This is a genomic window from Thermosporothrix sp. COM3, assembly GCF_059696735.1.
Genome location: NZ_AP019376.1, coordinates 3,460,297 through 3,517,596, shown reverse-complemented (window position 1 = coordinate 3,517,596; position 57,300 = coordinate 3,460,297). Strand labels below are relative to the sequence as shown.

The following is a 57,300-nucleotide window of genomic DNA, read 5'->3' as shown; positions in this document are numbered from 1 at the left end:
TCGTGGTGAGCAGGCCAAACAGTGGGCGGAAGCTGAGTCGGAGCAGCACAATCGTGATAACAAGCGTTGCCAGCGTTGATACGACAATAAAGGTCATATCAATCAGGTAATGGTTCCGCTCAAGGTTGTGGCTGGTGATCCAGAGCGCGACCACTGTTTCTAGCAGGAGGACAAAGGTATTGACGAGGATAACCTTCTCAAAGAGAGAAAGCTTCCAGCGTTGTACGAAGCGTGAGAACAGGCGGGTGATGTTATTCACAAGAAGTTGCTACACCCTTTTTGAATCTGGTAAGTGGATTGCCCATCATGCACCTCTACATGGACCGTTTTTTCAAGTGTGAGAAAGCCATCTGCCTGCGCCTTGATCTTGATGGCCCAGGGACCGGCCATATACAAATGAATGCGCACAACATAGCGCCCGTTGCCGAGCTCCTTCACGCTGGTGCGCCCGGCATCCATGACCATATTCGTCATATAGGCCTGAGGCGTGACCACCGCCTGCTTGATCGGTCGGCCCTCGGCGTCGAGAATATGCACATCGATCGCGGTCATGGTATCGGCTGCTAGCGTTGTCTGGTCGATCGAGAAACGCAGCTCGGCCGGCATAGGCGTGGGCAACAGGATCGCAAGGATCAGTATGATGGTACAGGTACAGGAAAGTAAAAGCCAGAAGAAAGGTCGAACGCGCATAATAGCCCTCAATAGCCGCTAAGCTGAGAATCGATAGTGTACATATCAGAACAGAGAACAATGCGCTATTCCCTGATAGGATTCTATCAAGGAATAGCTTAGAGTGCAACGTATCTGCTTGTCTATTGGGAGATCTCCCTATTTTGGCTGCAAAAAGTCCTTATTCTGTTAAGGCCGTCCATGTTTTGCCCCCATCGCTACTGTGCATGACCTTTGGTGGCAGGAACAGGCTGACGTAGAGCTGTTGCGGGTTGGCAGGATCTACCACCAGCGAGGTGATATCGGTGCGGTCGAACTGCGCGGTCTTGGTCCAGTGTGACCCCTGATCGTGTGAAACCCAGACCTCACGCCCTGCGATGCCATACAGGAAGGTGCCTGCGGGATCGGTGGCAAGGCGTGTGATCGTCTTCTCGTCGGGCAATTTGGCAAGCGTGGGCTGCGGTGTTGCCTCAGTGTGTACCCAGTGATATACGCCCTCATCGGTCGCGGCGTAGATGGTCGTTTGCTTGCCGAACGAGCCTATCAGGCTCATCACGTTGCCCTTGATACCATCGAGCTGCCGCCATGTGGCGCCGTTATCCTTGCTCTCGAAGAGCCCCTGTTCACCCCCGATCAGGAGATGACGGGGATCATCGGGGAAGGGAAGCAATTTGGGTGCCTGCATCTCTGGAAGTGATTGTGCGGGCAACTTGTTCCATGATTTGCCATAATCCCCGGTTTCATACCAGCCCGCATAGAGATAAAATGCATAGAAATGGCCGGGCGTATCGGTTCCGGCTGTGATAGTATAAGGGTAGGCAGAACCGGGCAGGTTGGCAGGATTGCGCAATTCCCAGGTTTGCCCGCCGTTGTCGGTAAAATACATGCCCATTGGAAAATTCTGGCTGGTACTTGGCGTCGCGACCACGCCGATCGCCTTGCTGTCTTTCGGGCTTACTGCCAGGACGGTGATCATCAGATGATCGAGTGCGCCTTTCGATTCGGGCCATGTCTTGCCGCCATCCGTGCTGGTAAAGAGCCCGTAGTGGGTGCCTAAATACATGGTATTCGAGCTGGCACCCAGTGCGACAAAGTGCAGGTGCGTTTTCGGATTTGAGAGCGGTCGGCCCTGCACGGTTGGTGCGGTGCTGGCGTTATACGAGGCAAGCATCTGCCAGGCGGTCAGACCGGCAATAACGAGTAGCGCCGCCAGAAAGAGCAAGATCAGTTGTTTTCGAGCTCGCTCCGGTTTCTTCGGTGGTTTTGGTGTATCGTTTTCGACCTGTACAGGTGTCGATGCCATAGGATTCTTTCTAGCTGATGCGGAATCACAGGACGATTGAGAAATCAGGTTGTATAGGCGGCTTTACACGCTTTTATGGGACACCCCTCCGAGCATCCCTGAAGGCGCTACAAAGCCCACACTCATATCATAGCATCTCTTTTCCACTGTGGGGATGGTCCTGTCAGGAAAGGCTGCCGTGAGGTGCAAGAAACGACGAAGCGTATAAGGATGAGGTCAGAGTTGGACACCTTGCCCAACCCCCCCGGGTGTGGTATAGTGTGTGTACCGGCTTATTTCAGCAAGACATGTCAGAAGGAAAGGAATAGCAACAATGCATGATGATCGTCGACGCGATGTCTTAAAACGTCTCTCTTACATCGAAGGACATGTAGCCGGAATCCGTAAAATGGTCGAGGATGATAAATATTGTGTAGACATTTTACGCCAGACGTACGCGGTGCGCAAAGCCATTGAGAAGATAGAGCATATGATTCTTGAGGGCCACCTGCATAGCTGTGTGCCCGAGGGCATCAAGGGAGGGCGCGAAGAGGAAGTGATTCAGGAGCTGGTGCAGCTCTATGATATCGCCGGAAATCGTTAAGCATCAAACAGACAAAGCTGCGGAGGTATTGCTTCCCCGCAGCTTTTTTTCTTGCCTGCCCGCCTTATACTGTACCAAAAATGAGTACTGTGAATCCCGCTACTCAACCCCGAAAAAAGGAGTATGGTGATGCTTTCTCCCTTCAACGCCTATCTGTATCAGCAGGTGCGGGCTGTGGTGACCGGGCTCACTGATGAGCAGCTAGCATACAGTGCGCCCGCCATTGATCTGCGTCCGCTGCGAGAGGTCGCGATCCATGCCTATCGACCGGTGCTGGTGGTGGCCTGTGTGGCGACCGGAAAGGAATGGCCGCCGCGCTTGCCGCAGCCTCGGACAGCAGATGAGCTGTTCGCGCAGCTTGCGACGATGCACCAGCAGATAGAAGCCTGCCTGACCGGGCTGACACCAGAGGACTGGCAACGCACGATTACCCTGCCGTGGAACCCCTCGATCAGCGTCTATGAGGCCCTCATTGAGAGTATCGGTCATGGGCTGGTGCATGTCGGCTGTATGCAGGGAATTCGTGCCTTTGGGGGCTTCCCGACACCGCCCGAGGAGCCGAAGCCACAGCGCGGACAGGCCCCGGGCAAGCGGCTGCTGATCCTGGTTCGGCACTCGCTCTCGCGGGTCGATCCCGCCACAGCGGCGAAGCAGTGGGAACTGACGGAAGAGGGGGCAGAGCGCTGTCGCGTCCTGGCGCGGCGGCTGGCACCCTATCGACCGACCGCGATTGTGTCCAGCGTGGAACCCAAAGCGCAGGAGACGGCCCGGATCCTGGCAAGTGAGCTACAGCTTCCCTGGCGCACGGCTGAGAATCTGCATGAGCACGAGCGCGAGGGGATGCCCTTCCTCGATGCGGAGCGCTGGCAGGAGACGATTGCCCGTTTCTTTGCGGAGCCGGAGCGGCTGGTTTTTGGGCGTGAGACGGCGCTACAGGCTCGTCAACGCTTTGAACAGGCGTTACAGACGGCGCTCGCGCAACAGCCAGCAGAGCAACTGATTGTGGTCTCGCACGGGACGGTGTTGACGCTCTTTGCCGCTCAGTTGCTCGGGGTCAAGCCGCTTGCGTTCTGGAAAGCGCTTGCGATGCCTGCATATCTGGTATTTGAATTGCCGGCGTGGCGCTGTGTTGAAGTGGCACAGCAGGTATAGTGGCTGGCGGGCGCTATTTCTTTCCTCTATAAGTACAGCAAAAGCGAAAAAAGCCGAGAAATCCTGTAATGAAGGACGTGGGGCCTGTGGGTGCAACAAAGGAAGCAACTGGAAAAAAAGTTGAGTCTGGCCAGCATCCACTTCAGGGAAAGGCTTCACGTCTGCCTTTTTGTATGGAGTATTGAAGGAGAGACTGTGAGGGGAGAATAGATTATAACTATAACTCTCGCAGTATATACCATTCAGTTATTTGAGGGAAACTAGTTAATGAGATGATCTTGCATTTTTTAAAGCTGTGTTCTATAATAGAGAGTGGACGGTAAGAAGATGATATAAAATGTATCCCTATGTGTGCTGGTCTCCGTATTTGAAGTGAGGCTTTTTTCTTGCGCTTCTCCATCCCGATTTGACGCGAATCCGTGGAGAAAGAGCGCATAAGCTGTAGAACCTGTGTTCAGCTCGCGTCGTTTTAGAGGGTGGGGTTGGTTTTTGGTGGTACCTCTTGTTCTTCTGGTAGCGCGTTTTTACAGTGAATGCGATTCTTACAAGCAAGATGAGGGTGAAATATGAAGGTAGCGCATATTGCTCCACCGTGGTTAGCTATACCTCCGAAGAACTACGGCGGAACAGAAGTTGTGCTGTATAACCTGATCGAAGAGCAAGTGAAACAGGGGCATGATGTAACACTGTTTGCTCCTGGGGATGCCCAGACGTCAGCACGACATGTCTCATTTTTCCCGCATGCGTTGCTTGATGAGGGTGCTCCCTGGTCGGCCCATCTCAAGCCTTATTATCATTACTTCAAAGCGATAGAGTATATCAGCAGACACGATTTTGATATCATTCATACGCATCTCTCATCAGCTTCTGATATGTATCAATATCCGTTGCTGACGCACATCCCTGTTCCGCATGTCTCCACGCTGCATAGTCCGTTCCCGTTCGACAAGGCCGAGAACTGGGTGGGCGATGCTGATACCTATTACTATGAATGGTTACGTGACATTCCCTTTGTCGCGATCAGTAAAAGTGCGCAGAAGCAGGTCCCATTTGTATTGAATTTTGTGGGTGTTGTGCATCACGGTTTACCAATGGAGGTATTTCACCCGAAGACGTTTGAACCCGCAGACTACGCGGTCTGGCTTGGTCGTATCGTCGCTGACAAGGGAACGCATCTCGCGATTGAAGCAGCAAGACTGGCCGGTATTCGCCTGATTCTGGCCGGCACACTTGACTCCTACCTGCCTTCCTCGATTGAGTATTACGAGAAGCAGATCCGACCACAGATTGACGGTCAACAGGTGGTCTATATCGGTCCGGTGAATATGCAGCAGAAGATCGAGCTCTTGAGCAAGGCGCGGGTGCTGCTCAACCCGATCGAGTGGGAGGAGCCGTTTGGCATGGTGATGCTGGAAGCGATGGCGCTTGGTTGCCCGGTCATTTCGTTCGCCCGTGGTGCTGCTCCTGAGATTGTGGCGCCTGGAATCAGCGGTTTTCTGGTGCGCACCCTTGATGAGATGGTGCAGGCTATTCCAAAGGTGGAGAGCCTTGATCGCACGCTGGTTCGCGCCTATGTCAGACGCCATTTTTCGGCGCAGGTGATGGCAGAGAAGTACACGCGCGTCTATGAAAAGGTGATTGCGGCGCGTAAGCCTGCGCTGGCTATTACACCGCTGAGCAGCGATGTCCCCCTGAGCCCGCTTAAAACAGACGAGGCTGCTCCGGCGTAGTATCGGGAGCGTCAGGCCGCCAGGGAAGTGCCGGGAGCGATACGTGTTGCTGGAGTTGGCGGTATAGCTCCGCACAGATGAAAGGGGAATGTTCCTCATAGGGGCAGTGGCAAAAGACGTACACCGTGACCCCCTGCTTGAGCCATTGTCCCAGTTGGTGAGCCCACTGAGCGAGAAGCGGTGCGTTCACCTCCATGCGGGGATGACCGATATAGCGCACGAAGGCGAAATCGGTGGTGGTGGCAAGATGCAGCGGAAGGTTCGGCTTGCGCTCTCGTTTCTGCATGTCCTGCACTTCTTCTCGGGAACCGATGCGGATGGGCCGCGTGTCCATGATGACGCGTGCTGCCCGGAAGCGCTGAAGCAGTGCATCGAGTTCCTGCGGCTCCTGAAAGAAGGTGGGGTGCCGCACTTCAACGGCCAGCCGAACATCTTCGGGCCAGCGCTCAAGGAAGCGGTGTAGTTGTGGCAGTTGGTCCGGGCCAAAGGCTGGTGGGAGCTGTAAGAAGATGGGGCCCAGACGCGAGCCGAGGCCACGCATGCGCTCGATAAAGTGATATGTCTCCGCTGTATGAGCGTCGAGGGGCTCGGTGTGGCTGATATCGCGTGAGATCTTGGGACAGAAGCGGAACGTCTCCGGGGTCTCCTGGCGCCAGCGGGCCACTGTTTCGGCTGATGGAAGCGCGTAGAACGTCGTGTTTCCTTCGACGGTCGTCAACCGACGACTATACAGGCGAAGAAACTCGCTGGCTGGCGTGCGTGGCGGGAAAAAGCGCCCGACCCATTCTTTGTACCCCCACATTGGACAACCGATATAGAACGCTTCCATAAACTCCTGTGTATCCTTCCTGCATTGATTTGATTCAACGTTTCATACTCTATATGGGACAGACTCTCCTTGTCAAGCAAGATGGGTGCCTGTCTCTGTAGTTTGTACAAACTGGTTTTGTGTTCCTGATTCTCAAGCATGCAAGAGCAGGGAGCCACTGTGAAAGCAAGGAAATCCTGCCTGTTGCCCGAATTACCCCACGACTTTGTGCGATTCTGTGTAGTTTGGATAAACCAGTTTGCCTGAAATAAGGAGAGGTTATGGGACTGCAAGAGGGTCAAGTGCTTCGGAGGAGCTTCGAGGGCGCATTGAATACCCGCTATTTGCTCTATCTACCCGGCTCCTATGAGCAGGAGGTTGAACAGCGCTGGCCGCTGATCCTGTTTCTGCATGGGGCCGCGGAGCGCGGGACCGACCTTGAAAAGCTGAAAACGCAGGGACTGCCGAAGCTGCTGCAAAAGGGCGAGGACTTTCCGTTTCTCGTGCTGATACCCCAATGTCTGCCCGGGGTGCGATGGCGTGTCGATCTGCTTGGGGAGCTGCTGGATGAGTTTGTCCAATCCTATCGGGTCGATGAAGACCGCATCTATGTGACCGGGATGAGCATGGGCGGCTTCGCGACCTGGGAACTGGCCATGACCTTCCCGCAGCGTTTTGCCGCCATCGCACCGATTTGTGGAGGCGGCAACCTGGGGACGGTCGCCGCGATCAGGCATCTGCCGGTGTGGGCGTTTCATGGGGCGCTGGATCGAGTGGTGCCGCTCGAATATGCCGAGACAATTGTCCGCAGGCTGGAGCAGTGTGGTGGCAACGTCCGCCTGACCATCTACCCGCGGGGCGGACACGATTCCTGGACGCAGACCTATGCGAACCCCGAGCTCTACAAGTGGTTTCTGGCTCAGCGGCGCTCTTGAGCCTGCCGGGACTTCAGGCAGGTTGCCAGGAGCCCGGTCGTGGCGCCCCAGACCACATGGGCGGCGATCATCAGCGCGTTGCGGCGTCCAGGCTCGCGTTGGGCGGCGGGCGTAATGCCAAGCAGCGGCATCCAGACCAGATAGCTGGCTCCCCAGATCAACAGCCCGAAGAGTGTTCCCTTGAGGGCGGCGGGAAGCGCTACCCGGTTGGAGAACAGCCTGTAGAGCGCTCCCATTGTTGCGCCATAGCCAAAATGCGAGATGAGGGTGGCAAGCAACAGGAGCTGCTTATTCCAGTGGAGTTTCAGGTGCAGGCGCCTGGAAATGTCGCGTGTGATGAGTTCTGGGGGCAGGGCGTACTGTTCTCCTTCGGGAAGCAAGCGCTGTGTGAGGAGCATAAAAATGGTCATAGGAGCGGTTCCGGCACACCCCGAAATCGCTCCTTGCCGCCAGGAAACAGAACGGTTATCGTGCATCATTATGCCTCCCCCTGCGGTTTCCTGGCTTGATGGGGCGTAGGGGGATGCTGTTTACTGTATGCCTGTTGTTCTTCCTGTTGCACATCGCTGGCAATATCCTCGCGGCCTTCGGCGGGAGGGCGGGAACAATAAGGTTCCATGATCGTGGTTTCCTGCTCTTCTGAGGCAGTTTCCTCTCCGATGTCGGGGCGTCCTTCGGCTGGATACGGAGAAACCTGATATGGAGGGACAATGTTGTTCTCCTCTCCTGAGGTTTGCAGGCCGACGAAGAACTGCTGTTGGTTGGGTTTCTCTAACATACTGTATTCCCCTTCCTCTCTATGATGCAGGTCCTCTATCTGCTACACGTCATGTTATGGTGGCTGGTTACAGCGCTCCTGGTTTGGTGAAACAGGCTGTGTATAGGGAGATATAGGAAGCAAGTCATGAAAAGTGGGAAATCGAAATAGGTCATGCTAGAATAAGAAAAAACCGCTATGTGATGGGGGCGTTTCTATAGAAGGGCGAGAGCTTCGGTTTGGGGGTTTGGGCTTCGTGGCCAGGTGAGTGATGTATGCGCTGAATGGTGAAGCAAGGAATGTCAGCGTGACTCGATCTGTATGGAGAGTTTTACGAAGCGCTGGACGATATCGAGCACGCTAGAAATGCATAGCAATATCTGGCTGTTTTGGGCGGGTGAGTTGGTTGTGATTTTGCTCTTGCGTTATACTTAACTGCTGAGTAGCATCGAATTTCTGAATGGTAGGTGAGATTTTTATGCTGACTTCGATCGTCACGGTCTTGCTGGTCGTGGTAATGGTGCTGATAGTTGCCAGCCTCGTCATGAGTGCCTGGCGCGAGTATCGACGGTATAAACGGGCGCTCGCGGCTCAGACGCAGCTTCCCGAGCATCCCCTTGATGCTCATGTCACCGCGATTCTGCACCTGCGCGATGGCGAGATAGTCGGCATGGAAAGCCCGCCACCTCCTCCCGCTTTTATGGTGTCCGGGTCATGGTATCGCCGACACCGCATGCTGATCTCGGCTGGCTTTCTGGTGATGATTGTGCTGACCCTCTTCATCCAGACCGGGCTTGCCGAGGGCACGATAGAGCGCATTCAGGGTATCGGCCTGAATATCCTCACGGGCAAACCGATTACCTATGGCTATGACCTCGCTTCCCATGAGCAGCCGCAGGCGCCGAAGTCTCCCACGTTTTCGGCCAGTTCACGGGTGGTGCGAGTCGATTCGGCTGATCCCTCGCAGTATTACAATTCGTACCAGTTGAACACCTGGAGTTACTCATCCTGTTCTGGTATCTCGATGCAGATGGTGATGAACGCCTATGGCAAGAACCTCAAGGCGGCGGACGTGTTACAGGTCGAACTGGATCTGGGGGTATGGGACGTTGATTTAGGGTTGTTGACTGAAGATGGGATTGCACAAACCGCCGCGCATTTTGGCTTTAACACCAGTGCGGGCCATTCCCGTTCACTCCAGGAGGTCATTGATATCGCAAATAGCGGTCAGCCGGTAATTGTCAGCCTGCGCGACGCACAGTATTTCCCCGGCGGACACCTGTTTGTGATCAAGGGAGGAGATGCAAATACTGTTTTCACTGCCGACTCCGCTCCTACCAACTTTACAAGCATGTCCCGCGATTATTTCGCGAGTATCTGGCAGGGCTTCAGCGCTGTGTTGACGCCCAGATGATGATTGACGTATCGCGATAGACGTATTGTTTCAGAGAGAAAGAGGACGACCCGCCGGGCGAGCGTCCTCTTTTTGACTGTATACGGGAACTATGGGCGTGGGTTAATCTTATTGAGTATGGCCTGATGGAGGTCTTTATTGCCTGCAACGACGATGGAATAGCCGTCTGTCAGGTTGGCAACAGGCTTGAGCTCCTGCCCCTTGTGATCGGTAACGATGCCGCCTGCTTCCAGTACAATAGCGGCTGATGCCAGAAATGATTCACCGGTCAGAACATCGCCCACATCAACATAGGCATCATAGGTGCCGCTGGCAACGTAGACACAATCAATGGCGGTGCTGCCACTTCTGCGGACGCCGAGAGGACGGGGAGAGCTAAGTAGCAGACGTTCGAGGGTGTGCAAGTCGCGGCTATCGAGATTGAGCCCGATGATGCTGTGTTTCAGAGAGGTAATAGAGCTGACCTGATTGCGCTGCCCGTTGCGGAAGGAGCCGTGTCCCTTTCCAGCAAGATAGACGGTGCCGCTAAACAGGTCGCCAACCAGTGCCCATTGCACGTGCGATGGAAGAATCGGGGCATCGATTGGTAGAACGGCAAGCGCAACGGCAGCGGCCGTAATGCCACGCTCAGCATTGGTGGAGCCATCAATAGGGTCGACGACGATACGATATTGCGGGTTACTGGTTGTGCTCAGGGTTTCGCGCTCCTCGGTGATGATCTCGAAGCCGTGTCCGCTCTCTTGAAGCCCCTGGATAATGATATCTTCCGCGTCTCGATCAAACTGCATGGTGACATGTTTGGCGGTGCGGTGATAGATCCGTTTGCGGTCAAAGCGCTCCGATTGAGAGTAGCTGCGAACCTGGCGGAAAAGTTGTTCGAGCAATTCAAGCATGATATGAAAATGTGTCTCCTTTACGTTTTCTGCTCGTTTCCAGTGTAGAAACATTATACCATGAAATGCTATCTCAACAGGGATGCCTGAACGCTTTCTGGCCTATCAGGGCTGGCACTTTTGGAGCAGGAAGGGGTGCTGCCTGGGCTGCTGGAGCAGGCGGTGCAGGGTCGTCTGAATGGCAAGCTCACTTTGATCGCAGGCTATCCAGCGACGCCCAAGCCGCTCGGCCACGGCAGGCGTGACCCCGCTGCCACAGAAGCAATCGAGCACAAGGTCATGTTCCTCGGAGGAGGCCAGCAGGATGCGTTCTAGCAGCGCCTCGGGCTTCTGAGTGGCGTAGCCGTTGCGCTCCGGGTCTTTCTGGTGCAGGTGACTGATATCGGTCCAGACGTCGCTTGGTGTCATGCGATCGTCTTCGCTATAGGTGTAGGTGCGCCCTCCTGCCCGAATGACCCAGTTGACACGACCATCCGGGCCAACTTCCCGCCGCATATGGTTGCGTTTTTGAGCCCCACGGCGCTCGCCTATACGTTCGCCATGAAAGGTGTAGTGCTCTGATTTCGTGTAGAAGAGGATCGTGTCATGCTTGCGCGAAAAGAGCCTGCGATAGCGTCCGCCGCTCTGGTAGTGCCAGATGATTTCATTCTTAAAGCCGCCGCCTCGTCTCTTATACCCGAAGATCTCATCGAGCAGAAGCTTCGCGTAATGAGTGGTGCGCCAATCCAGATGGATATAGAGGCTCCCTGTCGGAGCGAGCAGAGCATAGAGATAGTGCAGCGTCTCGTAGAGCCACTGGAGATACGTATCAAGGCTGTTGCCCCAGACGTCACGATAAGCTATTTGAGAGTTCCTGCTGAATGTACGTCCGGTCATAAAGGGCGGGTCGATATAAATAAGCTGGACGGTTCCCTCAAACTCTGGCAGCAATGCGGGCAGGCAGATGCCGCGATCGCCCTGAATCAGGCGATTCTGCCAGTCAACCGGTGACGTGGTTTGCGGGGGATACTGAGCGATCGTATGAAGCTGCGCGGAAGCCGGGGGAAGAGCGCGTTGTTTCCCTTTCCATATCAATTCGACCATGCATCAATGCTCCATGAACCAAAAATGTACTAGATACTGTAGCATATCTCCCTGCTCACGTCTATGCCCGAGAGCTGGTAACCTTTTTGCCAGACCGGGGGGAGTGCCGCGTCTGCTCCCCCTGCTCGTCAGGCGCCTGGCTGCCAGACTTTCAACTGATGGTAGGCAACGATCATATCCTTGTTCTGGGCGCTTGCCGCGAGGCCGAGCGTGCCCCGGGTGTAGGTACTGTCCGTGAACTTGTCAAGATACTGACCGTTGACGTACAGGTACATCGTGTTGCCCTGCACAAAGAGCCCGAGCGTGTGGGATTGTCCCGCGCCTACCGGGAAGAGCGTGGTGACTTTGTTGGTGCTGCCGGTCATGCGTTGAGCCGAAGCGTCCTTCCCGTTGAACTTGTACAGCGTGTAGGTCTGATCGGTGCAGATCAGGAAATAGTAGCCACGATGCTCATTTGCGTTGTAGCGGAAGTAGAAGCCGCCGCAGCCGGGTTTCTTCATGGTCATCGTGACCTCGGCTGCAAAGTCCTGTAGTGTGAAATCGCTGGTGCAGGGAAAGGACATATGCAGTTCGGTCAGGGTGACATAGAGCTCGTTGCGGATAAAGGTGCATTTGCCGCCATCCTGGTTGAGCGGGGTATCATGCCAGTGGCGTGCTGTGGTGAGCGGGTCAAGGTAGAGCAGCGTGCCGTCTTTGGGGAAATATTCGGGATAGGGGTTCTGGGCGGCCTCGGCAGCGCTGACGTCGGGCGTGACCGCCGGGATAGTGGGTGATGTGCCTTCTGTCGTGGCCGTTGTGATGCTATCTGGCTGATCGGTTGCTGGAGAATGGGCGTTCTTCGATGGTGGCTGATTCGGGTGATTGTTGAGCAGGAGAAAAGTGCTGCCAATGCCGCCGACAAGCAGCACGACAAGGCTGATGAGCAGGAGTGTCAGCAGCGCCTTGTTCTTGCTCGTGTTCCCTGCTGGCGCCGGGGTGTCGGTCGTTGGCGGCGCTGGAATAGTGGTGTTGCCGTGTTGTGACGGCGTGTTGGGGGCCGGTGGGTTGCTCTGTGGGGTCTGCGTGAAAACGGGTGTGTAGCCGGGCCGCGGTCCCTGCCCTCCCGAGGTGGAGCGCGCACCCGGAATGTAGCCAGGAGATAGGGTGACGGTCGGAGTATCTGAGTTGAGAAGCGCTATCTGAAGTTCTGAGGCAAAGGTGTTGATGTTGGGGTAACGCTGCTCAGGCTCTTTCGCCAGGGCGCGGAGCAAGACCGCGTCGATGGTGGACGGCAGATGCGCATTGAGCTGTGTGGGCGGGGTCGGTGGCTCATTGAGATGCTGGTACAGCAACTGCTCCGGGCTGCCCTGAAACGGCGTGCTGCCGGTCAGCATCTGGTAGGCCATCACTGCCAGCGCGTATTGATCGGAGGCCGGGACCGATTGGCTTTTCCACTGCTCCGGAGCCATATACTGCGGGGTGCCGCGCATGGTTGCCATGCTGGAACTGCTGGTATTGGTGCTCAGCCGGGCAATGCCGAAGTCCGCAAGCAGCAGGTCCGGACGCTCAGGGCGCTCGGGGCGCTGGCGGAGCAGGAAATTCGAGGGCTTGATGTCCTGGTGAATGATCTGCGAGTTATGCGCGTAATAGAGAGCGCTGGCGGCCTGCGTGATAAAGCGTGAAACCTCCGCAATGGGTAGTGCGCCGCCTGCGTATCGCTGCTTGAGCCACTGATCAAGCGATCCCTCTTTGCGATAGGGCATCACCTGATAGGCGATATCTTCGCCATCTACCCTTTCTTCTCCATAGTCAAAAAGGGGAAGAATGTGGGGATGGTCCATTGAGGCGATAATTCCTGCTTCGCGGCGAAACAGGTGTATCGCTTTTTGCTTCTCTTCCTCGTTGTGAGGCAGATTCATATAGATCACTTTGATAGCGACAGAACGGGGAGTCCGTAAATCCTGCGCCAGATAGACAATTCCCATCCCGCCGCGACCGATGGGATGAGAGAGCTGATAGTGATCGAGCCGTTGGCCATCTAATGTCATGAATAGTGCTCCCTGCCAAAAAAGCGCTCTTTAATGGTAACGACCAGGTATGAAAAGAACACAGCAAGTATAGCATGTAGCGTGTTTTAGCGGAATTCAATAGCACGTATTGCATAGAGTGCAGTGGGGGAAGACCGCAGGCGGTTTGATGAAGGCTTCATCGGTTCCGCGTCCGGATGTGTATGCATGGAACAAAAACACCCTTTTTCTCAAGTATACCACAAGTTTCCCGTTGTGCCTCGATAGATCGAGCGTGTTCGAGGAGAGCCGCGAGGTGGTGGGACGGACGGGCGATATTTCCTACTGGCAATGAAAATCGTGAAACAGTATGATATGGTTTGTGGTAGCCAGGCTTTATCGTTTCGAGATGGAGCAGTGCTGAAGCTGTGTAATAGAGAGTGGAGAGGTGACTTTTCCATGCGTAAGCGCTTGAGAGCGGCGTTATTTCCTGTATTTCTGATGGTGCTGCTGTTTGCCGCCTGTGGTGGACCGCGAGAAGGCACGATCCCGCGTGGCACGCCCGATACGGGAAGCGGAACGCCCGCAATTCAACCAACACCGACCCCGAAGCTGGAACAAGCCCCGGAGAACTCAAAGGGCGACTTCTATGCTTTCGTCCGTCAGAATCAGCTCTGGGCGGCACAGAATGGACAATCGCCAACGCAGGTAACGAGCTTCAACTTCTCGCAGAATACAATGGTCTTCTGGCAGATGCCGCTCTGGTCCGCCGATCATCGCTATCTGGCCTTTGCGTATCATGCGTTGCCCTATGGAATCGGCGGCGGTGGCTGTCCTGGCCCGGACTATGCCGGAAACGGCTCGCTGTATGTGTATGATTTTCAGAAGGGCCAGGCAACGGCGATTCGTCTCCCCAAAATTGAGCGTAATGCTTCTTTAAAGGGTGAGGCGAAGGAGGACTATTGGAATTTTGTCTCCTGGGAAGATGCGTCACACCTGTTGGCGTGGTACAATGGCGTCACGGGAAAGAAGAGCGATGACGCTGGCCTGTACCGTTACGATGTGGAGTCGCAGAAGCTGGAGAAAGTCCTGTCTCAAAGCACGATCGGTGCAACCCCTGTCGCGAACCCGCAGCAAGGCAAGCCAACACTTCTGAACGCGCAATATAGTCAGGGTCAGTTCTACGTACAGGTGGTCGATAAGCCCGGCGCGAATGAGAGCTCTGTGGGCATTTATCGCTACTCATTGAGCAATCCTGAGAAGCACGAACAGGTACTCAATATGGGGCATATTCCCTGGTGCGCGAATCGGATGGTCAGCGCTTTTGTCCATCCGGGGTGGAGCGTTTCGCCCGACGGCAAGCAGCTTGCTGTGCAGGTGTTGAAGGAGGGCAGACCGGGCAAGGAGGCGAGTGAAATACAGATCGTGAATCTGGAGAATGGGGAGAAGCAGGGAGCCTTTGCCGGCGTGCCCGCGACCTTCCTGGCTCGCGATGTTGACTTGAGCTGGTCGCCCGATAACAAGAAACTGGTCGCAACCGCATACATGCAGATGGGGCAGGAGCAGGGCCCGTTCCTGATCTCCCTGGATAATCCCGGCAAGGTGCAGACCATGACTCCGAGCGTAGCCGGTCAGGTCTCCTGGCGGGCTGACAGCGAGGCTTTTGCGATGCAGAGCTTTCAGCAGTTGGGGATGACCACTTTCCCGGATACATACATCTATTATATAGATGCATCAACTGCACGTACATTGGAGAAAAATGCACGTGTTTTTAGCTGGGGTTAATACTGCATGCAGCAAGTTCTCTGGACTATAGGGGCTATTCTTGCCTATATTGTTGGTTTGGTGGTTATCTGGATCATCACGCCGAAAATGCAGCGTTATTCGATAGATGATCCTGCCTTTATGGGATGGGCGGTTCTGGACGTACTGGGCGCGTTTCTGGCATTTGCCTGTATTGTTGTTCTGCTGCTGGTCTTTGACGGGGCGATGGCGGTACGGGTGATAGACTTCTTCTTGATCCTGGGTATCATCGCTGTGGCGGTGCGCATGGCGCTCTCCAGCCTGCGAGCGAAGTATGTCAGTGGAACACATCGTGTCTCGCGGATTGCGGCGGGAATTTATGGCATTTTCCTTGCCGTGATTGGCATTTTCGCGCTGGTGCAGCTTTTCGTCCTCGGTTAAGCCGGGTACGACGACCTGTAAAGCACGGAAAAGCCGGGATAATAATACTTCCCGGCTTTTGTTCTGTCTTAGACGAAGTGCTCGAACCATTCGACGGTGCGGCGCAGCCGATCGAGGCGGAGCTGTGGCGACCCATTGGCAGGCCAATCCATCAGGTGGCCGCCCTCGGGATAGCGCACAAGCTGCACCACGCGTTTGCGCTGGCGGAGCGCCGTAAACAACTGGACCGCTTCGCTGATCGGGCAGCGGAGATCGTTTTCGCCATGCAGCAGGAGCAGCGGCGTCTGGATCTTATGCGCGTGGGTGAGCGGCGAGCGGCTGCGTTGCAGGTCGGGTGTATCCATCACCTGCTGGAACCAGGTCGGCTGATCCGAGAGCAGCCCGGCAGTCATAATGTTGCTGATGCTGTTGCGGCTGACCGCGGCCTTGAAGCGATTGGTCTGCGCGATGGCCCAGTTGGTCATATACCCGCCGTAGCTCATGCCGGTGATGCCCAGGCGGCTGCTGTCAAGCGGCTCGGTGCTCAGCACGTGGTCGAGCCCGGCCATAAGATCCCGGTAGTCATCGCCACCCCAATCGTTCAGGAGTTTGCGGCTGAACTCCTCGCCATAGCCCGAACTGCCACGCGAGTTGGGGGCCAGCACTGCATAGCCACGCCCGGCCAGCACCTGGAACTCGTGCACATAGGCATCTCCCCAGGCCGCGGTAGGACCGCCGTGCGGAGCCAGAAGCAGTGGCGCTCGGGTGCCCGGTCGCAGGGGAGGCAGATAGAGCCAGCCCTCGATCTCCAGCCCGTCGTGTGCCTTCCAGGTGACGCGTTTCGGACGAATAAGCTGGCGGCTTTGCAGGAAGGCGTCATTGACGCGGGTCAATTTGCGCAGATTCTCGCCGTTGCCGTCCGTGCACCAGATATCGCCCGGCGTGAACCAGTCGGCGCGAATGAGAGCGATACGCTGGCCATCCTGGCTGAGCTGTGGCGCGAGATAGCGTCCGTTGCCCTTTGTCAGCCGCTCGATGCTCTGCTTGACGAGATTGATACGGCTGAGATGCACCTGACCCCGCTCCTGAACGGTGACGATAAAGGACTGACTGTCGGGATACCACTGCGGGCGCGTCAGGTAGTCGGTGCGCAGCTCGTCGATGATCCAGACCTGGGTTGTGATGGCTTCGGCGCCGGGGACCGCCGGGCGAGCTGTGCCGCTGCCATCGGCCTCCACAAGCCAGGGGGCGATATTGCTCGCTTCGGTCTGATCCGGGCTGTAGAGGAAGGCGATATACTTTCCGTCGGGTGACCATGCTGGCATAGCGGCAACGCCGTCTTCCGGGGAGAGCCGTCGAAGCTGGCCGGTTTTCAGCGTCAGCACCCAGAGGGCACTACTCGCGCTGATATCGGCATCGGTGCGGCGGTTGGCACAGAAGGCGATCTCGCTGCCATCGGGCGACCAGCTTGCGTCCAGCAGATCGACCGGTTCCGAGGTGATGCGTGTCGGCTCGCCAGCGAGCGGGAGGAGCCAGAGCTGTTGATGGCGACCGTGCAGAAAGCCTGTACCTTCTCGGTAAGCGCCCAGACGGGTAATGATCGTGGGGGCGTAGCCAGGCTGTTCAAGGTTCTGCTCGTCGGCGGGCTTCCAGCCGCTTTGGGCAAGAATCGCCCTGCCGTTGGGGCTCCAACTGAAGTCGCTGACGCCCTGTGGCAGATCGCTGAGTTGTTGGGCCTCACCGCCATACATGGTCAGAACGTAGATCTGTGGCGTGCCGCTGCGATCGCTCAGGAAGGCAAGGCGTCTGCCGTCGGGTGACCAGCGCGGTTGGGTATCGTGGGCGGTACCAGTGGTGAGTTTCCAGGGCTGGTCATTTTTGCTGGCGTTGCTTTTGACCAGCCAGATAGCGCTACGTGTGGTATTGTGGACGGCATCGCTTTCAAGCACGGTAAAGGCGATCTGCGAACCATCCGGCGAAAGCTGTGGATCGCTGACGACGCGCAATTCGGTCAGATCCTCCACGCGCATATAGGGCAGGCGTGGCGCGGTCACCGGGGCCTCACGAGCCGGGGTGACGATGGTGCCCGCTGGCTGTTGTGAGGAAGCTGTGAGCTCGGGAGCCTCGTTCTTCTCCCGGGTGTTTGGTGTCTGCTCGGGAGCCTCGTTTTTCTCTTCGGTATTCGGTGTCTGCTCGTGTTCCTCTGCGACTGGTGTGGGCTCTGCTTCCGCTTCTGATGCTGGTTCTTCTGGTGTGATGGGCGTGGGAGCAAGCTGTTCGTGAAAATCCATCGGGGCGGTCACGTTATCATCGGGTTCCAGTGGCTGCTGACCTGTGTTTTCTGGCTCGGCGCTCTCCGGTTGGTGTTGCTCGGTGTTCTGTTGCTCTGTCTCCGGGATACTGACGCGTGGTTTTGTGGTATCTTCATTAGTAGCCATATGTTCACTCCTCAACGTAATTTTCTTAGTGCTACGCCCATGCGAGATGTGATGCAGGGTCTTGTCTGGAGCTTTGATCACTTGCTCTATCTAGCCTATATATTGTACGAAGTAGTGCGAGCGAAGTTGTGAGCCCGATGCAACCGTATGCTATGATAGATATCGGCCTGCCGCTCGGGGGCTCGTGATATGCTTGCTACGGGAGACTGGAATGATTGTTCGCGATATTATGACCACCAAATTGATTACGATTGCTCCTGACGCCACGTTGGCGCACGCCGTGAATCTTCTGCGGCAGCATGGATTTCACCATCTCCCTGTAGTGCGTTCTATGCATGTTGAGGTGGAGAAGAAGAAGGTGCGCAAGACCGTTCTGGAAGGGATGTTGACGGCGCAGGACATCGATTTACAGGCCGCGCTGGCCCGACAGCGAGATACGAACGCGACGTCACAACGCCCCTGGCTGGAGCGGCGTGTTGTCGAGGTGATGCATCGTGCGCCGCTACGCGTTTCGCCAATGACCAGTGTTCCGGCTGCTGCTCAAATTCTGGTAGAACGGAACCTCAATTATTTACCCGTTGTTGAGTATGAGATCATCCAGAATGAGAATAAGGCGGTGCTGGTTGGGCTGGTAACACGCAGTGATCTGCTGCTGGCACTCTCGCGGGCAATGGGCGCGTTTGAGCCGGGCATGCAGCTTGATATCGTCTTGCCGCTCGGCGATATGGCTCCGCTGGCGCGGGCGCTGTTACTGGCGGCGGAGATGAACATGCAGATTCGCAGCGTGATGGCGGCCCCTTCGATTGGAGGCGTGCCGAATGTTGCGATCATTCGCCTGGGCACCATTAATCCCGCTCCATTTCTGTTGCGTTTGCAGCAAGAGAGGATCCACTATGCCTTTGGCACTCCTGTAGAGGAGGGAGAGCTGCACCCCTGAAAGCGCTCGGGGAGCCCATGAAAAGAGCCCTGGTACACAGCCGGTATCAGGGCTCCAAAAAGGGGTAACAGAGTGACCAGATGATGTCTGTTATCTGAATTCGGGCTTTTCCAGGAATTCGGCTGCTCTATTTCCATTGACGTAGAATGTAATTTTCCGGGTGTAGTATGCCTGCTCTTTCGCGGCGGCAAAGAACACTCTGCGAGCCTGCTCGGCGTCTTTGCCCACGTATAGAACCGTGTTCCCGGCCCTCACTTCATAGGTATCCTTGTTCTGCATCTCGAACTCGCTTTTCCTGACTCTTTCTGCAACACAAACCTTTCAAAAGACCACATGCTTTTCAAGCGCGTAGTGATACGCGGGGGCGAGCCCCTGGTTTTCAAACCATCGCTCCAGTGCCCGATAGGCATCCAGCGCTTTCTTTCTCCGTGTTTGCAGCCATTGTTGCCGCAAAGCGTCCAGTTGCCTGAGCTTGCCTTCAAGATCCTGCTCTGAAAGCGGGGGCCTGAGCGCTATTTCGACCTCATCAAGCTGGTAGTGGGTATGCGCCAGCTCATTAAAGGCGGCCAGAATCATTTCAGCAGCTTCGCGCGGAATGGCCGCCCCCGCCATACACGCGAGATACGAGGGACGCAGCCCCCGCGCCTCACATGCTTCCTGCAACTCCTGATGGTAGATATTGTGTTTTACTCGTAACTCGTAGAGTGTTGTTTTTCGTCCCTGCATGCCACATCTCCCTGATATTCATCTTGAGGCAGACGGAAATACGCCGGTATGATATCAACCTTGAGGCAGATGGACGCAACCAACCTATTTGTTGCCTCAACACCAATATGCTTATCAAGCGCCGCCACCAACGCCTGCAAACGCCCCTGGACGCGGCCTGATTGATGATGGAGATCGCGGAGCGACACGCAGGCGAGATAGATCTGTTCTCGAAGTGCATCCACTTCAGACCTGTGCATAAGAGCCTCCTTGCTTGACTCTGCCTACTCGAGGGCAATCCAAAGGCACCAGCATCGTGCCGTCGTGTCGAGATAGACAGGGACGCCATGTGACTGTAACCATTCCTTGTGTCTGGCTACGCGATCCACTGCTGATTTGTAAAACAGTGGGTTCCATGCCCCGTTATCGACCTCGCGTTGTGCTCGATTCAGCGCCTGTACGTGATAGACAACCTGAGAATATAGAGGACCAGCAGGCTCCTGTTTCACACGTTCAACAAAGCGCCGCACCGCCTCCACATGGTTCACCCCTTTCTCGTCTTTAGGGGGATGTGAGCGTGCATAGCTGAGGAACTGATTCAGGACTTCCATCACAGCTACTATCTCATCTTTGTGGAAGGTGTAATTCAATGTTACTTCACCGACTTCTTTCATAAATCCAACCCCGAAAAAGTGGATGTTGATAGTTTTTATTGTAATTCTGGTAGGGAAAGCTATTCCATTTTTATAAATATCATGCTAATGTATAAGGAGAGCGACAAAGTAATATGCTTTAAGCAGCAGTTTGTCGCGTTTTATGGGAGTCTATTCTACAGAGATGTGTAAGGTATATGGAGGGATGGTATGGAATCAAAGCAAAAATCTCTAAAGTACATTGATTTATTTGTGCTAACCCATAAAGCAAACGTCCTGAGGGATTGGCGGCTCAACAAGCTTAATTGGTATAATACTGGTGAAGTTGTACGCTTGTATAATGAGTTGCTGATATCCTTAGGAGATAAACCTGTGAGTAAACGCTGGTGGGAGCGCATGGAAAGCTCAAATACCGTTCCAGTAGATCAGAAAAGGAGATGGATACTTCATACTATATTAAATATTCCACCTGCTTATCTTGGCTTACAAACTATGGAGATGGAAGATCTTAACAAGCTGTTCCACCCAACTCCATCAAACAAACTTCCTCCGCTGAACCTGAATGCTTATAGAGATCGCTTGATTTCTTTCTGGCAGAACCCCTACGACAGTTTTGATGAGGCGCTCTCAAGGATCTATGTACTGCAAGACTGTATTCTGTATCAAAATAGTAGAGATGAGATAGTGAGATTGCTTTGCGAATATCTTATTGCAGCCGCAAATATGCAGAGAGCGCAGGGCTATCTCTTGTCGGCAGAGAAATACATAAAAAAAGCGATACGTGTTGCTGAAAGGAAGTCATATCAGGCACAGAGAGCGAAAGCGCTGTATATGTATGCATACATCCAGGACGAGAAGTGGAGCTTGAGTATACACCAGGAGCCAAAAGATCTGCAACTTGCAATTGATCTTGCGAGAGAAGCCGTCAATATCGCTGAAAATTATGCCGTACCTCCATTCGTGGAGAGCGCTTCCCGAGACGAGCTAGCAGCTCTGTTAAGTGTGTATCCCCGCTCGCGACAGGATATGGCAGTAGCGAAACAGCAAAACGACATCGCCTTCAGGCTCACTGAGAAATATCAGCAAGAGACAGAGCCTCTCTTTCACAAGATTGATCTCAGTTGGCACATAATCACAAAGGCTGAGATGCATCTTGCCCTGAAAGAACCACAAACAGCCTTAGCAACTTTAGAGAGCTTGCCTTCTCTTCATCCCCGAATGCGTAGAACGTTAACGGCCCGGTCTGAAGAAGCTATTGCAACTATTCAAAGCGGCTATCTGGATGAAGGTTTAAAGATCGCCGAATCGATTTTACCAGAAGCAAAGAAGTCGCCTTTGCATCTCATCCGCATGCATAACCTCTATCAATCTCTGCGTGAAAACGCGAAATATACAAAGGAGCCCTATGTCATCAAGTTCGGGTTTCAGTTATTAAAAACGCAACGGCCTGATCTTTTTCAATAAGCATTTTGTAGATGCTGTAGACAAGTCATGTAGAGAGGCCCGATATATGAAAGAAGAGCCCGTATGGAAAGGACACATCTTGTCCTCTTGATGAGCTTCACGGCCCGATAGAATACTTATAGGCCAGATCAAGCGGTATAAATAGGTAGATAGAAACCCTGCATGTATTGCTGAATGCTTAAAAGGAATGTATGGAACCGAAAAACGAGGTAATACGACAGCGGAGAGAGGCATTACGACATACAGCCTTATTGCCTCAAACATTTGTCATACAGCAGCCATCAGAGGAGCTATTGCACCACTATGCGTCTGCAATCCGAGCATGTGCGATGCTCAGTGAAGATGGCTGGCCCGAAGACATGGTGTTTGCAGCCGAAAAGCTACATGCGTACTTATCAATTCTTCAGTCAATTGTTGACATCTCTCCTCAATTCAGGAAACAAGCTGCAACGCTGATCTCTCAAATTTACCAGCTCCAGCAGCGCCTGTCATACCATCTACAAAGCATCAAGCAAGCACGAGAATACTCGAAAAAAGCTGTCCTCTATGGAAAAGAAGGACAAGACCCTACTACGCTCACAATGGCATTGCGTGAACTGGCGTCGGTCTATGAGTGGCCTCAAGATATTCCTTCTCAGAAGAGGCGCAAACTTGCGCTGCTTACAGCACAAGAAGCGGTATATACTATGTCACAGCCAGGCGTAGTGGTGCCTGCTCTTGTGCGTTCCTGGGCGCTCATCGGTCTGGCAAAGTTCCAGGCGCTCAACGGCCAGAAACAGGAGGTAATACGTTCAGTTCGAGAGGCGCAAGAAGCATTCGCTCAGGCCACTCCTGATGAAGACATGCCTGGTTTTCATCTTGATCATGCGAATCTGGTCAGGCAAGAAGCAATTGCCCGTGCATACACAGGCGCACAGAATGAAGCACTCGCACTTTTCGCACAGCTCATAGATATTGAGAGCGAGCATGCTCCAATGAGAGAGAAAATGTCTCCTCGTACCCATATGGGACTTCTCAGCGAGGCAACCTTCGCATCCCTCAAACTCCCGTCACAGCAAAAGGACAAAGAACTTTCTATTCGGCTCTGGCAAGCTGAACTAGAGATAGCAAAGAAATTGAAAAGCGAAACGTACTTGAATGAAGCATATATTGCATATCGGGTTATGGAAAGCTTATGGCCTGATGATCCGATAATATGTGATCTACGAGATATGCTCGTATAAATGTTTAGGGTGAATCAAGCATATCATAAGGTGAAGTAGTTCATAGGCAGTAGAATAAAAAGGGCTACTTCACCTTATTTTCAGGGAGTGACAGCCTCGTCTGCAAAATAGATCTTTTGAGGAAGGCTGTAAACTCCTGCATTTCGGTCTGACACTTCTGCAATTTGACGCGCTGGATCTCTACAGGGGCGGCCAGATAGAGATCAGCGGCAGCTTGCTCGGTGGCTTTTTGCTTTTGGAGGTCGGTGGCGAACTTGACAGCGAGGACGGTGTACAATAGTGTACAGGCATTGATATCGATGAATGATCCAAAAGGGGTAAAAGCGCTGAGTGATACCAATTTCCCGGGGGATACAGAGCGCTTTTGAATCTCCGTAGGAGGAGGGGGAGCTGCATGCACAATGAAAGGGCCCGCCTGGCCTTTGATCCGGCGGAATTACACTATCAACTCGGGCCACAGCATCCGTTGCAGCCGGTGCGTATTGAGGCCCTGATAGATTTATTGCGGACCAGCGGGTTATGGGATCAGCAAGACCCGGCGACGTTTTTGCCGATCCGGCAGGCCACGGATGCTGAATTGAAGCTGGCTCATACGCGTGATTATATTCAGGCCGTGCAGAAGCTCAGCGAGTCGGACGAGTTTATGATAGAGGGCGAGCTGAAAGAACGGGCCTGGTTACAGATGCGCTATGGCTTTAACAGTGACGATACGCCGCCAGTGCTTGATATGCATGATGTAGCGGCCTGGATCGCGGGTGGCTCTCTGGTCGGACTCAGCGCGATTATGGGATTGCCTGAGGGCGGGACGTTTGCCAGCGAAGAGGAGCGCCCGCTGCGTGTCTTTCATCCATCTGGTGGCCTGCATCATGCCTGGTCTGATCGGGCGTCGGGTTTCTGTATCTATAACGATGTGGGGGTTGCGATTGCCCATGTCTTGCAGGCGACCGAGGCGAAGGTGCTCTACATCGACTTCGATGCCCATCACGGGGACGGTGTTCAGAAGCTCTTCTATGATGACCCGCGCGTCATGACGATCTCGCTTCATGAGACCGGGCGCTATCTGTTCCCGGGAACGGGCGATGTGCTGGAAACCGGGCGGAGTGTCGGGCGTGGCTACGCGGTGAATGTGCCGCTGGAGCCCTTCACCGAGGATGATTCCTATATCGAGGTGATGAATGTTCTGCTGCACCCGCTTGTGACCTCATTCGCGCCTGATGTGATCGTCACGCAACACGGGTGTGATACGCATGCGTGGGACCCATTAACGCACCTCGCGCTGACCATGCGGGGTATCCGTGCGCAGGCAAAGATGGCACGCCAACTGGCCGATACCTATTGTGGAGGGCGCTGGCTGGCTGTCGGTGGTGGTGGGTATGCGCTGTATCGCGTGGTGCCGCGTGCGTGGGCGCTGGTCTGGGCCGAGATGACCGGGCAGCAGGTGCCGGAGCAGCTTCCGTCGGAATGGGTTGAGCGCTGGCGCGAGCGCTGGCAAGAACGGATGAAGCAGGATGTGGAGCTGCTGGAAGTGATGCGCTCGACAAAGGGAACGTCGACCTTCCCGAGCACCTTCCTGGATAAAGAAGAGGATTTCCCGCCGCAGCCGCGCCGCTGGTCGATCAGCAATACAAACCGGCAGACGGCGGCTCTGGTGCGTCACCTGGTGATACCGCCATCGGTGCGTCAGGCCTTTCCCTCAACGCGGCATCGCTCGCCGCTGGCGGGGCTCTTTGACCTGCTGCATCTCAATCGCGATCCGTCGCTGACACCCTCGCGCACCAGAACCATCGAGACAAAGCGTGGCCCGCTGCTCCTGCGTGACTTCAGTCCGGTGTCGCTGGTCAAGCGGCTGCGTCCCGATGATGGGTTGCGAACCTTCGCACGGTTGCCAGAGCGCGAGCATCAACTGCTGCTGGATATCGCGAAGAGTCCCGATTGCGCGCTGACGCTGGCCCACACGCCCTCGGGAGTGATCGTCGGGCAGGTAACGATTGCGCCCGCTGACGAGTGGTGGGAGGGTATCGAGAACCTCTACGAGGTCGCAATAGAGGTCAGCAGCGACTGGCGTGGCCTGGGGATCGCACGTTCTATGCTGCAATTTGCCCTTGAACTGGACGCGCTGGAAGATATGATTCTCTTCGCTATCGGGCTCTCGTGGCACTGGGACACGGAGAACCTGGGCATCTCGGTGTATCGGTATCGAGAGATGATCTCGCGGCTGTTTGGCTCTCAGGGTTTTAAGGAATATCCCACCACCGAGCCGAATGTGAGCATGGAGCCGGCAAACGTATTGCTGGCCCGCATTGGCAAGCGCGTCGACCAGCAGACCGCAAATCAGTTTTTAAGCCGTATGCTCAGTTCGCCAAATCTGGCGCGAATTTAAGCGAGCAGTAGAATGCTGTGGCGGCGCTTCTTAAGAGGCGTCGCCCCTTTTTTGGGTGAGAGGGAGAAACGGTAACACCACAACCGGTTTACCCTCTGGATCGTGTCAAGAGTAACAACAACATAATAACCTCGCGGAGATCCCGGACCTCACAGAAGCCCCCCGCTCAGGAGAGAGCGTCCCCGCAGAAGCACATCAGGCTTAGAGAACGATAAGAATGAGCTTAGAATTAGATTAGAAATCGAATTTTTTTATCTCATTTTAAGCTAAGCCCAACATTATATTAATGTTTTTAGGATCTCCTTAAAATCGTTTATAGCAGAGTTTATTCGAGCAAAAAATACTTGAATTTTCCACTGGAAAAAGCTACGCTATAAGCGACGAAAGAATGAAAGCGAGGTTAAAGCAAATTATGAGGACCCAGACAAAAGCAAAGAGCGTGAAGACACCGACCCCCGAGATTACCGACGGCACGTTAGTCAAGAAAACCATTGCAGGCGATCAGACAGCATTTGAACAATTAGTGCAACGCTATCATCTTCCGCTGTTCAACTTTATATGTCACTGTTTGAATGATTATGATCTGGCTTGCGACGTGTTACAGCAAGTATTTCTCCAGCTCTACCTGTACTTGCCAAAGCTGCGTACGAATGAGCCCCTCAAGGCCTGGTTGTTCCAGGTAGCGCGAAACCGTTGTCTTGACGAGCTGCGCCGTAAGCGTGCTGTACACTTCTCCGAACTGGAAGGCTCCAGCGACGACGATGATCTGTCGCCATTGAACATCATGCCGGACAAGCGACCGCTTCCCGATGAGATGGCAGAGCGCAACGACTTGCAGGCCGCATTGAAAGAGGCGATCGACAACCTGCCACCGAAGTTCCGTTCCGTCGTGCTGTTGCGCTACGCCGGTCAGCTTAGCTTCTCAGAGATCGGGAAAACCTTAAATATGCCTGAAGCGACAGCGAAGACCTATTTTCAGCGCGCGAGACCGCTTCTGAGGGCCGCTCTTGCTACTCAGTGGCAGACGTTGACTGCGGCCAACTAGGGCAAATTTCGGCGGAATTTTGAAAATTGGATAAGAAAGCTTGGAAATCTGAAACTCTCGCCTTGCGTTGTTCGTGAATAAGATAGAACGGTGAAGAACAACGTAAGAGGGAGCACGTATGCAGCAGCCATTCGATGAATTCTATCAACAAAATCTGCCTGAAGATTTCGACGAGAATGATGAAATCGATCGCCTTTTCAGCCAGCTAGGGCGCTTTGAGCCACCGAAGGGCGTTATTCAATCGATTATGGATAAAGTTGCACAGATGCCATTGCCGCAATATCTGCCCGAGAACCAGGATGATGAGGATTTTTTTGACGCACAACAAGAAGCAGAACAGGTTTTTGATGGTTTGATTGCCAGGCATCTGCGGCTATTACCTTCCTGAAAGGCTTCGGCGAAGCGAGAAGGAAAAGAGAGATGCACACAAGAATAGTGGGATCGGCGCTCCCGATGTGAAAGAGGAGCGCCGATTTTTTTGTGTCTTCTGGCTTTTCTCAGAGTGGCAGATGTGAGAGGCGCCGTTATGGCATCGAATCCGACCCCGTTGGGCGCGGTGATCTTCTTTCCCCTCTCCTTTCAGGCGATCTGATCGGTCAGCTTGCCCCGAGCGACCAGCCAGCGAATAAACTCAAGCCGCCGATGCGCGATAGCTGCCTGTTGCCTCTCTTTCTCTTGATGGAGGGCTCGCAGTCTGGAAAGCTGGAGCATCTCTTTCTCGGCGAAGCCTCCACGACGCAGGATTTCATACTCATCTTTTCGATCCATAGAGAAACCTCCTTTGAAGCGTGGCTACTGAGAGGCGACCTTCAACAAATGCTGTACTCGGTGAAGAAAAGCCTGAATGGAGTACGGTTTCGCTAAATGTTCAAGGATGATCGATTCACCGTGGCTACGAAGGTATTTCCGTGTGACTGTGATCGAGCTGGTGGTGAGCAGAACCGGGGTTCCCGAGCGCAAGAAGCGTAACACGTCCCGGCCATGCACTGCGCCAGAGAGTTCAAGATCCAGCACTACGAGATCAGGGACAAAGCGGCGGAGTTGCGCGATGGCATGTTCGCCGCTCTGCACGGCAATCACGGTATAGCCGTGATGTAGCAGGACATCGCTTTCCAGACGGGCTAAAGAGCGATCGTCTTCCACGACGAGGATGCATCGTTGCCCATGTGTGCGGGCTTGCAGGGCATGATTGTCGCGTGTCGGTTGTTGGTTTGCCGCGTGACTCTGCTGCATAGACTCGCTTTCTTGCTACGACGGCGGCGCTGCCGACAGGACAAACTGCGATGGAGCATCTGAACTCCGTATCCCTCACTATCAAGTATACCTGAAACTGAGTGAGAATGGCGTGAAGGTGAAGAGGAACTCTGTGAAAAAAACGTGAAAACGCCCGGGCTTCATTGGGGATCGGGAGGCGGCATATAGTAGCCGACGCCAAGTTCGTTGAGCAGGTAGCGGGGCTGCGAGCGGTCGGGCTCAAGCTTGCGCCGCAGATGCCGAATGAAGGTGCGCAGGTAGGTATTCTCTTTGGTATACTCTGGCCCCCAGACCTGTTGCAGCAGCTCGCGGCGCGGGACCACTTTGCCAGCGTTGCGCGCGAGCACGCAGAGAAGATCGTATTCGATGGGGGTAAGATGGACCTCTTTGCCGCCCGAGTACACCTTGCGGCGGGCGAAATTGATCAGCAGGCCCTGTTCGCCGCCGCTCCGATAGGTGGATTTCAGCCCGTTTTCGCCGGTCAGGCTGATGCGCAGGCGGGCGGTTTCCTCGGAGCGCCGAAGCGCAACGCGGATCCGGGCCATCAGCTCATTGATGCTGAACGGTTTCGTCAGGTAGTCGTCGGCTCCCAGGTCGAGAGCGCGAATCTTGATCTGCTCCGTCTGATGGGCCGAGAGCACGATCACCGGGGCGCTGCTCCATTCACGCAGGCGCCGCAGGAAGGTGAGCCCGTCGAGCGAGGGGAGCGAGAGATCAAGCAGGACAATTTCTGGCTCAAACATGGCGGCGATATCGATTGCCTGGGCTCCATCGCGGGCCGCCTGAAGCTGGAACCCACGCGCTTTGAGCTGTGTCAGCAAGAATGATCGCATCTGAGCGTCATCTTCTATGCAGAGAAGGCGCACTTTTTTTTCCGTTGTTGCCATTGGTTTTACCCTTACGTGCTTGCTATACTTTCTTCTGGCTGCGACGAGCGAGAACCAGAGGGAAGGGAGAAAGCGATTTCTGATGATTTGTGCTTTTTTGCTTTTCTCCACGTATTTGAGTACATCTCTACTATACCATAATTCTCAGTTGTGCTGCCCGTTATACACGGGAAGGGTAAAGGAAAAATGTGCTCCCTGACCGGGACTGCTTTCAACATGCAACCGGCTCTGATGCGCTTCGAGGATTCCCTGACTGATATAGAGTCCCAGGCCGGTTCCCGGGCTCCAGCGATAGCCACCCCGACGCGCTTGCTCGCCTGAATAGAGGGACGTGCTGAAGCGCGAGAACAGCGTTTTCAGTTGCTCGGCGGCAATGCCCGGCCCGTGATCGATGACGTGCAGGGTAACAGCGTGCGGGGTGGTGCTGCCCGGCTCGGTGATCGGCTCGACCTTCAGGTAGACGTTATCCCCTTCGGGGGCATAGCGAAATGCGTTGCTGAGCAGGTTCATCAGCACGCTCATAATCAGCTCGTAGTCGCCCTGCACCGCTGGCAGATGTGGCGGCAGCGAGACCCGCAGGCCGCGCTGTGAGGTGGCAATCAGCGCTTCCAGCCGCTCCTGAAGATCCTCGATCATCTCGGCGAGCAGAATCGGCTCTACATCAAGACGCAGGGCGCCGGCCTCAACGCGCGAGGCGTCAAGGAGCTGGTTGACCATGCGCACCAGGCGCTCAACCTGCTCATCGGCGGTTTGCAGGAAGCGATATTGCTCTTCAAGCGACCATTGGAGATCGCGGGCTAAGAGGGCGGTCAGGTGGGCGCGAATATTGGCAAGCGGCGTCTTGAGCTCATGCGCGATGGTATTAAAGAAATCCTCGCGGGCGCGTTCCAGCGCTTTGGTGCGGCTGATATCGTGCAGGACAACCACGGCATCGGTGATTGCACCATCGCTGTCGAAGAAGGGGGCGGCGTTGACCAGCATGTGCATGGTCCGTCCGTCGGGCGTGTGCATATACAGCTCATCTTCGCAGGCCTCGCCATCGAAGAGGGCACGATACATGGGCCGCTGCTCGAAAGGGACGAACTCGCCTGAGGCGTTGTACATCTGGAGCGAACGAAAGACCTGCTCGACAGAGAGCCCGATCACCTTTTTGCGTGCGCGTGCGGGGTCGGTATGCGGGCCAAGCGGCGTCCCCATTTTGCGGAGGAGCTCGATCCCGCGATTGTTGATCAGGTTAATGGTGTGGTCGGCGGCGCCCACGACAATGACGCCCGAGGGCAGATGGGCTAGCAGGACCTGCATTCTCTCATTGGCAGATTTCAATTCAGAGCGGGCTTTTTTCAGGGCGCGGTTGCGTTGCGCGAGCTCTGCTGTGCGCTGGCGTACCTCTTCCTCGACGCGCTCGCGGGCGGCGGCTTCCTGACTGATATCATGATAGATGGTGATAAAGGCGAAGATGTCGCCCGGCTCATCGCGAATCGGGGTATAGCTGCACCGGAGCGTGTAGTCCTGCCCGGCGGCATTTGTCAGCTTGATCTCGTCACTCTGGTGAGCAAGGGCCCGCTGCTCAAGCTGCGCGATAAAGTCGGGCTGGTCGAGCCCCTCAATGGTAAAGCGGGAGGTGCTGCGCGTCAGTGCCTCGGTGATGGGCAGTCCGATCACGTCATCTGTCCAGCCGAAGAGCTGGCGGGCGGCAGGGTTAGCCTCGGCGATGCGCCAACGCGGATCGTAGATCACGACACCATCGGGGATGGCACTCATGACGTTCTCTTTCTGGTTGGCGCTTCGGCTTGCCATGCGGGCCCAACGCTCGATACTGCGGAAGAGGCGGGCGTTATGGATGGCGAGCCCTGCCTGTTGTGCGAAGCGTTCGAGCAGGCGAACCTCCTCGGCGGGGAAGCCGCGTGTGCGGCGGTGATAGACCTCGATCGAGCCAAGAATAGTATCACCCTGAGAGGGCTCGAAGATCGGCACACAGAGCACCGAGCCGGGCCGTGTTGGCGTGCCGCGATCGTCGATCGGGGGCAGGAGCAGATCAGGCGTCAGGCTGGTGTCGGTAATAATAATGGCGTGGTTGCCCTGGCGCTCGCGGGCGATCAGCTTGCCAAGTAGCGTATGCTCGTGTTCCGTGGGGTGCCACTCGAAGGCCGTTGGATGCAGGCCGCGATGTGCCGCAATATGCATCGAGCGCGCCATCTCATCGCCGTTGGTCTGGTCGCGCAGCAGCACGGCGCAGCGTTTGGAGCCTACCATATCGTGGAGCGCTTGCAGGATGCGAGTGAGCACCTGCGGGAGCGCCGTCGGGCCAGCCAGCACCGAGCTGATATGGTGAATGGCGCTCAGGTGGAGTTGGGAGCGCACGCTGTCGGTGATGTCCTCAACGGTGATGAGGAGCGAGGGCGTTGCCGTTTCATGGTTGGCTGGCAGGAAAGAAGCGGGCACATATTCGATGGAGACGCGCCAGTAGGTCCGTCCCCGGCTCTCAAGGAAGCCTTCGTAGGGGAGACGGTTATACTGGACACGCTGCATGGTCGCGGCAACCTGCTTGAAGAGGGGCAGCGCATGCGGCACGATGTCGGGGGGCAGCACATCGCTGACGTGGGTGCCGGTGATCTCCTGATAGCTCCAGGGCTCGTCAAGCAGGGATTTCAAAGAATGGTTGATGTAACGAATACGCAAGGTTGCGGTATCGAGAAGCGCGATACCGATGGAGGCGTGACCGAGAATATGTTCAAGCTGTAACGCTGATTCTAGTTCCATAAAAACACTATTGCTATAGATCGCTCATGTGCGCTTTCATGGGAAAGATGCAGTATGCTTGCCTGTATGGGTTCTGGAACATCGATACTTCTATTATACTCTTTTTTCATCCCTCTGTCTTCTTTTTCAGGGACGGACATCCAGGGATTTTGTGCCGCTGAGTTGTGGAGCACTGTGCTAGTTTTTTCAGGAACGGCATGATATACTACGCCTACCGAAAAAAGACGCAGAAGAGAGTTCTTGAAATACAGACACACCGCCAGCGCCGGGGGACTCCTTCGGGCAGGCGGCGCGAATTGAGGGTTTGTGACTATGGATCTGCGCGGGAAGCGTGTTCTTGTGATGGGTTTGGGCCTGCAAGGCTCGGGTATGGCGGCGGCGCGATATGCCGCACAGCAGGGCGCCATTGTGCGTGTGACGGACATGAAATCGCCGGACATACTGGCGCCAAGTGTCCGGGCGCTGGCAGGGCTGCCCATCGAGTTTATTCTTGGGCAGCACCGTGAAGAGGATTTTATCTGGGCAGATATCGTGATTCGGAATCCCGGGGTGCCGCGCACGTCGTCGTATCTGTTGCTTGCTCAGGAGCATGGGGCCCGAATCGAGATGGAGATAGCGCTGTTCTTCCTGAACTGTCCGGGAAGAATTATCGGCGTGACGGGTACCCGGGGCAAAACGACGACCTCAACCCTGTTGTATGAGATTCTACGCGAGAGCGGGGCGCGGGTCGTGCTTGGTGGCAACGTGGCCGGCGTGGAGACGCTGTCGCTGTTGCCGGAGATTACAGAAGAGACGCTGGTGGTATTGGAGCTGTCGAGCTGGCAGCTTGAGGGACTGGCTCCGCATACGATCAGCCCGGCAGTCGCGGTGATGACCAATCTCTATCCCGATCATCTCAATACCTATAGCGGGATGGAAGAGTATGCGGAGGCAAAGGCCAATATTTTTCGGTATCAGTCGGAGAAGGGAATAGCCGTTTTTAACTACGAAAACCCCTGGACACGTCGCTTCGGTCTGGAAGCGCCAGGGCAGACCTGGTTTACCAGTGTGGAACTGGGCGGCAGTTTTCCGCGTGAGGCATTGGACGAGCATGGCAAGCCGTCGCGCATTGAGCCTTTCGTGTTCACTGAAAGCCCGCTGGCAGGCAAGCATAACCGCGAGAATGTCATGCTGGCGACGACCACGGCCCGGCTGCTTGGTGTAGATGATGCCACAATTGCCCGGGCGGTACGTGGCTTCCGGGGTGTGGCGCATCGGCTGGCAGAGGTGCGCACGGTGAACGGGGTGCGCTATATCAACGATAGTACCAGCACGACACCGGTAGCCGGCCAGGTGGCGATTGAGGCGTTTCGTGAGCCGCTGGTGCTGGTGGCCGGTGGGAATACCAAGCATCTACCGCTGGATGCGTGGCCGCGTTTGATCGTGGAGCGCTGTCGTGACGTGGTGCTGCTGAGCGGAAATGGTACTGATGAGCTATTGCCAGCAATCGAGGAAGAGGCCAAAAAGCAGCGAAAAGAAAATCCCGTCCGCGGCGTTTTTGGTGATTTTCAGCAGGCAATGGAGACCGCCGTTTCACTGACAAAGCCGGGTGATGTGCTGTTGTTCTCTCCGGGTTTTACCAGTTTCGGCATGTTCCAGAACGAGTTTGAGCGGGGCGATCGCTTTGTAGCATTTGTCGAAAAGCTGTAGCTCTTGCCCTGAAGAAATACTGAAAAGCTGGCCGTCGGCACAATGGTGCTGGCGGCTTTTTTGTGGGCGGAAATGCCGGGTTTTTCGGGCAGAGCGTGTCAACGTGTCTGCTGAAACGGGCAGGGAATCGACTCGGAGCGAAATTCTGCACGATAGAGCCCGTAGTACTGCTTCTCACCGCGTAAAGAGTATAGCTTGAAGCCGTTTATAGGAGAAAGAGCGTAATGGAAAGGGGATAACCCTTTTGGAGTAATGGAAAATGGATCTGTTTTGAGTCGTACGATAGGGCTAAGGGAAGGCGGCCCTGTTTTGGGAGGTGGGACTGAAAGGGGAAGGAGGATGCTAGCCTGAAAGGTTGATTTCTCAGGAAACTCTCAGAATTCGTCTTTTGGCGGGTTGCACTGAGGTGGTTACTTGTATTAAACTAACGGTGGTTAGGGGATCGGTCGCGTCGCCAGTACTCTGCGGAGAGTAAAAACACCATAGACGTTGTGATACGCGATCTTCAACACATCCCCCGAAGGAGATGTTGACAATGACGATGATGATGAGCAGGAAGGCGCTAGAAGATTACGGTCTGGTAAACCTGGGAACGATTCACTGGAACCTGCCTCCTGCTGAACTGGTAGAACATGCTTTAGAGCGTAAAGAAGGCCTGCTTGCGGCCAATGGAGCGTTGCGAGCAACGACTGGCGCTCATACCGGGCGCTCACCAAAGGATAAGTATATAGTCTCAAGCGAGCAAACAGCATCTAAGATCTGGTGGGGTGAGAATAACCACCCGATGTCTCCTGAGACCTTTGCGATTGTGCGCCGAAGCCTGGCGGATTACTTGCAAGGACGCGATGTATACGTGCTTGATGCTGCGGCAGGGGCTGACCCGCGCTATCGCATGCCGATACAGGTTATCACTGAACTGGCCTGGCACAATCTGTTTGCGCGCAACCTGTTCTTGCGTGCGACGGAGGCCGACCGCTTGAGCGAGCGTCCTGGCTTTACCGTGCTTTGTGTACCGCATTTCCGTTTAAATCCGCGTTCGCATGGAACGCGCTCTGAGACCGCTATTATTATTGATTTTGAAGAACGGCTTGTGCTGATTGCCGGAACAGAGTATGCCGGTGAGATGAAGAAATCCATTTTTACGGTTCTGAATTTTATCTTACCTGCTGAAGGCGTGTTGCCTATGCACTGTTCGGCGAATGTGGGTGCAGCGGGAGATGTGGCCCTGTTCTTTGGTCTCTCTGGCACCGGGAAGACCAGCCTTTCAGCCGATCCAGAGCGCCGCTTGATCGGCGATGACGAGCACGGTTGGGGTGATAACGGGATCTTTAACTTTGAGGGTGGTTGCTACGCCAAATGTATTAATCTCTCTCGAGAGTTTGAGCCTCAAATATGGAACGCCGTGCGCTTCGGGGCTGTCTATGAGAATGTGGTTCTTCATGAGAAAACGCGTGAGCCAGATTATAGCGATGCATCTATAACTGAAAATACGCGGGTGGCGTACCCCGTTGACTATATTGACAATGTCGTTGAGTCAGGAATGGCCGGGCAGCCGAAGGCGGTCATCTTCCTGTCTGCCGACTCGTTTGGTGTCTTGCCGCCTATCTCCAGGCTTACGACTGAGCAGGCAATGTACTATTTCCTCTCAGGCTATACCAGTAAGCTGGCAGGGACAGAGCGCGGCGTGACCTCGCCTCAGGCAACCTTTAGCTCGTGCTTTGGTGCGGCCTTCCTGCCGTTGCGCCCCGGCGAATATGCCAACCTGCTGCGTGAGCGCATCGAGAAGTACAACGTGCGCTGCTACCTCATCAACACCGGCTGGACCGGCGGCCCGTATGGGATCGGCAAGCGCATTAACATCAACTACACCCGGGCAATGGTCAAGGCGGCCATCAGCGGCGCGATTGACGAGGCCGAGACAATGGTTGATCCGATCTTTGGCCTGCGCATTCCGACCAGTTGCCCCGACGTGCCGAGCGAGATCCTGAATCCGCGCAACACGTGGATTGATCGCGACGGGTATGACATGCAGGCGACGCACCTCGCCGAACTGTTTAAGGAGAACTTCAAGCAGTTCACCCTGCCGTCGGAAGAGGTTCGCAACGCGGGCCCACGGTAGAAGAGGCCTTTATCAGAAAACCTGCATGTATAGAAGAACTGCATGCAAAGAGCAGAGGAGAAGAGACGCTCCCCTGCTCTTTTTGGTCTATTCGGTAAGCGTTGGCTTCCTATTTCTGGTACTGTTCCAGTAGTGCTGCTCCTCCAGTCGTTGCTGGTATTGCTTTTGAATGGCCGGCGTTGCATCGTCCCACGGGTTTTCACTCTGCTGCTGTTGCAGGACGCTGGCCTGCTTTTCGGGGACCAGAAGCTGTCCGGCCTGCTCCTTGCGCCTGGCGAGATAGTCAAGCAGACGACCGGCGCTGGCCAGCAGCAGGAAAGCAACCCCGGCCCCGACGATACTCAGCCCAACCGGCCAGTTATTGACGGTATAGCCGTTCGGATGCTCCTTGTAGCCCTGAGTGCTCAGGGTAGTTGTTTTGCCCGTTTTGCCCGCAAACGTGACCTCGACCACATGGTAGCCTTTCGCTTTGGCCCCTTGCCTGGTAAAGATGCTCTGGCTGGTGATGGGCGTGGTCTCATAGACAAAGGACTCGACGGTGTACAGGAAGTCTTCAGTTTCAGGGTCCTTGCCGGTGGGCGCCGGGAGCATCGGGAAATCGTTCATTGAGAGTTGATAAAAGACCCCGTTCGCGCTCTGTGTGGGCACGAAGTTGTAGGCTCCATCGATCATAAGCGATCGATATTCCCTCGTTCCCTCAAAGCGCTGATATGTCACAGCATGCGAGGTGGTTCCATAGTAGAGCCCCGCACCAAGAAGGATTATGCCGAGGATGATGCGTCCTGCGGTCGCGAAGAAGAGGAAGTGGATCAGGCTGTAGAGGGCCTCGACCAATGGCTTCCTCGGCTGCATCATAACCATGCCGTTTCGTCTCCATCGTGAAGTATATTCGAGACAGCCGGTTGTGGAATACCGGGTGCTCCTTTGCTATGTGTTATGATAATACAAGAAAAGGAGAAAGGCAATAATTTTCGGGTAGAACGGGAAGAAATTGAAGGGAAGGCACTGACCAGGATACCCCGGGAATGGCGCATTCGACCGTTTGTATGCAGAGAGAACGCTTTCCTTCCTCTGAATCCCGTCAGCAAGGAGCATGAAGGGATATGCAGGGAAATGTAGGGATATTTATTATAAGCGATCGGAAACAGAAAGGCAAGAGGAAGTAGAGCAAACGACGATAGCGGAAGAAATAACGCCAGGTACATTTGCGAAATTGTGAGGTATGCAATGGACAGAGGGACAACGTTTTTGCTACACTGACTGCAAGTATGTTTTTCATAAGGAGAGTGAGGAGTGTTAGCCTGTGGAGCTTTGTGAGGCCTGTTGGCAGATGCGCAGGGAGCGATTGAAGAGGGGGACAGCACATACCGGCCGTGTGAGCGGTATGTATCGTTTACCACTGTTTTCCCTTCGTCCGCTTGAATGGTTCCGTCGGGCGGCACTTCATGGCCCGAGCGCGTATTTTCTGGATGCTGAACGTCTCTGGCGGGGCGTTTGGAGGCGCCGCGTGACGTTCAGGGATGTGCAGAAAATGCGTGATCTGTTTGCGTGTGTAAAGGAATAAGTGAAATGCAACAGGAAGCCTTGCTTCAACAGATAGTGCAACAATTGAAAGATGTGCGTGGGGTGCGGGCGCTGGTGCTTGGTGGGTCGTTTGCCCGGGGGACGCAGCGGCCCGACTCTGATCTTGATATCGGGATCTATTATGTGGAGCAGCAGCCCCCCGATATCGAGCATATACGCGCCATTGCGGCCAGCTTGAACGACACGCCCGATCCGGTGGTGACAGAGGTTGGCGAATGGGGGCCGTGGGTCAATGGCGGTGCATGGCTGACGATTCAGGGGCAACGTGTTGATTTCCTGTACCGCGATATTGATAAGGTCATGGCGACGCTTGACGACTGTAACGCGGGTATCGTTATTTCTGATTACTGGCAGCAGCCAGCGTATGGCTTCCACAATTTTATGTACTGCACCGAGACGGCGATCTGTCGTCCGCTCTACGATCCCGAGCACATTCTTGAGCGGCTCAAGGTGCAGGTCGAGGCGTACCCGCCGAAGCTCAAGGCCTCGATTATCAGAACGTTCCTCTGGTCGGCTCAGTTTTCGTTGCGCTTCACCGAAAAGGCAGCGGCGGCGGGCAATGTCTATATGGTGGCTGGCTGTCTGGCCCGAGCGATTCATTGTCTGGTGCAGGTACTCTACGCGCTGAACGAGACGTTCTATCTCAGCGAGAAGACGTTGGCGCACGATCTGGCTGCATTTCAACAGAAGCCGCAGAATATGCTTGAGCGGATCGAGGCGATTCTGGGTTCGGTTGGCACGGCAAGTGAGCTGCCGGTGTCGTGCAAGACGGCGGAGGCGCTCTATGCCGAGGTCGCGGCGCTGGCTGAAGGCCAATAAAAAGCACCGCCTCTGCGTGATGAAGCGGTGCCAGAAGGTGGCGAACGGCCTGAAGGGTGGGGAAAGACCCGCCTTTCAGGCAAAGGAAGCGGGGATCTAGGCCCCGGAATCACTCGTAGCAGCTTTCTTGCGGTAGTACGTATGAATATGCGTGATCAGGGAGAGAAGAAGGTAAATATTAGGCACTGTAGCGGTGTGTGCGTGATACCACTCGCGCCCGCTGGATGGCTGCGTGATGCTGACCTCTGCGCTGTTCACCTGAATGCTGGCGTCGTTCCACGCGAGGGAATCGCTACCGTGGAAGAGGCCATAGCGGTTGATGCCAAGCGGGCCGAAGGGGACGGTGTGTCCTACCGCCAGATCAAAAATAGCCTTGCGGAACAGCCGCCGGGTGACTTCCTGCTGAATGGTTGTGCCCAGTTGCTCGATATTGCTGAAATGGTGATCGAGTACCAGCTTGCGCCCATCATGCCGCCTGATCGTGAACGAATAGCGAATCTGTTGTCCGTGCAGGCCGGGAATAGAGCTTGTTTTCTGCCAGACGGCGTCAATGTGATCCCAGAGGAAAATAAGCATCTCGCGCTGCTTGCTGACAACCAGGCCAGAAGGGTACACGCGAACCTGCCAGGAGCGCCGGAGCAGCGGAATCAGGAGGGCATACCCACCGGGAAGAAGCAGGCCAAAGCTCAGGGGCAGGTAGGCGAGCGTCCACCACTGCCCGGAGAACGGCCCGGCCAGACTGATGATCATGCCAAGCAGGCCAGTATAGAGCGCAATTGCAGAGCAGAGCAAGCGCCTTTTTGAGAAATGGATGTTATGTTCCGAGATGGCTTCTTCCGGTAGATGGGCTCTTGTCAGTTGTTCTAGCTCACGCACGATTTTTTCCCTCTCCTTTGAACTAGCATACTCATGATTTGCTCCCTGATAGAAACACGGATTACCTGCCAAAATGTGTACTCCATTACTTCCACAGTAAACAATAGTTCCTAACCTCTGATCAAAAAACCGTTGTTTCTCGTCTTACTGCAACACAGCGGCGGTATGGCTTCCCGGGCGGCGGCAAATGCGTTGTGCGCCGAAGGGAAAGAGGGTTGTTTGTCTGATCATTGGAGAGGGAGGCTGCTCACTCGTTCGAGTGATTTTTGTCCTCACTCAAAAGAGTGAACAGAGAATACTTCTTTTGTGTGATGCGGTGGGAAAAGGCAATACCATATACTGGTGATATATGGGAACGAGAATCTCTACCGTGTGGGGAATGCAGAGCTTTTGGTATCGCGCGATAGAGAGAACGTCCCGCTTTTCTCTGTTCTGATTGGTATAGAACGAGGGGGTACCGCCCGGTAGTTTCTCTGACGAAGAGGAGTATCTGAATGAACGAATATCCGAATGAAGGCCGGTATCGTGACGAGGATCAGTACTCTGGAGAAGGCCGATACAGCAATGAAGGTCAGTATGGTAGTGAGGGTCGCTCTGGGGGCCGCTCTGAGAGAGAGGAGGACCGATCGCAAAGCCGCAATGAAAATCAATCCGGTGGCATGTTCGATCAGGCACGCAATGCCGCCGAAGGCCAGGTTGATAATGTCATTGATCAATATGCAAGCAAGGTTCCGGGCGGAGAGCAGTATAAACAACAGGCGAAAGATTTCGCTTCAAAGGGGCTGGATCGGATAGAGGAGGAAGGCAAGAAGCATTCCGGTAGTATTCTGGATGAGGCCAAGCGAAGACTTGGGGGCCTCTTTGGTGGAGGCAAGAAACCAGAAGAATGAGAATGCTGCTGTAGCAAGAAGAGACCCTGGCTATCCTCTTTTCTGGGAATGCGCCGTAGCGGGGAACTATTCTCCGCTACGGTCTTTTTTGGGGTTTGATAGGCCGGGGAGAAGCCGGCGCGTTGATCGATTTGGCCGTGTGCTGATCTGGCGTGCGAAAGGGTGCATCTATTTGCAGATATCAGTATACTATTGAGTGAATGCCGTAATGCTGCGGCGTATTTCCACAATGTCGATAGCATCCTTCAGGAGGAGTGAATGAGCGAGGAGCAGAAGCCCCAACAAAACAATCCGTTGAGCAATTCAATTGATGCGGCGCGCGATGTAGCCGAGGAGAAGATCAATCAGGTGATAGATCAGTTTGCCGCGAAGGTGCCCGGTGGCGAACAGTTTAAAGAACAGGCGAAGAACATGGCGGCGCAAGGTCTGGATCTCCTTGAGGACCAGGCCGAGCAGCAGCTTCAAGCGAAGGCTCAGGATCTTCTGGGCAATCTCGGGAATATGTTCGGTGGCAAAAAAGAGGAGAAGCAATAGTCTCAGGAGGCAGGGAGAAAGAAAGCGCTCCCTGCTTTTCTTTTTTCCTGAGTGAGACGCTAGAGCAGCGGTGGTGAGGCCTCAGGATCAGTGAGCAGACTCCGAATCTCCTGCACGATTGTTCCTGCGAGCCGCAGCGCATAGAGCGTCGTCAACCAGAGAATCGCGGCGATTCCCAGACTTAACACAAGCAGCAGTTCCCCTTGAACGCCAGCGAGCTGAAGCAGAATAATGATGCTTGCCAGCAGCGTGATTGTGATGCCGCTCACATAGTAGACCCGCAGGCGGTAGAGTGCCCCCAACGGCAGAAAATGCAGCCCCGAGATCAGCCCAAAGGCCGAGAGCAGAAACCGCTCCTGATGCTCCATCAAGAGGACGGCCAGCACCACAAAGACGAGCAACGATTCAAGCAGAAAGACCGACGAGTAGCTTTTCCGGAGCGAGGGCGGCTCAGGTTGGCTTCCCTCGGGAAAGAGCAGCGTGCGCGGGATCGGGCGCAGGCGATGGCGCACCCGGTAGGTGATGAGACAGAAGGCGATGGTGATCGAGAACAGACCAATCCCGATGGCAAGTTGCAGCAGGCCACTGGTAGAGGGGAGCGCCATGAATGCCCAGAAGGCGGCAAAGAGGTTGAAGAGCATGGCGTTGTTCGTCAGCGAGCGCAGATACTCTTTGACAAGTTTCTGCTCATTGAATGGCTCGTTCTGTTGTTCGTCCATAGGAGACTGAACCTCTCATGATAGTCAGAGCTGCATTGTACCATAAAGCGGCGGCTTGTGGTTGCTGGATTGTTCTGTTATGATAGCCATATTTCAGCGTGGAGGCAGAATATGTACCTGATGACGATTGTGAATCTCTTTGCCGCGGTTTGTGCCCTGGGGCTGGCTTCCTATCTCTGGCGCAAGGGGGCACCTCAATCGAATGTTGGCTTTCTGGGTGCCAGTATCGGCTTTTTTGTGGCGGGCGCCATCAGCCCCTGGTTGACCGGCGGTATTTTCGCGATCCCGGGGCTGGTGATTGGCGCGATTTTGTTTGTTCTGGCCATCATTACCGCCTGGCGCACGCTCTCGCGCCAGAATGCCCGGGGAAGGCGCTAACTACGCGGCTTGCTCGCGAATGTGGGTCAGCAGGGCCTGCAACACTGCCAGATTCGGCACGGTAGACATGGCGATCGGCGGCACGGATGTGGTTCCCCGGGTTTCAAGCTTGAGTGAGCCGTCACGTCGCTGGGTGAGCGCTTTGAAGTGTTGCCATGAAATGTCCTGTCCTTTGCAGGTGATGCCCTGTTGAGAGAGGGTGAGCGGTCCAAACTGTTGTTCTTTGCCCGCTTCGTAGGCTGCGATGGCCTCGGGGAGCAGGCGCTGTTTCAGGGTTTCGATCAGCCGGGCGCGAAAGGTGGAGAAGTTCGTGAAGAGACCGGGGATATGGATCGTGCAGCCGTCATGGCGCCGAATCAGATAGCTGGTGCTCTGGCCTAGCGGGATGAGGCGCAGGAAGTGACGTTCTTCCTGTTGCTCTTTCACGCTCTCGATTGCATCCCAACGAAACGCTTCGATCTTATCGGGAGCCGTGAACAGAAAGCCTTCGCGAAAGGTGTAGAGCCGCCAATCATAGGCATAGGGCAGTGAGAACAGTTGAAACGCGGTCAGGAGCAGGCTACAGAAAGCCAGCGTAAAGAGCAGCGTGACCAGCAGCGTATCATCCATGGAGATGTAGGCCCAGAAGGGCGGCAGAAGCGTCACCAGTATTCCCAGACCGATACGAATATAGATCCCGGCGCGTTTGATCTGGTGCTCGGCGATGGGCTCGCCCAGTTGGAAGGCGCTGGCGGCCTGCTGAATGCTTGTTTCTTCGTTGGGGGTGGCGGTGATCTGTGCCATAAAAAAATCTGTTCCTCTCACTTCCAGATTATTGGGTGGCTAGAATCAAGAACCCTCGGCTGATTGTCAATCATCTATGGTAGTAGTATGTATTCCCTATACAATGTATCGCATTTTCTGGTAGAGTTACAAGCAAGTTATAGGCCAATTTCCCGCAGAATGACGCAAGATGCAGACATTTCACTACATTGTTTCGTATAAATGGACATTCCGGGGACAGAATGAAGGTATTCTATCAGGATGCTATTCCTTATTTGCATGGCAATCCAGATGCTTTTGTGTAGCAGTTGAGGTACTCTGTAATAGGATTTTCTTTTGATTTGTGATGCATCTGTGATAGAAAAGTGATGAAATGCAACGGTGTTTGTGTGTAGAATAAGAGCGTGGAACATGTGCAAAAGGGAGAAACATGGAGGAGGCAAATGGATAGCGCACCGGGGCGCCGGATAGCATGTTTCCACCAGAGGGACCGGTTCCTTAAGATGAAGGAAAGTGAGGACTGCAAATGGACCAGACAAAGCGGCTTTTTTTGCAGGTAGATGATGTTCGGCTCTGTTGTATGGATTTTGGCGGTGATGGCCTGCCGGTGTTCCTGTTGCATGGTCTGGCCGGGCGAGGCTCCGAGTGGCGTACTACAGCGCGCTGGTTGACTCAGCAGCATTTCCATCCGTTCGCGCTGGATCAGCGGGGGCATGGGATGAGCTCGAAGCGGTTGCCCGATTTCTCGCGGGCCGCCTATGTGCGCGACGCCGTGCGGGTGATCGAGCAGCTTGAGCTTGCGCCAGTGGTGCTGATCGGTCAGTCGATGGGGGCGCTGAATGCGTTGCTGACGGCGGCTCAGCGGCCCGATCTGGTACGGGCGCTGGTGGTCGTCGAGGCGCAGCTTGACCCTCAGCCGGGGACACCACAGCAGATACAGCGTGACCTCAGTTCCTGGCCGGTTCCCTTCCAGACGCTCGCGGATGCCCGGGAGTTCTTTGGCGGCGAGACGCTGGCGGCTCGTACCTGGATCGAGATACTTGAGGAGCACGAAGAAGGCTACTGGCCACAGTTCGTGGTTGATGATATGGTGCGCTCGATCTCGGACGTTGCGACAACCTCGTATCGCGACGAGTGGCAGCGGCTGCAATGCCCGACGCTGGTCGTGCACGGGGAGAAGAGCCATATCAGCCGGGACGCGATGGAGGAGATGGCGCGGCTGATCCCCACAGGGCGCTTTGTCGAGATCGCGGATGCCGGGCATGATGTCCACCTGCATCAGCCGGAGCGCTGGCACGAGGCGCTTGAGCGCTTTTTTAAGGAAATCCAGCTTCTGTAATTGAGAGACCGAAGGAGGGGGTTTGACCGTCCCCTCTCCTTCGGTTGGTTGTGAGCGCGTCGTTGTCGTCCGTTCAATTCGCAAGAATGTGAGGTAGAAGTAATAAATGTAGGACAGGGTCAGCATGATCAACCTGCCAACCATGCTGACGAATGCTACCGGCAGCGCACGCACAGAACTGGACAACGGGAAGAACTGTAGGCCTGATGTGCTGCAAGGAACAACCCTCAGGCAGGGATGCAGAAACGCGAAATTTCCCCATAGAAGATGCAGTATGTTTGGATGTGAGCTGATGAGGTTTTGTGCCAGGGCCTGCGTTCCCCATCGACTACAGCCTGTTTGGCGCATCTTTCCCCTCCTTGTCCGCCCGAATTTTCCCGTTGCCATGCTCTGTGCAGGTTGTGCCTCACCAGGAGGCGTTCGCGTGGTGCCAGTGCCAACTGTTATCCCGCGGTATCTGGCTCATTGCCAGACACATCAGGCTCCTGTGGTTGCAGGGGGCCTGTCTGCCTGTCAGTGGGCCGCTCCCGTTTGGGAAGCTTCTGCTTTTTATCATCGGCGAACAAAAGGTGTCGGAGGAAATACCAGGGGAGTCCCCTATCTTCGCTCGGCGAAACCGTCGAGTCGAAATGGGGGATGCCCTGTTCGCCGACGTTTGTCAGCACGTCATCGGCATCCTCTTCAACAGGGTCGGCCAGTTGACCGAGCGTAATGGCGCGCCAGTCCAGACCTGAAGGACCGGGATAGCCCTCTTTCAGCAGCTCTACCCACAGCAAGACCTGCTCGGCGAACTCCACCGGCTTGATATCCGGTGGGAAGACCGAGTTGAACAGCCGTTTCGCCGTGCGATCATAGTACTTTTTTTGCTGCTCTTTGTACATGCGCTCGAGCATGCGCATACGCCGCTCGAGTTGTTTTTTGGGGTCCTCTTCCCCCCCTGGAAAGAGGTTAATTGGTGGGTAGCTCATTTTCAGCCTCCCTGCCACTTGAATAAACAAAACAGCTATTTGCTGTAAACATAATACGAAATCCCTCTCTACGACACCTATGCTACGAAAAGATGACGCTACGGAGACGACCCTCCTACCCCAAATATCTCAAGCTGCGGGGGTGGTTAGGCGCTAATTCAGTTCTGAGGATCCCCGCGTGCTCTTGATGTAGCAATCATAGCAGAGTTTCTATCTGGGTGTCAAGTGATTTTGGCTGGAATTTCTGACAGTTTTTGATTTTTCTCTGTAAATACCTAAAATTTGAGCCAATCAGGATGTAATTTGGAAAAAACGTGTGTCATTTACTGCAGGAGACACAAGGATACCTGAATCTGACGTGGTGAAGCAGAGGAACCGGCAACCGATGGTGAATAGGCAATGCAAGAAGTGCAGGAGAAAACTGCTCTCTGCTTGATACGAGTACTTCCGGCAAGCAAGCAGTGAGGCATGCACCAGGCGAATACTCCCGTAAGACTCATCTTCAGTGCAGGTGATCGCCAGACCTCCGCGCATTCGAGAAGCGCAGCGCTTTCCAGACTTCCAGAAAAAAAAAGAACCGCAACAGACATACATTCGAAATTCATGATTCGAATTTATATATCTATACCATAGATTACTTTTCAGTACTCGTAGTACTGTCTATATATTTCGAATTCGCGCGCGCGCACGCGTATAGGAGGGGATTTGTTTTCTGGCGGCGGAAAACGGACTGCTGCCGCAAAAACGCCTCGGCTGCTTTCCGGGGGGCGTTGCCGGGGAGATCCCGACACCCGTTCAGGTTGCCTCAGAGGCCGACGCAGCGCATGGGCACAGCACGCGCTACCGGGGATTGAGCGGGGAGAAAGCTGGCTGTGGGGCGATCGTCATGCCTCGGGTTCGCTCATCGGGGAGAAACCGGCCTCACCACGCGCCGGAAGCCGCTGCATTCCTCGCTTATCGGCAGGATCACAGAGAGTCGGAGTGCCTCCCATAAAACACGCTGTCACGATGCAAAAACGTCTCCCTTTTGCGAAAAACAAAGAACGCGCAATTATTTTCGCGTTGCGTGCGATCATAGAGCCCGCAAAAAGCATCGTCTGCTGACGATCCAGGAGCCCGAGAAGCCGGCTCAAGGGCTTTGATGCCGGGCGAAAATGCCGGGAAGTAGTATGAAAATATCATGAATAAAAGCGAAAATAATTGCGCATATGCTGCAAACAGCCCGGGAAGCGTGCTCAGGGACTATAGCATCAAAAAAGCGAAAATAATTGCGCGTTGTGAGCAGGCATATTCTCCGCGCAAAGCACCATCTGCTGCCGATCCAGGAGCCCGGGAAGCGCGCTCAAGGGGCTTTGATCTCGTGTGAAGATGGTGTGAAAAAAAGCGAAAATAATTGCGCGTATGTTGCAACAAGCCCGGGGAGCGCGCTCAGGGGCCATACCACAAAAAAAGCGAAAATAATTGCGCTCTCTTCTGACAGATCCTCATTTTTTCTCTGGAGTTTGCTCGACGAGATGGCCACCAGAGCACCATGAGTCCCTCTATCCCCATGTGAGGAGTATGTGAGGTTAATGTGAGCGCTGTATGAGTGCTGTGTCTGGACTGTATGGGTGCTGTGTGGGTAGTGTGTGGGTGGCCGAATGCGGAACAGAGCGCTGAATGATCGCAGAATGGGTGCTGTGTGGGTAGTGTATCAGTTCTGTGTGAGCGCGATGTGAGGAGAATGTGAGCGCCGGCAGGAGACCCGATCGCAGAATGAACACAGAATGAGTACCGTATGATCGCTGTATGAGTACTGTATGGGTAGCGTGTGGGTGCTGTGTGGGTTGCAGTATCAGTGCCAGAAAGAGAGTTGAGTCCAGATCGACCACAGAATGAGCACAGAATGAACACAGAATGAGTACCGTATGATCGCTGTGTGGGTGCTGTATGGGTAGTGTGTGGGTACTGTGTGAGTTGCCGAAAAGAGACCCGATCGCAGAATGAGCGCTGAAGCATCGCTGTATGGGTGCTGTATGGGTACTGTGTGGGTGCTGTGTGAGTTGCCGAAAAGAGACCCGATCGCAGAATGAGCGCTGAAGCATCGCTGTATGGGTGCTGTATGGGTACTGTGTGGGTTGTGTATGAGAGAGCCGCAAACGGCGTGACGAGCGATCATGGGGCAAAGAGGTGGCAGACAGGGAACAGCTTCTGTGCTGGTGGCAGTTCGCCTCATCGAACGGTAGACATCGCAGGTTGTGATGTTCTGTCCGCTTTTGGAGCAACAGAAAGAAAAGTTCTGAAAAGAGTTGCCTTTTCTCCCATTCATATGCAATAATTGGTCTTGTCGCATATACTGGATAGTGCTTTTCTTCGGTCAGGTTCTCGGGCAGAAAAAGGATTTGAGACAGCTCTATTGAGATGAAAAAGGGAGACGTTCGACTATGCAGTTATGGCGATATGGTCGGGCTATCGAGATGGTGGGCCATCGCTACCGCTTGGAAGGGATGCTCGGCAGCGGTGGTATGGCTGATGTATGTCTCGCGTGGGATCTTGTCGGCAAGCGTGAGGTGGCGATCAAGGTCATCAAGCAGGAAAACATGGACCAGCGGGCGCTGGATCGATTCAGCAAAGAGGCGGAGAAAGTGGTGTTGTGGAATCACCCCAATATTTTGCGCGTCTACACGAACGTGCGTATGGAGCTGCTGGACAAGGAACAGGGCTCGATTCTCCCGTATATCGTGATGGAGTACGCGGAGGGGGGCGACCTGCATCGGCGGCTCACGGCGGGCCAGCCCTATGATCTCAGCGAGACGCTTCCGCTCTTTCGCCAGCTCTGTAGCGCTGTGGCCTACGCGCACAAGCACGGGGTCATTCATCGCGACCTGAAGCCGCTCAACATCCTCTTTCGCGTGCTGCCCGATGGCACTGAGCAGCCGGTACTGAGTGATTTCGGCCTCGCTGTCGAGGTGGGAGCCACCCATTTTACCTATGCGCGTGGGGGCACGCTGCCGTATATGGCGCCCGAGCAGTTGCGCGGCGTGGTGGTGCCGGAAAGCGATATTTTTGCGTTGGGCGTGATTCTCTATCAGTTGTGTACGGGGCGCATGCCGTTTCGGCGCACGCTGGCCGATGTCGGACGCTATATTCATGATCCTCGGCCGCCCGCGCCGCCACCGCGTCCGAGTCGCCTGCAAGCGCTGCTCCCGGGGGCGCTGGATGCCGTGCTGTTCAGGGCGCTGCATCACGATCCCGAGCACCGCTATGCGGACGCGCTGGAGCTGTGGGAAGCGGTAGAGGCTGCTTTCTTCGATCCGCCGAAGCGTCATCGCTCATTTCGAGCGTTCGATGAGCGGCCTCGCCCGGCCTCGCTGGACCACGAAACGCTGTCGATGCGCCTCGATGATGATGAGGATCTCGCGCTCGATGAGGAGTCGTTCAGCCCGCCGGACACGTTTGTCTACTCGTCTGCTCGCCCGACGCGCGTGCTGCCCTACGATACGGAGGAGTTCGACGACCCGGATGAGCCGCCTTCAGGGCAGCCTCCTCGTCATTGCCGCTCGATGCAGCCCGACACGCTCGATCTGGAGGATGCCGGCCCCGTTGACCAGCCGTTTCGCCGCTCGCCACGGGGACGCCCGACCGGAGGCTATGCATCGCGACGCTACCAGACGCGGGGCCTGCGCTCGCGGGACTACCAGACACAAGATGAGGAGCCGCGAGCCCGCCCGGCGAGCCTGCAACAGGCCACACGCATCCCTCGTACGGCTGCCCGAACCTCCGGGAAGCGTGGCCGCGGGGTGTTGCTGGTGAGCATCGTGATCGCGCTGCTGCTGGTGGGTGGGCTGCTGACCTGGCTCCTTCCGTTCCGTGGGCTCTCTGGCTTCGGGCAGGCGAGCCAGGCGACCGTTAAACTCACCGTGAGCGGGCAGGAGGTCAGCGACAGCTTCATCGTGAGCGGCGTCGAGCAGAACCCCGATCTGGCACACCTGCGCGTCACCATGCACGAGTACAGCACGACCGAGAGCGCCTCTCAGGACGCCACCGCCACCGGCCAGACAAAGACCGAGGGGGCCCATGCCCAGGGGACGCTAACTGTCTATAATGGATCTTTTGCTGACCCTTTTACTGTTGCTGCTGGAACTGAATTTACTAGCAAGAGTGGTATCACAGTGGCTACTGATGAGGTAGCAAATATAGGCCCATCTGATCCAAAATCTGGAAAAGTGAATTCTGTTACTGTTGCTGCCCACGCCTTGAATATCGGTGTTAAGGGAAATATACCTGTAAAAGATATTGATCAATCTTGTTGCAGCTCTAGTAATGCTATCTATGTGCGCAATCTAGAGCCGTTCACGGGTGGGCAGGACGCGGCGTCATACACATTTGTGCAGCAGGCGGATGTCGATAAGGTGGCGAAGCCGCTGGCCGAGAGGCTGAAAGGGCAGGGCGTGCAGAAGCTCAAGGGGCAGCTTCGGGCGGGTGAAGCGTCGGTCGGGGAGCCGCAATGTACGCCGAAGGTGGCGTCAGAGCAGCCGATAGGAGATCAGGAGCGCACCATCGAGCGGACAAAGGTCACCGTGTCCCAGAATTGCCGGGTTCTCGCGTATAACAAGCAAGAGGTCGAAACGCTTGTCAGGCAGCGTTTAAGCGCGAAGGCAACCGCAGACGCGGGCAAGGATGTGGCACTATCCGATCAGATCAGCACCACCGTGAAGCCCTGCGATTGCAAGAACGGGATGATCGTAGAGGCGAAGAGTGTCGCGACGCCGTTCTTCAATCCGCTTCAGCAGCAGCATCTGGCAAAGAGCATTGCCGGTCGCACCGTGGACGAGGCCATCAAGGCGCTCAAGCAGCAGCAAGGGGTGCGTGATGTCGTCATCGAGGTGGGCGGCGCGAACAGACTCCCGCAGGAGCCAGCCGCGATTCACTTTGAGGTGCTGGTAGAAACCTGAGCAAGGCCAGACGGGACGAGAAGCGGGCAGATGTGGGGAGAGGTCGGAAAGGGAGACAAAAATGCGCTAATCGCAGACCGTACCGGTGTTGATTCTCATAGATCGTGCGAAGGGTGGAGCTCGCTGAAGAGGCGTGGCGCGACAGGCAACGAGTTCAGCGCGGCGCGGCTTCTTCCCATTTTCAAGCGGTTTGTCTATTGTTAGAAATGCGGTTGATAGTGTAAAATGTCACGATAGAAGCGCGAGAAAAAGATTGAGGTCAGAGGAAGCGGGTATATGAGACAAGGAAACGGCTCTGAAATACTGGGACCCAACGATCCCCGTAGTCAGACAATTGGCGTTATCCATGTAGCACCGAACGATGAACGCAGAAGCATTTTAATGGCGATTCTGACGCAGGAGAAATTGCAGCGCAAGCAGATTGTCCTGATCCTGCCGCACCAGAATCGTGGGTTTCAGCGCCCTGTCGACTACGACGAACTGAAAGCGATGCGCAAGAAGATCAAGGCGAACATGGTCTTTGTGGCTCCGAGTGGCTCACCGGCGGCGAATTTTCTGCGGCACCGGAATTTTCCTGTCTATTCGTCACTGGAGGGCTATGTTCAATCGCTTGATGATGAACTGGCCGAAAGCGAGCAGCGCAAGGGCTGGTTCCCGCTGTTCAACAAGGGTAATGGTGGCGCGAAAGAGAAGCAAGCGAAGCCACAGGATCAGGACCCTTCCGCTTCCCCTCAACAATCGGCGCGTCCGCATGTCGTTGGCGGCACGGCGGCAGTTGGTGGCGCTCTGCTCGGGGCGGGCGCGGCAAACGCCATGCAGAAACGCGGGCCGGGTGACGACGCCGACGATGTCGATTTCTTTAACGAGGACAGCCCGCTTGAACCGCCAAGCCCTGAACAGGTCGACGCGCAACAGGGCTACCTGCCAAAGACCCCGCATGGCATCGACGACGATGAAGGCGGCGAGACGGCTCCACTGAATGAGGAGAATGAGATTGTCAGAGCCTCGGGCGTGGCAAGCACCCGTTCAGAGCCGGATGTTGCCCCCGACGACGAGCTGTCGATTATCGACCTTCAGCCAAAGCGCAAGGCGAAAGAGACAATCAAGCTCAATCAGCCCGATGAGGTCGAACTGCACCCGCTGCCTCCCCGACGCGCTTCGGGCAAGATCGGCGCGGACGCGAATCGCAATGGGAGAAGTGGTAAGCTCCCAACCGGCGCGTTGATCGGGGCCGGTGCCGGGGTCGCTGCTGCCGAAGGGCTGGCCCGCAAGAGCGCCTCACAGAGTAAACCGCTTCCGCGCACCAGTGGCAAGATGCCCGCGATCAATGCCGCCAGTACCGGCTTTCCAGGCTCGACCCGACGCACCACGACCACGAAACGGAGCGGTTGGCCGTGGCTGATCCTGATCGCGGTGCTGTTGCTGGCGCTGATTGGCGGCTGTGTCGGTGTCTCCTACGCGAACCCGAGCCTGTTCAGCAGCGTGCAGCAGGCGTTTACCGGGGCGCAGCCGGGCGCGACTATTTCGATCACCCCTGATAGTCGCATCGTCGAGAACAAATATATTGTGGTCGGTGTCGAGAAGAACCCGCCCCCTGACACATTGCAGATTCCGGTGCGGCGGCTCAATACCAGCGCCGAATCTCGAAAGATCAACGTGACCGCCTCGGGCCATACCAAAACCCCGGGCCGTACTGCTACCGGTACCCTGACTTTTCAGAATGGATCTTTCACGAACTCGTATACCGTAGGAACAAACACACCTATCCCGGCAGGAGATCTACAAGTCTTTTTGAAAGTTCCTGCTGTTATACCCGCTGCCTCGGGTGATGGATTCGGCGAAGTAACAGTGCCCGCATATGTTTCCGAACCCGGAGCGAAAGGGAATATATCAGCTTATACAATAAGTGGTGCTTGCTGTGCTTCCTCTGGAAATGTGCGAGTTATGAACACGTCGGCGTTCACCGGGGGGCAGGATCCGGTAGATTATCATTTCCTGACACAGGATGACGTTGATAAGGCGATCAACTCGGTGAAGAATGAGACATCGAGCAAGGCGCAGAATGATCTGAAGACGAAGTTGCAGGCGGGCGAGCAGATTGTGGGGAATCCGCAATGTCAGGTTCAGCCGAACGTGGACCAGCCGGTAGGTGATGAGGGGAGGGACATACGCGAGGCGACGGTGAGCGTGAAGGCGTCGTGTTCGGCGTGGGTGATGAAGCCTCAGGATTTGAAGCAGCTTGTCTCGAAGCGGCTCCAGGAGCAGGCGGGGTCTGCTTCCGATCTGGGACCCGGCTACAAGCTGATCGGTGATATCACCACGAAAACGCAGATCAAGGCAATCCAGCCGCTTCGGATGGAGGTAACCGCACAGGGGCTCTGGGCTTTCGAGATCACGGAGCAGATGAAGGACGCGTGGGCGAAAGCGATCGCGGGCAAGCCTGTCAACGAGGCGAAGGCGTATCTTGAGAAGCAAAAAGGGATCGCGAAAGGCAAAGTCTCGATCGAGATGAACGGTGACAAGCTTCCGACCGAGCTCGGACTGATCGGCTTCAGCATTCAGTCGGTGCCGGGTCTCAAGGGGAACGATGGAGTACCGAGCGGGCAACCGACCGTAACGGATGGAGATGGCGAAGGGCAGCCAGGGAACGGCTAGCGGCGGACGGACAGGTTCTTTTGCTCCGGTCACACGACACGGCGAGGCGCGAGAAAACGCGACAGGTGGCAATGATGGTAGGTGGTTGTGTTGAGAAAAAGCGGGTTCAAGCTACAGGAAAGGATCGCGAGGAGCAATGCTGTCTCTGGAAGGCAAGCAGCTTGGAAACTATGATATTATTCGCCGAATCAGGGTAGGAGGTATGGGAGCCGTCTATGAGGGGCGGCAGCGGACCGCGTTTGATCGGCGGGTAGCGATCAAGGTGATACTGGGGGACTACGCGACAGACCGGGATATGCGGCGGCGTTTCCTGCGAGAGGCGCGGACAGTGGCAGCATTGCGACATCCGCATATTCTGCCATTGTTTGAGTTTGGCGAAGAGCACGGCATCCTGTTCCTCGTCATGCCGTTTATCGAGGGGGGGACCCTGACCGGGTATCTGCGCCGGGGTCTGCCGGGGATTGGCGAAGTTGCCGCGATCTATCAGCAATTGCTCGATGCGGTTGAATATGCGCATGATGAAGGGCTTATTCATCGCGATATTAAATCCTCAAATGTCCTGCTTGACGTGCGGCGCAACGGTCCGCCCTATATCTATCTGGCCGACTTCGGGCTTGTCAGGATCGCGGCTTCGCGGCGGCGCAAGGGGCTGGACGATAGCCGCACCGGACGCCCGGGAAGGCCGATCCCGCTCGATCAGGTGCCGGGCACGCCCCAGTATATGGCGCCCGAGCAGACCCGAGGCATCATCACACCCCAGACCGACATCTACGCGCTTGGTGTCCTGCTCTATCAGTTGCTCACAGGAGATCTCCCCTACAACCACGAAGACGACGTGACCGTCATCAAGATGCACCTGTACGACCCGATTCCGCGTCCCTCTGACCGGGATACGACCATTCCCCGCGCGCTGGATGACGTGGTCCGCACGGCGATGGCGAAGCGGCCCGAGGAGCGGTATCGTACCATAGCCGAGTTGCGTGACGCCTTTCTGTCAGCAATCGAATCATCGCGATCTGGCCCGGTCATCGAGCTCTTTGAGGAGGCGGGCGGATTTGATGGCGATACCCTGACCGAGCCTGAGCCGGGTGGGCAAGCCTATCCGCTTGAAGAACTGCCCTCGCTCCCCGAGATCCCGACGTTTGAGCGCGCGCCCCGAGCGCCCGATCCCTCCCGGCGGCTGCGGCCCGCGATTACGGCGGCGCTGGTTCCAGAGCAACAGCCGGTCGTGCTGGAAAAGCGGGCGCGCCCGGTGCATACCACCGACGATTTTCAGCCGCGTGCCCGCACCACCGAAGACGTGATTGAGCCACCGAAGCGGAGAGCCGTCCCGCGTCATCGGCGGTTGCTCCTGCCGCTGCTCTTCTGCCTGATCGCCACCTCGATGCTGCTCACGCTGCTGATCTTGCCGCATGTCTTCGGGATCAGTATTTTTCCGGCGGGGTTCCCGGTGCTTGGCACGCCGGGTGATGCCATGATCTATGTCACGCCGGAGAGCAAGACGCTGGAGAATAGTTTTGTGCTCAGCGCCTCGCCTCAGAGCAAGGTGCCGAGTGTGGAGGCGCGAACGCTCCCCGATCGCGTGATCAGCAAGCAGCAACAGGGAAGCAGCACGATTCAGGCGCAGACGACGCGCACGGTTGAGGGAGCGCAGGCGCGGGGTCAGCTTGAGTTCTACAATACGAACCTGCTGCCGGTCACGATTCCCGCTCAGACCACGCTGGATGGTCCCAATGGCCTGAAGATCCAGACGCTCACCGAGATCAAAATCCCCGGACGCACCCTGACCGAACCCGGCAGGGCAACCACCGACGCGCTGGTGACGACGCCCGGCAGCGCTGGCAATATTCCCCCGGAGACGCTCAACGGGCCGTGCTGTAGCAAGGGCGTCACCGTGCGGAACCCGGAGGCGTTTAGTGGCGGCGTCGATGGGCAGGTGCTGCATGTGATCCAGAACGAGGATGTGGAGAAGGCGAAAGCCACGCTGACGGAGAAGCTGCAAAAAGAGGTCAGGGATCAGATTACGAAGGCGCTTGGCAAAGATGAGACGCTGGCCGGGCAACCGGAACTGAGCGTCAAGGCCACGGTCGATCCGCCGCTTGACACGCAGCCCGAGGCGGTCACGATCACGATTCGCGTGGATGGGCGTGGCGTCGCCTACAGGCGGGCTGTCGCCGAACAGCTTGCCACACGGCTGCTGGAATTACAGGCGAAGCAGCAGTTGAAGGACGCTTTTACGCTGCATGACACGATCAAGCCCGTGGGGGCGCTGACCGCGCGCAATGGGCCGAACAATATCATCTTCCTGACGGTGACGGTCAGGGGGACATGGCTGTATCACTTCAGCAAGCAGGAGATCGGGAACTGGCCCGAGAGCGTGAAGGGGGCCACGGTCGAGGCCGCGCTTGCCTACCTGAACCAGCAGCACGGGATCGCGAATGTTGAGGTCAAGCTACCGTTCGGGAGCGATCATCTGCCGGGCGAGATCGAGCGGATCAAGGTTGTGGTGGTGACACCAGACAGGCAGTGATGCTTTTCCTGTAGCCAGATGGCACGGGTGCGTGTATGTGCTTCGTATAGTCGAGAAAGGCGTGAAATAGGGCGGAAATATCGGGAGGCTTTTTGAGGGATGGAGAGGGCTGATTTCATGGGAGAAAGAGCGATTCAGGGGCATCGCCACCTATCGATACAGGGGGGACCTCTGAGCGGTTCAAGAGGCCCCGTTCTCTTTATTGTTGAGTTTCTTGATTTTTCTGCCCATCCATTCCTCAAACCTGTCACCATACTTAAAGATGACCACTATGACCAGCAGCGAGATGACACCAACAACAATCCATTCTACCAGCGACAACTGAAGCACGCCCGCGCCTACCAGTGTGGTCAGGAAGGTGCCAGGCAGGCGCCCGATCAGCAGGAAGAGAAAGAAGATGCTCGCGGGCATCGCGGAGAGCCCGGCCAGCAGGCAGAGCACATCATCAGGGAAGAAGGGCACCAGAAAGATGATGAGCAGCCCGAGCGAGTAGCGACCCGTAAAGAACGAGTTGTAGCGCTCGTATTGCTTGCGGCCCACCAGTTTGATCACAAAGACATGCCCGAGGAATCGCGCCAGGTAGAAGGCCAGCATCGAACCGACCACAATCGCGCTTCCACTGAGCAGGAAGCCGGGCACGATACCGAACAGCGCCCCGCCGGCAAGGGTCGTGATATTGCCGGGAATGGGCGAGACGATCACCTGAGTCACCTGTATCAGGAAGAAGATCAGGGGAGCCCAGGCGCCGAAGCTCTGCACATAGGCGCGCAGGCTATCCAGCGACGAGAAGATCTGCTTATAGCTCTCAAAGTTGGGCAGCACGTGCAGAAAGAAAAAGAGCGCTGCGCCAACGACGATCAGGACAGTCAAGGCAAAGTAGAAAAGGTTTTTCTTTGACAAACGGGTAAATCCTTTCACTGAGTCAGAGAGATATGTAAACGGCGTGTGTGCTGTTTTGCTGCTATTTCCGACCGGAGATCCTGTTTGTCTTTAGTACGAGAGAGATGGGGTAGGAGTTACAGGAAAGGAGGAGCAAGGAAGGCGGCGCGCCAGCCCTATGACGCGCCGGAGCAACAACCTGTTACGGCAAGGTCAGGAGCTCGGGAGCGCCATCGGTGACCGCAAGCGTGTGCTCGTACTGCGCGGAGAGTTTCCCATCAGCAGTACAGATTGTCCAGCGGTCTGCAAGCATGCGAACCGCAGCCACGCCCTGGTTAATCATCGGCTCGACCGTAAAGACCATCCCCTGACGGATGCGCAGGCCAGTACCCGGACGTCCGTAATGTGGGACAAGAGGATCTTCGTGCAAGGAGCGTCCGACGCCGTGACCGGTCAGCTCGTGGACAGTGGTATAGCCGTGCGATTCGGCATAGCTCTGAATGGCGGCGCCAATATCGCCGAGGCGATTATTCGGGCGAGCCTGCTCAATACCGAGCTCCATGCAGCGTTTCGCCACATCGAGCAAGCGCTGCGCCTCCTCGCTGATGGTGCCGACGGGGTAGGTTGTGCAGGAGTCGCCGACCCAACCATTGTAGAGAACGCCGATGTCAACGCCGATGATATCGCCATCTTTCAGGATGGCCTTCTTGCTTGGAATGCCGTGACAGACGACCTCATTGACCGAAGCACAAATGGTACCGGGGAAAGGAGGTGTGCCGGGATGGCCATCGCGGGCGGGACGAGCGCCATAGCCCTTGTAGATCGGGGTCGCGCCTTTGCTGCGGATATAGTCTTCAGCGATCTGGTCCAGTTCAGCGGTCGAGACGCCCGGCTTGACGTAGGGGCGCAGGACCTCGAACGTTTCCGCGACCAGCCGACCGGCCTCGCGAAGCTTCGCGATCTCGCTGCGAGATTTGAGCATAACAGCCATAATCGAAATTCCTTCTGTCTTGTTAACGCATCGGAATGCTTGTTTGTGATAGGGCAATACCAATCGAGAACACAATGCTGTGAGCATCGAATGGCCTATAGATGAGCATGGGGTTGAAGTGCACTCTGTTCCTGTTCTGAAGGGACATTTCGTTCCCAGGAAAGGAGATCATTGACCGTAACAGAGAAGTAGCGACTGAAGTAGTGGAGGAGCTGGTCCACTGTCCCATAGTCAATGCGGCGGCTGCGACCGGTGTTCAGGGCAGCGATGACGCTGAGGGGAACACCGCTTTCGGCGGACAGACGGCGCAGGCTCAAAGGGGGCAGGCCCCGGCTGGTGCGCACCTGGTTCACGCGTGCAAGCAAGGGACGCAGCGTGCAGTAAATAGTCACGGTCAGAATCCTCCTGGCTTTTTCTAAGAACTTCGACCTGCGAAAGGCTTCTCAAAAACTCCTGATGCTCTCTGTGAATGGCATGCCTTCTACTCCGAATACAATACCAGAAGTGTACCGGGATGTCAATACACGTTGCGGCCATTCAATGGAGGAAAAAGAGGAATGGAGTAACTGGAGCATACGTGTAAGGAAAAAAGAAGAGAAACAAGGGATAGTGATTGACGGAAATGGGAGAATGCGTTAGACTTAGAACTGTTTTCTGCAAGGGCAAAAGTTGTTACAAATTACGAATCGCGAATCAACAGCGAAGAACAGGCGTGGAAGCAGAACGGTGATCGGGTGGGTTCCCGAGGCGAAAAACGAAACGGATGTCGGGAGTAAGTGGGAAAGGAGGTTGCGGCGCCTCTCGGGTGAGCGCTGCTGAGGACTGTGGAAGAGAGAAACAGAAATGCGCATGTTGAGCACTGCCCGCTGTGGGAGCCAGGTGAGAGTGAATTACAGTTGCAACGGCTTCTGGGGCCATTGGGGATTGAAACCATCATGGTGCTGGACATGCAAGGACATCTCCTCTCCATCAACCCTGCTGGCATGCGGGTGCTGGGAATCGAGGATGAGGCCCTTTTTCGCGGGAAATCCTGGTCTGCGTTCTGGGATCAAGCCTCTCAGCCCCTTGTTCGGGAGGCGGTGAGAAGCGCGCGCGAAGGGCGTGCGGACCGATTTGAAGGCTTTTTTCCGACCCTGAAGGGAGCGCCGAAGTGGTGGGAGGTGATCGTCATGCCCGTCTGGCCGCCGGGCGACACTTCCTGCATCCTGGCGATGGCGCGCGATATCACCGAGCGTAAACGGGCCGAGATTGAGCAGCAGGAACAGGCGATGCTCGCAAAGATGCGGCTTGAGCTCAGCCTGCTGATGAGCAGTGATGATCCTCTTAACGAGGTGCTGGAGCGCTGTGTCTGCATGCTCAAGCAGTCGCTTCCGGCTGAAATGGTAGGAATCTGGACGCTGAACGCGGCGGCGC

Annotated in this window: 53 protein-coding genes (2 of these 53 cut by a window edge); 25 read left to right on the top strand and 28 right to left on the bottom strand. The window is 55.6% G+C overall.

Translation table 11 applies throughout. The annotated features are described in order from the left end of the window. The 3 genes from KTH_RS14975 to KTH_RS14965 all read right to left on the bottom strand — a co-directional run. Positions 1–259: the start of a HAMP domain-containing sensor histidine kinase gene (locus tag KTH_RS14975; RefSeq protein ID WP_111324785.1), read on the bottom strand. Its footprint begins 869 nt before the window's first position; only the first 259 of its 1,128 coding nucleotides appear in the window; its start codon is at positions 257–259; the stop codon falls past the left edge of the window. Further along, a complete protein-coding gene (locus KTH_RS14970; RefSeq protein WP_111324786.1) occupies positions 256–690 on the bottom strand; it encodes a FixH family protein in 435 nt (144 codons plus the stop codon). The genes KTH_RS14975 and KTH_RS14970 overlap by 4 nt, the downstream gene beginning before the upstream one ends. Before the next feature lie 160 nt (positions 691–850). After that, positions 851–1,972 carry a WD40/YVTN/BNR-like repeat-containing protein gene (locus tag KTH_RS14965; protein WP_111324787.1) on the bottom strand — a complete coding sequence of 374 codons (1,122 nt, stop codon included), beginning with the start codon at positions 1,970–1,972 and terminating at the stop codon, positions 851–853. A gap of 313 nt (positions 1,973–2,285) precedes the next feature. Between KTH_RS14965 and KTH_RS14960 the strand changes: the two genes are divergently transcribed. From KTH_RS14960 to KTH_RS14950, 3 genes are all read left to right on the top strand, one after another. Next, positions 2,286–2,555: a metal-sensitive transcriptional regulator gene (locus tag KTH_RS14960; RefSeq protein ID WP_111324788.1), complete on the top strand. Its 270-nt coding sequence runs from the start codon at positions 2,286–2,288 to the stop codon at positions 2,553–2,555. 129 nt (positions 2,556–2,684) lie between these two features. Next, a complete protein-coding gene (locus KTH_RS14955; RefSeq protein ID WP_170142822.1) occupies positions 2,685–3,707 on the top strand; it encodes a histidine phosphatase family protein in 1,023 nt (340 codons plus the stop codon). A 566-nt stretch (positions 3,708–4,273) separates the two neighbouring features. After that, the gene (locus tag KTH_RS14950) at positions 4,274–5,437 is read left to right on the top strand and encodes a glycosyltransferase family 4 protein (RefSeq protein WP_497619713.1); all 1,164 of its coding nucleotides are present in this window, start codon (positions 4,274–4,276) and stop codon (positions 5,435–5,437) included. Here KTH_RS14950 and KTH_RS14945 read toward each other — a convergent pair. After that, entirely contained in the window at positions 5,409–6,266 is an 858-nt protein-coding gene (locus KTH_RS14945) for a DUF72 domain-containing protein (protein ID WP_497619711.1), read from the bottom strand. The two genes, KTH_RS14950 and KTH_RS14945, sit on opposite strands and share 29 nt — an antisense overlap. Positions 6,267–6,526: 260 nt before the next feature. On the opposite strand from KTH_RS14945, the gene KTH_RS14940 reads away from it, so the two are divergent. Further along, positions 6,527–7,180 carry a carboxylesterase family protein gene (locus KTH_RS14940; protein ID WP_497619709.1) on the top strand — a complete coding sequence of 218 codons (654 nt, stop codon included), beginning with the start codon at positions 6,527–6,529 and terminating at the stop codon, positions 7,178–7,180. Here the strand turns inward: KTH_RS14940 and KTH_RS14935 are convergent. Together KTH_RS14935 and KTH_RS14930 are read right to left on the bottom strand one after the other, a co-directional pair. Beyond that, positions 7,165–7,659 carry a DUF1440 domain-containing protein gene (locus KTH_RS14935; protein WP_497619707.1) on the bottom strand — a complete coding sequence of 165 codons (495 nt, stop codon included), beginning with the start codon at positions 7,657–7,659 and terminating at the stop codon, positions 7,165–7,167. The two genes, KTH_RS14940 and KTH_RS14935, sit on opposite strands and share 16 nt — an antisense overlap. Next, positions 7,659–7,958: a hypothetical protein gene (locus tag KTH_RS14930; RefSeq protein ID WP_497619705.1), complete on the bottom strand. Its 300-nt coding sequence runs from the start codon at positions 7,956–7,958 to the stop codon at positions 7,659–7,661. Before KTH_RS14930 ends, KTH_RS14935 begins: the two co-directional genes overlap by 1 nt. A gap of 457 nt (positions 7,959–8,415) precedes the next feature. Here KTH_RS14930 and KTH_RS14925 point away from each other — a divergent pair, with 457 nt between their 5' ends. After that, entirely contained in the window at positions 8,416–9,351 is a 936-nt protein-coding gene (locus tag KTH_RS14925) for a C39 family peptidase (RefSeq protein WP_497619703.1), read from the top strand. A gap of 89 nt (positions 9,352–9,440) precedes the next feature. Here KTH_RS14925 and KTH_RS14920 read toward each other — a convergent pair whose 3' ends face one another. The 3 genes from KTH_RS14920 to KTH_RS14910 form a co-directional block, all read right to left on the bottom strand. Continuing rightward, positions 9,441–10,244 (bottom strand): inositol monophosphatase family protein, encoded by an 804-nt coding sequence (locus KTH_RS14920; protein ID WP_170142823.1) that lies wholly within the window; start codon positions 10,242–10,244, stop codon positions 9,441–9,443. A 105-nt stretch (positions 10,245–10,349) separates the two neighbouring features. Continuing rightward, complete coding sequence (locus tag KTH_RS14915; protein ID WP_111324797.1) at positions 10,350–11,327, bottom strand: DNA methyltransferase; 978 nt, start codon at positions 11,325–11,327, stop codon at positions 10,350–10,352. A gap of 128 nt (positions 11,328–11,455) precedes the next feature. Then, entirely contained in the window at positions 11,456–13,354 is a 1,899-nt protein-coding gene (locus KTH_RS14910) for a serine/threonine protein kinase (RefSeq protein ID WP_497619700.1), read from the bottom strand. Between the two features lie 417 nt (positions 13,355–13,771). Between KTH_RS14910 and KTH_RS14905 the strand changes: the two genes are divergently transcribed. Both KTH_RS14905 and KTH_RS14900 read left to right on the top strand, forming a co-directional pair. Then, a complete protein-coding gene (locus KTH_RS14905) occupies positions 13,772–15,097 on the top strand; it encodes a TolB-like translocation protein (protein ID WP_111324799.1) in 1,326 nt (441 codons plus the stop codon). A 6-nt stretch (positions 15,098–15,103) separates the two neighbouring features. Continuing rightward, complete coding sequence (locus tag KTH_RS14900) at positions 15,104–15,496, top strand: hypothetical protein (protein ID WP_111324800.1); 393 nt, start codon at positions 15,104–15,106, stop codon at positions 15,494–15,496. Between the two features lie 68 nt (positions 15,497–15,564). Here KTH_RS14900 and KTH_RS14895 read toward each other — a convergent pair whose 3' ends face one another. Next, positions 15,565–17,913 carry a S9 family peptidase gene (locus tag KTH_RS14895; RefSeq protein WP_497619697.1) on the bottom strand — a complete coding sequence of 783 codons (2,349 nt, stop codon included), beginning with the start codon at positions 17,911–17,913 and terminating at the stop codon, positions 15,565–15,567. 211 nt (positions 17,914–18,124) lie between these two features. Here KTH_RS14895 and KTH_RS14890 point away from each other — a divergent pair, with 211 nt between their 5' ends. Next, on the top strand, positions 18,125–18,850 hold the full coding sequence (locus KTH_RS14890) for a CBS domain-containing protein (RefSeq protein WP_111324802.1): 726 nt from the start codon (positions 18,125–18,127) through the stop codon (positions 18,848–18,850). Positions 18,851–18,940: 90 nt separating this feature from the next. Here the strand turns inward: KTH_RS14890 and KTH_RS14885 are convergent, their stop codons facing one another. From KTH_RS14885 to KTH_RS14870, 4 genes are read right to left on the bottom strand one after another with little or no spacing between them, the layout of a single operon-like run. After that, on the bottom strand, positions 18,941–19,129 hold the full coding sequence (locus KTH_RS14885; protein WP_497619695.1) for a hypothetical protein: 189 nt from the start codon (positions 19,127–19,129) through the stop codon (positions 18,941–18,943). 42 nt (positions 19,130–19,171) lie between these two features. Further along, the gene (locus KTH_RS14880; protein ID WP_497619693.1) at positions 19,172–19,576 is read right to left on the bottom strand and encodes a hypothetical protein; all 405 of its coding nucleotides are present in this window, start codon (positions 19,574–19,576) and stop codon (positions 19,172–19,174) included. Then, positions 19,537–19,815: a hypothetical protein gene (locus KTH_RS14875; protein ID WP_111324805.1), complete on the bottom strand. Its 279-nt coding sequence runs from the start codon at positions 19,813–19,815 to the stop codon at positions 19,537–19,539. The genes KTH_RS14880 and KTH_RS14875 overlap by 40 nt, the downstream gene beginning before the upstream one ends. Positions 19,816–19,839: 24 nt before the next feature. Next, positions 19,840–20,229, bottom strand: coding sequence for a hypothetical protein (locus tag KTH_RS14870; protein WP_497619691.1), 390 nt, complete (start codon positions 20,227–20,229; stop codon positions 19,840–19,842). A 189-nt stretch (positions 20,230–20,418) separates the two neighbouring features. Here KTH_RS14870 and KTH_RS14865 point away from each other — a divergent pair, with 189 nt between their 5' ends. Next, the gene (locus KTH_RS14865; RefSeq protein ID WP_497619690.1) at positions 20,419–21,672 is read left to right on the top strand and encodes a hypothetical protein; all 1,254 of its coding nucleotides are present in this window, start codon (positions 20,419–20,421) and stop codon (positions 21,670–21,672) included. Between the two features lie 191 nt (positions 21,673–21,863). Beyond that, entirely contained in the window at positions 21,864–22,895 is a 1,032-nt protein-coding gene (locus KTH_RS14860; RefSeq protein WP_497619688.1) for a hypothetical protein, read from the top strand. A gap of 64 nt (positions 22,896–22,959) precedes the next feature. Here KTH_RS14860 and KTH_RS14855 read toward each other — a convergent pair whose 3' ends face one another. Further along, positions 22,960–23,235 carry a hypothetical protein gene (locus KTH_RS14855; protein ID WP_497619686.1) on the bottom strand — a complete coding sequence of 92 codons (276 nt, stop codon included), beginning with the start codon at positions 23,233–23,235 and terminating at the stop codon, positions 22,960–22,962. Between the two features lie 54 nt (positions 23,236–23,289). On the opposite strand from KTH_RS14855, the gene KTH_RS14850 reads away from it, so the two are divergent. From KTH_RS14850 to KTH_RS14840, 3 genes are all read left to right on the top strand, one after another. Continuing rightward, positions 23,290–25,275, top strand: a complete 1,986-nt coding sequence (locus tag KTH_RS14850; RefSeq protein ID WP_497619684.1) for a GNAT family N-acetyltransferase — start codon at positions 23,290–23,292, stop codon at positions 25,273–25,275. A gap of 439 nt (positions 25,276–25,714) precedes the next feature. After that, complete coding sequence (locus tag KTH_RS14845) at positions 25,715–26,320, top strand: RNA polymerase sigma factor (RefSeq protein WP_497619682.1); 606 nt, start codon at positions 25,715–25,717, stop codon at positions 26,318–26,320. A gap of 118 nt (positions 26,321–26,438) precedes the next feature. Then, entirely contained in the window at positions 26,439–26,708 is a 270-nt protein-coding gene (locus tag KTH_RS14840) for a hypothetical protein (RefSeq protein WP_111324813.1), read from the top strand. 191 nt (positions 26,709–26,899) lie between these two features. Here KTH_RS14840 and KTH_RS14835 read toward each other — a convergent pair whose 3' ends face one another. The 4 genes from KTH_RS14835 to KTH_RS14820 form a co-directional block, all read right to left on the bottom strand. Continuing rightward, entirely contained in the window at positions 26,900–27,088 is a 189-nt protein-coding gene (locus tag KTH_RS14835) for a hypothetical protein (protein ID WP_111324814.1), read from the bottom strand. Positions 27,089–27,112: 24 nt separating this feature from the next. After that, on the bottom strand, positions 27,113–27,553 hold the full coding sequence (locus KTH_RS14830; protein WP_111324815.1) for a response regulator: 441 nt from the start codon (positions 27,551–27,553) through the stop codon (positions 27,113–27,115). A gap of 161 nt (positions 27,554–27,714) precedes the next feature. Further along, a complete protein-coding gene (locus KTH_RS14825; RefSeq protein WP_111324816.1) occupies positions 27,715–28,461 on the bottom strand; it encodes a response regulator in 747 nt (248 codons plus the stop codon). Positions 28,462–28,605: 144 nt separating this feature from the next. Further along, a complete protein-coding gene (locus KTH_RS14820) occupies positions 28,606–31,221 on the bottom strand; it encodes an ATP-binding protein (protein WP_497619679.1) in 2,616 nt (871 codons plus the stop codon). Positions 31,222–31,533: 312 nt separating this feature from the next. On the opposite strand from KTH_RS14820, the gene murD reads away from it, so the two are divergent. Together murD and pckA are read left to right on the top strand one after the other, a co-directional pair. Then, positions 31,534–32,910: a UDP-N-acetylmuramoyl-L-alanine--D-glutamate ligase gene (gene murD, locus KTH_RS14815; RefSeq protein WP_497619677.1), complete on the top strand. Its 1,377-nt coding sequence runs from the start codon at positions 31,534–31,536 to the stop codon at positions 32,908–32,910. Positions 32,911–33,445: 535 nt separating this feature from the next. Beyond that, entirely contained in the window at positions 33,446–35,029 is a 1,584-nt protein-coding gene (gene pckA / locus KTH_RS14810; RefSeq protein WP_497619675.1) for a phosphoenolpyruvate carboxykinase (ATP), read from the top strand. Between the two features lie 87 nt (positions 35,030–35,116). Here pckA and KTH_RS14805 read toward each other — a convergent pair whose 3' ends face one another. Next, a complete protein-coding gene (locus tag KTH_RS14805) occupies positions 35,117–35,884 on the bottom strand; it encodes a hypothetical protein (protein ID WP_497619673.1) in 768 nt (255 codons plus the stop codon). A 529-nt stretch (positions 35,885–36,413) separates the two neighbouring features. Here KTH_RS14805 and KTH_RS14800 point away from each other — a divergent pair. Continuing rightward, the gene (locus tag KTH_RS14800) at positions 36,414–36,593 is read left to right on the top strand and encodes a hypothetical protein (RefSeq protein ID WP_211326309.1); all 180 of its coding nucleotides are present in this window, start codon (positions 36,414–36,416) and stop codon (positions 36,591–36,593) included. Positions 36,594–36,598: 5 nt separating this feature from the next. Beyond that, positions 36,599–37,432, top strand: a complete 834-nt coding sequence (locus KTH_RS14795; protein WP_111324822.1) for a nucleotidyltransferase domain-containing protein — start codon at positions 36,599–36,601, stop codon at positions 37,430–37,432. A gap of 96 nt (positions 37,433–37,528) precedes the next feature. On the opposite strand, the gene KTH_RS14790 is transcribed toward KTH_RS14795, so the two are convergent. Then, on the bottom strand, positions 37,529–38,308 hold the full coding sequence (locus KTH_RS14790) for a DUF6585 family protein (protein WP_111324823.1): 780 nt from the start codon (positions 38,306–38,308) through the stop codon (positions 37,529–37,531). A gap of 494 nt (positions 38,309–38,802) precedes the next feature. Here KTH_RS14790 and KTH_RS14785 point away from each other — a divergent pair, with 494 nt between their 5' ends. Together KTH_RS14785 and KTH_RS14780 are read left to right on the top strand one after the other, a co-directional pair. Continuing rightward, on the top strand, positions 38,803–39,198 hold the full coding sequence (locus KTH_RS14785) for a hypothetical protein (protein WP_111324824.1): 396 nt from the start codon (positions 38,803–38,805) through the stop codon (positions 39,196–39,198). Between the two features lie 258 nt (positions 39,199–39,456). Further along, positions 39,457–39,732, top strand: coding sequence for a hypothetical protein (locus tag KTH_RS14780; protein ID WP_111324825.1), 276 nt, complete (start codon positions 39,457–39,459; stop codon positions 39,730–39,732). A 59-nt stretch (positions 39,733–39,791) separates the two neighbouring features. On the opposite strand, the gene KTH_RS14775 is transcribed toward KTH_RS14780, so the two are convergent. Further along, a complete protein-coding gene (locus tag KTH_RS14775) occupies positions 39,792–40,451 on the bottom strand; it encodes a DUF7010 family protein (RefSeq protein ID WP_111324826.1) in 660 nt (219 codons plus the stop codon). 120 nt (positions 40,452–40,571) lie between these two features. On the opposite strand from KTH_RS14775, the gene KTH_RS14770 reads away from it, so the two are divergent. Next, positions 40,572–40,829, top strand: coding sequence for a hypothetical protein (locus KTH_RS14770; protein WP_137686072.1), 258 nt, complete (start codon positions 40,572–40,574; stop codon positions 40,827–40,829). Here the strand turns inward: KTH_RS14770 and KTH_RS14765 are convergent, their stop codons facing one another. Next, positions 40,830–41,612 (bottom strand): DUF6585 family protein, encoded by a 783-nt coding sequence (locus tag KTH_RS14765; protein ID WP_111324828.1) that lies wholly within the window; start codon positions 41,610–41,612, stop codon positions 40,830–40,832. Positions 41,613–42,117: 505 nt separating this feature from the next. On the opposite strand from KTH_RS14765, the gene KTH_RS14760 reads away from it, so the two are divergent. Continuing rightward, positions 42,118–42,930 (top strand): alpha/beta fold hydrolase, encoded by an 813-nt coding sequence (locus KTH_RS14760; protein WP_497619669.1) that lies wholly within the window; start codon positions 42,118–42,120, stop codon positions 42,928–42,930. A gap of 443 nt (positions 42,931–43,373) precedes the next feature. Here KTH_RS14760 and KTH_RS14755 read toward each other — a convergent pair whose 3' ends face one another. Further along, entirely contained in the window at positions 43,374–43,898 is a 525-nt protein-coding gene (locus KTH_RS14755; RefSeq protein ID WP_497619667.1) for a hypothetical protein, read from the bottom strand. 884 nt (positions 43,899–44,782) lie between these two features. Next, a complete protein-coding gene (locus tag KTH_RS14750; RefSeq protein WP_497619665.1) occupies positions 44,783–44,905 on the bottom strand; it encodes a hypothetical protein in 123 nt (40 codons plus the stop codon). A gap of 1,416 nt (positions 44,906–46,321) precedes the next feature. Here KTH_RS14750 and KTH_RS14745 point away from each other — a divergent pair. From KTH_RS14745 to KTH_RS14735, 3 genes are all read left to right on the top strand, one after another. Beyond that, positions 46,322–48,832: a protein kinase domain-containing protein gene (locus KTH_RS14745; RefSeq protein WP_497619661.1), complete on the top strand. Its 2,511-nt coding sequence runs from the start codon at positions 46,322–46,324 to the stop codon at positions 48,830–48,832. Between the two features lie 276 nt (positions 48,833–49,108). Continuing rightward, a complete protein-coding gene (locus KTH_RS14740; RefSeq protein WP_497619657.1) occupies positions 49,109–51,487 on the top strand; it encodes a hypothetical protein in 2,379 nt (792 codons plus the stop codon). 136 nt (positions 51,488–51,623) lie between these two features. After that, positions 51,624–54,017, top strand: coding sequence for a protein kinase domain-containing protein (locus tag KTH_RS14735; protein WP_497619655.1), 2,394 nt, complete (start codon positions 51,624–51,626; stop codon positions 54,015–54,017). Positions 54,018–54,197: 180 nt separating this feature from the next. On the opposite strand, the gene KTH_RS14730 is transcribed toward KTH_RS14735, so the two are convergent. The 3 genes from KTH_RS14730 to KTH_RS14720 all read right to left on the bottom strand — a co-directional run bounded on the left by KTH_RS14730 (position 54,198) and on the right by KTH_RS14720 (position 56,279). Next, positions 54,198–54,917, bottom strand: a complete 720-nt coding sequence (locus KTH_RS14730) for a TVP38/TMEM64 family protein (protein ID WP_111324834.1) — start codon at positions 54,915–54,917, stop codon at positions 54,198–54,200. A gap of 181 nt (positions 54,918–55,098) precedes the next feature. Then, positions 55,099–55,887 (bottom strand): type I methionyl aminopeptidase, encoded by a 789-nt coding sequence (map, locus tag KTH_RS14725; protein ID WP_497619653.1) that lies wholly within the window; start codon positions 55,885–55,887, stop codon positions 55,099–55,101. Between the two features lie 95 nt (positions 55,888–55,982). Then, positions 55,983–56,279 carry an XRE family transcriptional regulator gene (locus KTH_RS14720; RefSeq protein WP_111324836.1) on the bottom strand — a complete coding sequence of 99 codons (297 nt, stop codon included), beginning with the start codon at positions 56,277–56,279 and terminating at the stop codon, positions 55,983–55,985. Between the two features lie 432 nt (positions 56,280–56,711). Here KTH_RS14720 and KTH_RS14715 point away from each other — a divergent pair, with 432 nt between their 5' ends. Then, a protein-coding gene (locus KTH_RS14715) for an ATP-binding protein (protein ID WP_111324837.1) crosses the window boundary here: on the top strand, positions 56,712–57,300 show its beginning. The gene runs 2,051 nt beyond the window's last position; the window shows 589 of its 2,640 coding nt (coding positions 1–589); it begins with the start codon at positions 56,712–56,714; the stop codon falls past the right edge of the window.

Bases quoted from the DNA above. Each gene is read 5' to 3' on its own strand.
- KTH_RS14910 (WP_497619700.1), bottom strand. From the start codon at position 13,354: ATGACATTAGATGGCCAACGGCTCGATCACTATCAGCTCTCTCATCCC.
- KTH_RS14890 (WP_111324802.1), top strand. From the start codon at position 18,125: ATGATTGTTCGCGATATTATGACCACCAAATTGATTACGATTGCTCCT.
- KTH_RS14885 (WP_497619695.1), bottom strand. From the start codon at position 19,129: ATGCAGAACAAGGATACCTATGAAGTGAGGGCCGGGAACACGGTTCTA.
- KTH_RS14860 (WP_497619688.1), top strand. From the start codon at position 21,864: ATGGAACCGAAAAACGAGGTAATACGACAGCGGAGAGAGGCATTACGA.
- KTH_RS14925 (WP_497619703.1), top strand. From the start codon at position 8,416: ATGCTGACTTCGATCGTCACGGTCTTGCTGGTCGTGGTAATGGTGCTG.
- KTH_RS14825 (WP_111324816.1), bottom strand. From the start codon at position 28,461: ATGGCAACAACGGAAAAAAAAGTGCGCCTTCTCTGCATAGAAGATGAC.
- KTH_RS14840 (WP_111324813.1), top strand. From the start codon at position 26,439: ATGCAGCAGCCATTCGATGAATTCTATCAACAAAATCTGCCTGAAGAT.
- KTH_RS14805 (WP_497619673.1), bottom strand. From the start codon at position 35,884: ATGATGCAGCCGAGGAAGCCATTGGTCGAGGCCCTCTACAGCCTGATC.
- KTH_RS14880 (WP_497619693.1), bottom strand. From the start codon at position 19,576: ATGCAGGGACGAAAAACAACACTCTACGAGTTACGAGTAAAACACAAT.
- KTH_RS14930 (WP_497619705.1), bottom strand. From the start codon at position 7,958: ATGTTAGAGAAACCCAACCAACAGCAGTTCTTCGTCGGCCTGCAAACC.
- KTH_RS14850 (WP_497619684.1), top strand. From the start codon at position 23,290: ATGCACAATGAAAGGGCCCGCCTGGCCTTTGATCCGGCGGAATTACAC.
- KTH_RS14895 (WP_497619697.1), bottom strand. From the start codon at position 17,913: ATGGCTACTAATGAAGATACCACAAAACCACGCGTCAGTATCCCGGAG.
- KTH_RS14745 (WP_497619661.1), top strand. From the start codon at position 46,322: ATGCAGTTATGGCGATATGGTCGGGCTATCGAGATGGTGGGCCATCGC.
- KTH_RS14915 (WP_111324797.1), bottom strand. From the start codon at position 11,327: ATGGTCGAATTGATATGGAAAGGGAAACAACGCGCTCTTCCCCCGGCT.
- KTH_RS14970 (WP_111324786.1), bottom strand. From the start codon at position 690: ATGCGCGTTCGACCTTTCTTCTGGCTTTTACTTTCCTGTACCTGTACC.
- KTH_RS14785 (WP_111324824.1), top strand. From the start codon at position 38,803: ATGAACGAATATCCGAATGAAGGCCGGTATCGTGACGAGGATCAGTAC.
- KTH_RS14775 (WP_111324826.1), bottom strand. From the start codon at position 40,451: ATGGACGAACAACAGAACGAGCCATTCAATGAGCAGAAACTTGTCAAA.
- KTH_RS14960 (WP_111324788.1), top strand. From the start codon at position 2,286: ATGCATGATGATCGTCGACGCGATGTCTTAAAACGTCTCTCTTACATC.
- KTH_RS14900 (WP_111324800.1), top strand. From the start codon at position 15,104: ATGCAGCAAGTTCTCTGGACTATAGGGGCTATTCTTGCCTATATTGTT.
- KTH_RS14780 (WP_111324825.1), top strand. From the start codon at position 39,457: ATGAGCGAGGAGCAGAAGCCCCAACAAAACAATCCGTTGAGCAATTCA.
- KTH_RS14920 (WP_170142823.1), bottom strand. From the start codon at position 10,244: ATGCTTGAATTGCTCGAACAACTTTTCCGCCAGGTTCGCAGCTACTCT.
- KTH_RS14835 (WP_111324814.1), bottom strand. From the start codon at position 27,088: ATGGATCGAAAAGATGAGTATGAAATCCTGCGTCGTGGAGGCTTCGCC.
- map (WP_497619653.1), bottom strand. From the start codon at position 55,887: ATGGCTGTTATGCTCAAATCTCGCAGCGAGATCGCGAAGCTTCGCGAG.
- KTH_RS14945 (WP_497619711.1), bottom strand. From the start codon at position 6,266: ATGGAAGCGTTCTATATCGGTTGTCCAATGTGGGGGTACAAAGAATGG.
- KTH_RS14755 (WP_497619667.1), bottom strand. From the start codon at position 43,898: ATGAGCTACCCACCAATTAACCTCTTTCCAGGGGGGGAAGAGGACCCC.
- KTH_RS14800 (WP_211326309.1), top strand. From the start codon at position 36,414: ATGTATCGTTTACCACTGTTTTCCCTTCGTCCGCTTGAATGGTTCCGT.
- KTH_RS14820 (WP_497619679.1), bottom strand. From the start codon at position 31,221: ATGGAACTAGAATCAGCGTTACAGCTTGAACATATTCTCGGTCACGCC.
- KTH_RS14740 (WP_497619657.1), top strand. From the start codon at position 49,109: ATGAGACAAGGAAACGGCTCTGAAATACTGGGACCCAACGATCCCCGT.
- KTH_RS14865 (WP_497619690.1), top strand. From the start codon at position 20,419: ATGGAATCAAAGCAAAAATCTCTAAAGTACATTGATTTATTTGTGCTA.
- KTH_RS14965 (WP_111324787.1), bottom strand. From the start codon at position 1,972: ATGGCATCGACACCTGTACAGGTCGAAAACGATACACCAAAACCACCG.
- KTH_RS14870 (WP_497619691.1), bottom strand. From the start codon at position 20,229: ATGAAAGAAGTCGGTGAAGTAACATTGAATTACACCTTCCACAAAGAT.
- KTH_RS14765 (WP_111324828.1), bottom strand. From the start codon at position 41,612: ATGGCACAGATCACCGCCACCCCCAACGAAGAAACAAGCATTCAGCAG.
- KTH_RS14830 (WP_111324815.1), bottom strand. From the start codon at position 27,553: ATGCAGCAGAGTCACGCGGCAAACCAACAACCGACACGCGACAATCAT.
- KTH_RS14795 (WP_111324822.1), top strand. From the start codon at position 36,599: ATGCAACAGGAAGCCTTGCTTCAACAGATAGTGCAACAATTGAAAGAT.
- KTH_RS14760 (WP_497619669.1), top strand. From the start codon at position 42,118: ATGGACCAGACAAAGCGGCTTTTTTTGCAGGTAGATGATGTTCGGCTC.
- KTH_RS14735 (WP_497619655.1), top strand. From the start codon at position 51,624: ATGCTGTCTCTGGAAGGCAAGCAGCTTGGAAACTATGATATTATTCGC.
- KTH_RS14770 (WP_137686072.1), top strand. From the start codon at position 40,572: ATGACGATTGTGAATCTCTTTGCCGCGGTTTGTGCCCTGGGGCTGGCT.
- KTH_RS14955 (WP_170142822.1), top strand. From the start codon at position 2,685: ATGCTTTCTCCCTTCAACGCCTATCTGTATCAGCAGGTGCGGGCTGTG.
- KTH_RS14950 (WP_497619713.1), top strand. From the start codon at position 4,274: ATGAAGGTAGCGCATATTGCTCCACCGTGGTTAGCTATACCTCCGAAG.
- KTH_RS14935 (WP_497619707.1), bottom strand. From the start codon at position 7,659: ATGATGCACGATAACCGTTCTGTTTCCTGGCGGCAAGGAGCGATTTCG.
- pckA (WP_497619675.1), top strand. From the start codon at position 33,446: ATGACGATGATGATGAGCAGGAAGGCGCTAGAAGATTACGGTCTGGTA.
- KTH_RS14905 (WP_111324799.1), top strand. From the start codon at position 13,772: ATGCGTAAGCGCTTGAGAGCGGCGTTATTTCCTGTATTTCTGATGGTG.
- murD (WP_497619677.1), top strand. From the start codon at position 31,534: ATGGATCTGCGCGGGAAGCGTGTTCTTGTGATGGGTTTGGGCCTGCAA.
- KTH_RS14875 (WP_111324805.1), bottom strand. From the start codon at position 19,815: ATGCACAGGTCTGAAGTGGATGCACTTCGAGAACAGATCTATCTCGCC.
- KTH_RS14940 (WP_497619709.1), top strand. From the start codon at position 6,527: ATGGGACTGCAAGAGGGTCAAGTGCTTCGGAGGAGCTTCGAGGGCGCA.